This window comes from Streptomyces sp. NPDC086549 (assembly GCF_044746205.1).
Lineage (GTDB): Bacteria > Actinomycetota > Actinomycetes > Streptomycetales > Streptomycetaceae > Streptomyces.
Map to the genome: position 1 here is coordinate 170,890 of NZ_JBIVBS010000005.1, position 57,408 is coordinate 228,297.

Sequence of the window (57,408 nt, forward strand, 5' to 3'; positions counted from 1 at the left end):
ACGCGGCCCACCGGCACGGCGTCCCCGTCCTCGGCAACATCTTCCTGCCGCCCGTCGCCTACGGCGGACAGCTCCGGTGGACCCGCGACCTCGTCCAGAAGGACTCCGCCGGGCACTACCCGCTGGCCGCGCAGCTCGTCGCCGTGGCGGCGGCGTACGGCTTCGACGGGTGGTTCGTGAACGCCGAGACGAGCGGCGGGAACACCGCTCTGGGCACAGACATGCTCGGCTTCGTACGGGAGCTGAAGTCCCTCGCAGCGGCGAGGGGACAGCGGGTCACCTGGTACGACGCCATGACCGTGAACGGGACCGTGAGCTGGCAGGGGGCGCTCGACAGCCAGAACCAGGCGTTCTTCCAGGCCGCCGACGACATGTTCGTCGACTTCCGGTGGAGCACGGGCACGCTCGCCTCCTCGGGGCAGAAGGCCGTGCAACTGGGTCGCGACCGCTACGAGTTGTGGGCCGGCGTCGACGTCGAGTCGGGCGGCTCGAACACCTCGGTGAACTGGGACGCGATCGTGCCGGCCGGCAAGGCGCACGTCACCTCCATCGGCTTCTACCGGCCCGAGTGGACGCGCAACCATCTGCCGGCGGGGCGTACCCCGGGCGACTTCCACGCCGCCGACGACCGGTTCTGGACCGGGCGGTCGCTGGATCCGGCACGGCCGGACGGGACGGACGGCTGGCGGGCGCCCGCCGTGTCGGTCGCGGACCGGTCGACGGTGTCGGCGGTGCCGTTCGCGAGCGTCTTCAACACGGGGCACGGGCTGCGCTGGTACGAGGACGGGGCGGTCACCTCGGACGCGCCGTGGAACCATCTCGGTCTCCAGGACCGGCTGCCGTCCCGCCGGTGGGTGGTGCGGACGGCGGGGGAGCGGCCAACCGTCACCTTCGACTTCGCGGACGCGTGGCGCGGCGGCAGCAGTGTGCTGGTGGACGGTGAACTGGATCAACCAGCGGTGCTGGACCTGTACGCGACACGGCTGCCGATCACCGTCGACACGGTTGTCGAGCTGACGCATCGCACCGACGCCGGGGGTGTGAACGTCGAGCTCGCCATCGCCACCGCCGAGCCGGGCGGCGCCGGTGCGACACCCCCGTACACCTATCTGCCTGTGAACTCGGACAACGGCTGGCAGACCTCGACCGTACGGCTCACAGGGCTGTCCGGCACCGTCCACGCGATCGGCGTCCGGCTCACCGCGTCCGAGGGCCCCGTGCGCTGGCGGCTGGGCGGGCTCGCCGTCCGTGACACCGCCCCGGCCCCGGCCGCCCCCTCCGATCCGCGGATCACGGGTGCCTCCGGCGGTGACCTGCGCTTCGCCTGGAGCGCCGCCCCCGCTGACGTCAACGAAGCAATGGCGTCAGCCACACGCCATTACGAGCTGCACCGCCTCCTGCCCGACGGCACCCGGCGCTTCCTCGGCGGCACCTGCCAGCGGGCGTACTTCGTCCCCGGACTCCAGCCCGAGCAGGGCGAGCAGACGGCACGGTTCGAAGTAAGGGCCGTGGGGGAGCTCTACAGCGCGTCGGCCCCCGTGACCGTCACGCACACCTGGTGACCGCCCGCCACTGACCGCCCTCGACCCAGCAACGGAGCACCCCGCATGCATGACGACCGCAGCCTGGTCGAAGCCCGTCTCAGGCGCGTCCTGGACGAGCGCGTCCGCCCCGCCGTGTACCCCGAGTCCGTGCCCCTTCAGGTCGCGGTGTGGCACGCGCCCGGCGAGCCCGTGCCGGTCGACGAGGGGCTCGCGGCCGAGCCCGAGCCGATCGAGGTGGGCGCCCGGTGGGGTGCTCCCTGGGGCACGAGCTGGTTCCGGGTGACCGGGACCGTGCCCGAGGCCTGGGCCGGCAAGACCGTGGAGGCCCTCCTCGACCTCGGCTTCGACGAGAACATGCCCGGCTTCCAGTGCGAGGGCCTGGTCCACCGGCCCGACGGCACCCCGGTGAAGGGCCTCAACCCGCGCAACCAGTGGGTCCGCATCGGCGCGCCCGTCGAGGGAGGCGAGGAGGTACGGCTGCACATCGAGGCCGCCTCCAACCCCGTCATCCTCGACTACCACCCCTTCCGGCCCACGCGGCTGGGCGACAAGGACACCGCGGGCAGCGAACCGCAGTACACGCTCACCCGCATGGACCTCGCGGTCTTCGACGAGACCGTGTGGCAGCTGGTGACCGATCTGGAGGTGCTCGGCGAGCTGATGGCCGAGCTGCCGGTGGAGTCGGCGCGCCGCTGGGACATCCTGCGCGCGCTGGAGCGGGCGCTCGACGCCATCGACCTGCAGGACGTGAACGGCACGGCGGCCGGGGCCCGTGCGTGCCTGACCGAGGTCCTCGCGGCTCCCGCCGTCCCCTCCGCGCACCGCATCAGCGCCGTCGGCCACGCGCACATCGACTCGGCGTGGCTGTGGCCGCTGCGCGAGACGGTCCGCAAGGTGGCCCGTACGACCGCCAACATGACCGCTCTGCTGGAGGACGAGCCCGACTTCGTCTTCGCCATGTCGCAGGCCCAGCAGTGGGCGTGGGTGAAGGAGCACCGGCCCGAGGTGTGGGCGCGGGTGAAGAAGGCGGTGACGGATGGACGGTTCGTGCCGGCCGGCGGCATGTGGGTGGAGTCGGACACCAACATGCCGGGCTCGGAGGCGATGGCCCGTCAGTTCGTGCACGGCAAGCGGTTCTTCCTCGACGAGTTCGGCATCGAGAACGACGAGGCGTGGCTGCCGGACACCTTCGGCTTCGCCGCCGGTCTGCCGCAGATCATCAGGGCCGCGGGCTCCAAGTGGCTGCTCACCCAGAAGATCTCCTGGTCGCAGACGAACAGGTTCCCGCACCACACCTTCCTGTGGGAGGGCATCGACGGCACGCGGATCTTCACGCACTTCCCGCCCGTCGACACCTACAACTGCTCCATGCGGGGCGGCGAAATCGCCCACGCGGCGCGCAACTTCAAGGACAAGGGGTCCGCCCGCCACTCCCTCGCGCCCACCGGCTGGGGCGACGGGGGCGGCGGCACGACCCGTGAGATGGTCGCCAAGGCGGCCCGCCTGCGCGACCTGGAGGGCTCGGCCACCGTCGTCTGGGAGACGCCGGGGGAGTTCTTCCGGAAGGCGGAGGCCGACTACGCCCACCCGCCCGTCTGGGTCGGCGAGCTCTACCTCGAACTCCACCGCGCCACCCTGACCAGCCAGGCGAGGACCAAGCAGGGCAACCGCCGCAGCGAACACCTCCTGCGCGAGGCCGAACTGTGGGCCGCGACGGCCGCCGTACGCACCGGATTCCCCTACCCCTACGAGGAGTTGGACCGCATCTGGAAGACGGTCCTACTGCACCAGTTCCACGACATCCTGCCCGGCTCCTCCATCGCCTGGGTGCACCGCGAGGCCCGCGCCACGTACGACCGCCTCGCCGCCGAACTGGACGCGATCATCGGCGCGGCCCAGCGGGCCCTGGCCGGCGAGGGCCCGACCCCCCTCGCCTTCAACGCGGCCCCGCACACCCGCGCGTGCGTCCCGGCGGGCGGCGCGGGCACCCCGGTGACCGAGGGCGGGACGACCCTGTCGCACCGCCCCGACGGCGGACACGTCCTCGACAACGGCCTGCTGCGGATCGTGATCGACGCCCGCGGCCTGGTCGTGTCGGCGTACGACATCGAGGCCGGCCGCGAGACGATCGCCCCCGGCCGGGCGGCGAACCTGCTCCAACTCCACCCGGACTTCCCGAACATGTGGGACGCCTGGGACGTCGACGCCTTCTACCGCAACACCGTCACGGACCTCACGGACGCCGACGAGGTGATCCCGGGCGAGGACGGCCGGTCGGTGCGGACCGTACGGTCCTTCGGCGCCTCCCGGGTCACCCAGGTGCTGTCGCTGCCGCCGGGGGAGCGACGGCTGGTCCTGGACACGGAGGTCGACTGGCACGAGACGGAGAAGTTCCTCAAGCTGGCCTTCCCGCTCGACCTGCACGCCGAACGGTACGCGTCCGAGACCCAGTTCGGGCACTTCCACCGCCCCACCCACACCAACACCTCCTGGGAGGCGGCCAAGTTCGAGGCCTGCAACCACCGCTTCGTGCACCTGGAGGAACCTGGCTGGGGTGTCGCGATCGTCAACGACTCGACGTACGGCCACGACGTGACCCGCACCGTCCGCACCGACGGCGACCGCGGCACGACCACCACGGTGCGCGTGTCCCTCCTGCGCGCACCCCGCTTCCCGGACCCCGAGACCGACCAGGGCGTCCACCGCTTCCGCCACGCCCTCGTACCGGGCGCGGGCATCGGGGACGCGGTCCGCGAGGGCTGGCGGATCAACCTGCCGGAACGGAGGCTGACCGGGGCCCGCGAGGTCGCCCCGCTGGTGACGGTCGACGACGAAGCGGTCGTGATCACGGCGGTGAAGCTGGCCGACGACGGCAGCGGCGACGTGGTGGTGCGGTTCCACGAGGCCCACGGAGGACGGGCCAGGGCGACGCTCACCCTCGGCTTCGCCGTCGCGGACGTCACGGCGACGGATCTGCTGGAGCGCCCGTGGGGCGAGGGGGCGGAGCCGGTGCGGGACGGAGACCGTGTCACCGTACGGCTGCGGCCGTTCGAGCTGGTGACCCTGAGGCTGCGCAGGGCGTGAAACCACGGTACGCAGGGGCGCCCGACACGGCCGCCCCTGCGTACGGTCCGGGCTTTCCCCGGCGCGGGCACAGCCACGATGATGTGCCGATGAGACGAAGAAGGGCCCCCGACAGCTCCTGGGCCGCGGAGCCGGATCCCCTGCTCGCCCTCGCCCGACGGGAGTTGACGTTCTACGCGCGGACCAGCGACCGGGCCAGGAGGCTGCACCACGTCACCGAGCTCGGTGCTCTGCTCACCACGTCGGTGACGGTCGTGGCCGCCGGACTGCATGCTCCCGCCTGGCTGACCGCGCTGATCGCGGGCGGCGCCGTCTTCTTCACCGGCATGCGTCAGCTGTACGGCGCCGGCTCGCGCTGGGTGCTGGCCACGCAGGCCCGGGAGACGCTGCGCCGGGCGCTCGACCGGTACCTCCTGCTGCCCGAGTCCGAACGCGGCGCGGCGGCGCGGCAGGCGCTCCAGTCGGTGGTCGAGGAGGTCGGAGCCAACGAGCTGCGGGCATGGTCCGAGGCGCAGGGAGGGCGCCCCGAACCATCCGCGCCCGCGGTGGGAGGCTGACCGGAAAGGGGAAAGGCGAGGGTCAGGGCCCCAGTTGCGTCCTGAGCCACTCCTCCACCTCGCCCACGTGCGCGGCGGCCGCCGCCCGTCCGGCCTCCGGGTCGCGGGCGGCCAGGGCACGGTAGATCGCGGTGTGCTCGCGGCGGGTGCGGGCGAAGGCGCCCTCCTCCTGGTAGCCGCGCCAGACGCGGGCCCGGAAGGTGCGGGAGGACAGGCCGTCCAGGATCGCCGCCATGGTCTCGTTGCCCGCGGCGGCCGCGATCTCCCGGTGGAAGGCGAGGTCGTGGGCGAGGATCTCCTCCGGGTCGTCGGTGGCGTTCATCGCCGCCAGGTGCTTCTCCACCTCGGCGAGCTGGTCCGGGGTGATGCGCGCGGCGGCCAGCGCGGTCGCCGTGGACTCCAGGATCCGGCGCACCTCCAGCAACTCCACCAGACGAGGGCCCCGGGACAGGTCGGCGACCACCCCGAAGGTCTCCAGCAGGTCGCCGGCCTCCAGCGCCGTGACGTAGATGCCCGAGCCGTGCCGGGCCTCCAGGACGCCCAGGACCGTGAGCGCGCGGATCGCCTCGCGCATCGAGCTGCGGGAGATGCCCAGCTGGGCCGCGAGATCCCGCTCGGTGGGCAGGCGCTGGCCCGGCTCCAGGCGGCCCTCGGCGATCATCCCCTTGATCCGCTCGATGGCGCGCTGCGTCACCGTGCCCTTCTGTGGGGCTTCTTCCTCCACGCCACTCCTCCAGTCAGCGGGTGCGTCGCAGTCTAACCACCAAGGTGGTCCGACCAATACGCGCAAGAAGCGGGAAAATCCGATGTCGAAGGCTGTCGAAGTGAGGGAGTGGTCTGATAAGTATGCGGACATCTGCTCGAACACGCTCAACGAGGAGCTGCCAGATGCCCGGCAGAACACTGAGGAAGCGGAACAGGACCCGGATCACCGGCGCGGCGGCCCTCGCCGTCGGCGCCTCGCTCGCACTCGCCGCATGCGGCAGCACCAAGGACGACGGCGCCGCCGGCAGCGCGGGCGGCGGCACCGGCAAGGTCGGGGTGATCCTGCCCCTGCTGACCTCGCCGTTCTGGCAGTCGTACAACGACTACGTGCCGAAGATGGCGAAGTCCGAAGGCGTCGACGCGCTGAAGACCGTCAACTCCAACAGCGACCCCTCGCAGCAGATCACCGACATCAACAACGAGCTCAACCAGGGCGTCAAGGGCCTGGTCGTCGCCCCGCTGGACAGCGCCGCCATCCAGGCCGGGCTCGACCAGGCCGACCGCAAGGGCGTGCCGGTCGTCGCCGTCGACGTCGCACCGGACAAGGGCAAGGTCGCGATGGTCGTCCGCGCCGACAACGTCGCCTACGGCACCAAGGCCTGCGACTACCTCGGCAAGCACATCACCGCCGGCAAGGTCGTGCAGATCATGGGCGACCTGGCGTCCGTCAACGGCCGGGACCGGTCCGAGGCCTTCCGGTCCTGCGTGAAGAAGAACTACCCGAAGCTCAAGGTGCTGGAGATCCCCGCCAAGTGGGAGTCCGACACCGCCGCCTCCGAGCTCGACACCCTCCTCAACGCCAACCCCGACATCAAGGGCATCTACATGCAGGCCGGCGGTGTGTACCTCGCGCCGACGCTGCAGACCCTGAAGTCGAAGAACATGCTGAAGACGGCGGGCAGCAAGGGCCACATCGTCATCGTCTCCAACGACGGCATCCCGCAGGAGTACGACGCCATCCGCAAGGGCGAGATCGACGCCACCGTCTCCCAGCCGGCCGACGCGTACGCCAAGTACGGCATGTACTACATCAAGGCGGCCATGGAAGGAAAGACGTTCAAGCCCGGCCCCACCGACCACGACTCGACGATCGTCAAGCTGCCCAGCGGCATCCTGGAGGACCAGCTGCCCGCGCCCCTGGTCACCAAGGACAACGTCGACGACCCGAAGCTGTGGGGCAACACGGTCAAATGAGCGCACCCGAGAACGCGCCCCTGGTGGAGGCACGCGGCATCGTCAAACGCTACGGCCCCACGGTCGCCCTCGCCGACGGCCGGCTCACCGTGCTGCCCGGCGAGTCCCACGCCCTCGTCGGCCGCAACGGCGCGGGCAAATCCACCCTCGTCAGCGTCCTCACCGGTCTGCAGGCGCCGGACGACGGCGGGGTCCGCTTCGACGGCGAACCCGCGCCCCCGCTCGCGGACCGCGACGCCTGGCGCCGCAAGGTCGCCTGCGTCTACCAGAAGCCCACGGTCGTACCGGAGCTGACGGTCGCCGAGAACCTCTTCATCAACCGGCAGCCGGTCAACCGGGGCTTCATCAGCTGGCGCAGGCTCAGGACCGAGGCCGCCGCGCTCCTCGACACCTGGGACGTGCGCGTCGACCCCGAGGCCCGCACCGCCGACCTCAAGGTCGAGGACCGCCAGATGGTCGAGATCGCGCGCGCGTTGAGCTTCGGCGCCCGGTTCATCGTCCTCGACGAGCCGACCGCCCAGCTCGACAGCCGCGAGATCGAGCGGCTGTTCAGCCGCATGCGGGCGTTGCAGGACTCCGGCGTCACCTTCCTCTTCATCTCCCACCACCTCCAGGAGGTGTACGAGGTCTGCCAGACCGTGACCGTGCTGCGCGACGCCCGCTGGATCACCACGGCACCCGTCGCCGAACTGCCGAGGGCGGCGCTGGTCGAGGCGATGGCCGGGGAGGCGGTCGCGGACCACACGTACACGCGCGACACGGGGGCCGCCGATTCCCCCGTGCTGCTCGACGTGCGCGGTCTCACCTCCGCCGCGTACCGGGACGTCGACCTCACCGTGCGCGCCGGTGAGGTCGTCGGACTCGCCGGAACCAGCGGCAGCGGCAAGACCGAACTCGCCGAGTCCCTCGCCGGACTGCACACCCCGAGCGGCGGATCGGCCCGGCTCGACGGCAAGGAGCTCCCTCTCGGCGACGTACGGGCCGCGCTGACCGCGGGCGTCGGCTGTGTGCCCCGCGACCGGCACGAACAGGGCCTCGTCCCCGGCATGACCATCGGCGACAACACCACCATGAGCGTCCTGGACCGGCTCGGCCGTTTCGGCTTCGTCGGCACCGAACGCAGACGCGGCCTCGCCACCGAGCTGATCGAACGCCTCGACATCCACGCCGAGGGCCCCGAACAGCCCGTCTCCGACCTGTCCGGCGGCAACGCGCAGAAGGTCGTCATGGCCCGCGCCCTCGCCTCCGACCCCCGCCTCCTCGTCCTGATCAACCCCACCGCGGGCGTCGACGTGAAGTCCAAGGAGTCCCTGCTGGCCCGGGTGGACGGCGCCCGCGACGACGGGACCGCCGTGCTCGTCGTCTCCGACGAACTGGACGACCTGCGCCGCTGCGACCGCGTCCTCGTCCTCTTCCACGGCCGCGTCGTCGCCGAGCACCCGGCCGGCTGGCACGACCACGAGCTGATCGCCTCCATCGAAGGAGTGGACCATGGCTGACACCAAGGCCCCGCCGCTCACCCCGGTACGCTCCCCCGACCCGCGGGCGGCGCGGGCGGTGCTGCTCCGCCGGGCCCGGGAACTCGCCCTCGTACCAGCCCTGTTGGTGCTCATGGTGCTCGGCGCGGTGGTCAACGACTCGTTCCTCACCGAGCGCAACCTGATCTCCGTCCTGGGTGCCTCCGCCGCGCTCGCGATGGTCGTGCTCGCCGAGTCGCTCGTCCTCCTCACCGGCAAGTTCGACCTGTCCCTGGAGTCGGTCGTCGGCATCGCGCCCGCCGTGGGAGCCCTCCTCGTCCTGCCCTCCGCCCAGTCCGGCTGGGGGACCGAGTTGCCGGCGCCGCTCGCCCTGCTCGCGATCCTGCTCGTCGGCGCGGTCGTCGGCGCCTTCAACGGCATCCTGGTCGTGAAGTTCAAGCTCAACGCGTTCATCGTGACGCTGGCGATGCTGATCGTGCTGCGCGGTCTGCTGGTCGGTGCGACCAAGGGCAAGACGCTCTTCGGCATGCCGGACAGCTTCTACTCGCTGGCGACCACCACGTTTCTCACGGTCCCGATGTCGGTGTGGCTCGCCGCCGTCTGCTTCGCCGTCGCCGGGCTCGTGCTCAGGTACCACCGTGTGGGGCGCGCCCTGTACGCCATCGGCGGCAACCCGGACGCGGCGCGGGCTGCCGGCATCCGGGTCGAGCGCGTGATGCTCGGTGTGTTCGTCGTCGCGGGCGCCCTCGCCTCGGTCGGGGGGATCATGCAGACCGGATACGTCGGCGCGATCAGCGCCAACCAGGGCAACAACATGATCTTCACGGTGTTCGCGGCCGCGGTGATCGGAGGCATCAGCCTCGACGGCGGCAAGGGCACCATGTTCGGCGCCCTGACCGGCGTACTCCTTCTGGGTGTCGTACAGAACCTGCTCACCCTCGCGCAGGTGCCGTCGTTCTGGATCCAGGCCATCTACGGCGGGATCATCCTCGTCGCCCTCATGATCGCCCGCGTGACGACCGGCCGGGCGCAGGACTGATCCCGAGGCCCGAGGCCCGAGGCCCGAGGCCCAAGGCTCAGGTCCTGGCTCCCACCTCCTCACCGACCGAAAGGACTTCCGTGTCCCCGACCCCCGGCCCCTCTTGTCGCGTCACCGCGGTCGACACCCACGACATCCGCTTCCCCACCTCGCGCGAGCTGGACGGCTCCGACGCGATGAACCCGGACCCCGACTACTCGGCGGCCTACGTCGTGCTGCGCACCGACGCGGCCGACGGGCACGAGGGGCACGGGTTCACCTTCACCATCGGGCGGGGCAACGATGTGCAGGTCGCCGCGATCGACGCGCTGCGGGACCATGTGCTCGGACGTTCCGTCGAGGAGATGTGCGACGACCCGGGGACGCTGTTCCACGACCTGATCGGTGACAGCCAGCTGCGCTGGCTCGGCCCCGAGAAGGGCGTGATGCACATGGCGATCGGGGCCCTGGTGAACGCGGTCTGGGACCTCGCCGCCAAGCGTGCCGGCAAGCCGCTGTGGCAGCTGCTCGCCGACGCCGAACCGGAGTGGATCGTGCGGCAGATCGACTTCCGGTACATCACCGACGCGCTCACCCCCGAGGAGGCCCTGGACCTCCTGCGCCGCGGCCGGGAGGGCGCCGGGGAGCGCAGGGCCCGGCTGCTGGAGCGCGGCTTCCCCGCCTACACCACCTCCGCCGGATGGCTCGGCTACGACGACGACAAACTCACCCGGCTGGCCGCCCGGGCGGTCGCCGACGGCTTCCGGCAGATCAAGCTGAAGGTCGGCGCCGACCTCGACGACGACGTACGCCGCTGCCGTGTCGCCCGCTCCGTCGTCGGACCCGGCATCCGCATGGCGATCGACGCCAACCAGCGCTGGGACGTCGCCGAGGCGATCCGCTGGACCAAGGCCCTCGCCGAGTTCGACCCGTACTGGATCGAGGAGCCCACCAGCCCCGACGACGTCCTCGGACACGCGGCGATCCGCGCGGCCGTCGCCCCCGTCAGGGTCGCCACCGGCGAGCACGTCCAGAACCGGATCGTCTTCAAGCAGATGCTCCAGGCCGGCGCCCTGGACGTGGTCCAGATCGACGCGGCCCGGGTCGGCGGCGTCAACGAGAACCTCGCCATCCTCCTGCTCGCGGCCAAGTACGGCGTCCCGGTGTGCCCGCACGCGGGCGGCGTCGGACTGTGCGAACTCGTCCAGCACCTCTCGATGTTCGACTACCTGGCGGTCGCCGGCACCACGGACGAACGGGTCATCGAATACGTCGACCACCTGCACGAGCACTTCCTCGCCCCGGCGGTCGTCCGCGACGGCCACTACACGGCACCCGCCGCGCCGGGCTTCTCGGCGGCCATGCGGCCCGAGTCCATCGCGCGGTACACCTTCCCCGGCGGCACCTTCTGGTCCGCCGACCCCGACACGCAGAAGGGACACGCGGCGTGAGCGACTTCGAGGGACTGAGAGCCCTGGTGACGGGCGGCGCCTCCGGAATCGGCCGGGCCACCGCCGAACTCCTGGCCGAACGCGGCGCCCGGGTCGCCGTCCTCGACGTGGACCCGTCGACGGTCGACAAGCCCCTGCTCGCCGTCCGCGCCGACGTCACCGACGAAGCGTCGGTGCGCGCCGCCGTCGAGCACGCGGCCGAGGACCTCGACGGCCTCGACATCCTGGTCAACAACGCGGGCATCGGCGCCCGGGGCACCGTCGAGGACAACGACGACGACGAGTGGCGCAGGGTCTTCGACGTCAACGTCCTCGGCATGGTCCGTACCGCCCGCGCCGCCCTCCCGTACCTGCGCCGCTCCGGGCACGCGGCGATCGTCAACACGTGCTCGATCGCGGCCACCGCGGGACTTCCGGACCGCGCCCTGTACAGCGCCACCAAGGGTGCCGTGTACTCGCTGACCCTGGCCATGGCCGCCGACCACGTCCGCGAGGGCATCCGCGTCAACTGCGTCAACCCCGGTACGGCGGACACCCCGTGGATCGGCCGTCTGCTGGACGCGGCCCCCGACCCGGCCGCCGAACGCGCCGCCCTGGAGGCCCGCCAGCCCAGCGGGCGCCTCGTCTCCGCCGCCGAGGTCGCCGGCGCCATCGCCTATCTGGCGAGCCCGCTGTCCGGCGCCACCACCGGCACCGCCCTGGCCGTGGACGGCGGCATGCAGGGGCTGCGACTGAGGCCGGTGGGCCGGTGAGGACCCTGGGCGGAAGCGGCGTCGAGGTCAGCGAACTGGCCTTCGGCGCCGCCGGGATCGGCAACCTGTACACCGAGGTCGGTGACGAGCAGGCGTACGAGGCGGTGGCCGCCGCCTGGCAGCGGGGCATCCGCTACTTCGACACCGCCCCGCACTACGGGCTCGGCCTGTCCGAACGGCGGCTGGGCGCGGCCCTGCGGGACTTTCCCCGGGACCAGTACACCGTCTCCACGAAGGTGGGCCGTCGCCTGGAGCCCGCGGACACCGCCGGCAACGACCTGGCCAACGGGTTCGCCGTGCCCGCCACCCACCGCCGTGTGTGGGACTTCAGCGCCGACGGCATCCGCCGCACCCTGGAGGCCAGTCTGGAGCGGCTCGGCCTCGACCGGGTGGACGTCGTCTACCTCCACGACCCCGACGACCATCCCGAGCAGGCCTTCCGCGAGGCCTACCCGGCCCTGGCGAAACTCCGGGCCGAGGGCCTGGTCGGCGCGATCGGCGCGGGCATGAACCAGACCGCGATGCTCACCCGCTTCGTCCGCGAGACCGACGTCGACGTGGTGCTGTGCGCCGGCCGCTACACCCTCCTCGACCGGAGCGCCCTCACCGACCTGCTGCCGGCCGCCGCCGAACGGGGCACGTCGGTCGTCATCGGCGGCGCCTTCAACTCCGGCCTGCTGGCGGATCCGACGCCGGGTGCGACGTACAACTACGCCAGGGCCCCACGGGAGTTGCTGGACCGCGCCCTGCGCCTGAAGTCGGCCGCCGAGCGCCACGGCACCACGCTGCGCGCCGTCGCCCTGGCCTACTGCGCCGCCCACCCGGCGGTCGCGACCGTCCTGGTCGGCACCCGTTCGGCCGCCGAAGTCCACGACTGCGCGGACCAGTTCGCGGCGCCGGTATCCGCCGCCTTCTGGCAGGAGCTGCGGGAGACGGGCCTGCTGCCCCGCGAGGAGCCCTCCTGAGAATCGCCCTGCGCACCAGTTCGCGCGGACCGGATCGCCGAGCACGAGGCGGCCCACCGTGAGGTCCCGGCCGAGCCCACGGACACCATCGGTGCCGCCGGTGCCACGCCCTGGACGGTCCGGGACCCGCGCCGCCCTCTTCCGGTCCACGGCCACCCGCGTCTACGGCCTCTGGGCAACCGCGGCGAGCCGGGTCGGCGGCAGGTACTCCCGCACATATGTCCGCTCCCAGCAGGCGCCCGTCTCCCTCAGCTCCCGCCAGGTCGTGTAGCGGTAGCGGAAGAGGCGGGCGCGGACGAAGCGCGGGGGTTCGTCGGGCGGGAACGGGGAGCTGCGCAGCAGCCTCAGCGTGTCCCGGTCGTTGTCCAGCAGCCGTTCCACCAGGCCGCCGAACCAGGAGCCGGCGTACGCGGGTGAGAGCGCCGCGAACCACATCAGCCAGTCCAGCCGCAGGTGGTAGGGCGCGAACTGGCGCGGCCAGTGCCGTGGATCACCGGGCTTGCCCTTGAACTCGTACTCCCGCCACTCCGCGCCCTCGTACGGTGTGTCGTCGAGCGTGCCCTCGACCACCACCTCGTACCGGATCTGGCTGACGCTGCCGAACGCGCCGTAGGTGTTCACCAGGTGGAGCGGGTCGAAGGAGCGGTTCATGACCTGGCGGCGGGAGATCATGTTCGTCACCGGGTGGTAGCTCAGGTACAGGAGGAGCGCGCCGACCGCCAGGACGACGATCTCGTACCAGAGCGGGGCCGGGGCCGTGGCCGGCGCGGAGGCGGGGAGCCGCAGCGCCGACAGGGCCAGCACGATGGTGATCCAGTTCAGCCAGGAGAAGTTGCCGGACAGGACGAGCCACAGCTGGGTGGCGATCATCAGGGACGCGGCGGCCGTCGCGATCGGCTGCGGGGTGAACAGCAGGACCGGCACCACGAGTTGGGTGAAGTGGTTCGCCGCCACCTCCACGCGGTGCAGCGGCTTCGGCAGATGGTGGAAGAACCAGCTCAGCGGGCCCGGCATCGGCTGGGTCTCGTGGTGGTAGTACAGGCAGGTCAGCTTCCGCCAGCAGGTGTCGCCGCGCATCTTGATCAGCCCCGCGCCGAACTCGACCCGGAACAGGATCCAGCGCAGCAGGAAGAGGACCACGACGGGCGGCGCGACCTCGTCGTTGCCCAGGAAGACGGCGAGGAAACCGACCTCCAGGAGCAGCGACTCCCAGCCGAACGCGTACCAGGTCTGGCCGACGTTGACGACCGACAGGTACAGCGCCCAGGGGACCAGCCACAGCAGCATCCCGCCCCACAGGGGGAGCAGCGAGTCCAGGCCCGCGAGCAGCGCCGCCGACACGGCGCAGCCCGTCCAGGAGCAGGCGGCGAAGAAGCGGTCCGAGTAGTGCAGATGGAAGAGGCTGGGCGCGCTGCGGAACGGCACCCGGCGGACGTAGCGGGGGATCGGCAGCATGCCGCGCTCGCCGAGCAGGGCGCGGAACTGCACGGCCGCGGTCAGGAACGCGACGAGGTACAAGCCGGCCAGAGCCCGCTGGAAGACCAGCCGGCTCCACCAGTAGTCGGGTGCGGTGAACCAGTCCACGGCCGTGCGCTCCTCCCTCCATTGTGGCGCCGCGGACGTGCGGCGTCGGGGTGCCCGTCACTCTGTGTACCGCATCGCTCCGCTTGCGTAACCCACGCGAGTGAAGCAGACAATGAGGGGCGAATTGTTCAGTTCGTTCAAGACGATGTGCCCAAGACGATGTGGGAGAACGCAGTGCGGACACCCGCCGGAACCACTCTCGTCGCCTGCGTGCTGTCGGCGGCGCTCCTGGTCGCCGGATGCGCCCGCGGCGGCGCCGGGGACACCCGGCCGGGCGGCGAGGTCGTCCTGCAGCCGGTCGCGGCGCAGGGCCCCGACCCCTTCACCGGCTCCACGGCGACCGGTACGGCCGCCCCGGCCCCGGTCATCCGGACGCCGCAGCCCGCCGGCTCCGCGCAGAACGCCTCGGTGCCCCTCAGCGGGCTGCGGTCCATCTCCGGCGGCACGCCCGGCCTGTACGGCGGCACCGCGCGGGTCGGCAGCTGCGACGTCGAGCGGCAGATCGGCTATCTGGCGGCCGACCCGGCCAGGGGCCGTGCCTTCGCCCGGGCCGAGGGTGTCGCCCAGGCGGCGGTTCCCGGCTTTCTCCGCGGTCTGACGCCGGTCGTGCTGCGGGCCGACACCCGGGTCACCAATCACGGGTACCGCGACGGCCGGGCGGCCGGATTCCCGTCCGTGCTGCAGGCCGGCACCGCCGTGCTCGTCGACGACCGCGGCGTGCCCCGCGTCCGCTGCGCCTGCGGCAACCCGCTGAAGTCGCCCCAGGCGTCCCACGCCGCCTCGGGCACCGGCGGGCAGCCCTGGTCCGGCTACCGGCCCGGCGAGGCCATCGAGGTGACTCCGGCGCCCCAGGCCGTCACCAGCATCACGATCCTCGACATCGGAAACCACACCTGGATCGAACGCCCGATCGGTCACGATGTCCGGCACGACCACGTCGTACCCCCGCCCGCGAGCGCGGCACAGTCCCAGCACACCCAGCGGCCGAACCCGCACGAGACCCGCCCCGGCGCCACCCCGGGACAGACCGGCAGGGTGCCGGGCACCGCCCCGTCCGCCCTGCCGGCCGGCTGCGCCACCCCCACCCCCACCGTCCGCCCGGGCGTCGGTGGCCTGGGCGGCCTCGGCGGCGTCGCGGCCCCCGCCCGGCCGGAACGGCCGCCCGCGGACTGCGCCACGACGACGCCCGCCACGAGGGCCCCCGGCGACCCGCCGGCACCCGCCGGCCGAACCGCACCCGACACCGGCACGCCGGACCAGGGCGCCGCGATGACGATCCCTCAGGAGCCGTCGTTCCCCGACGACCCCTCGCTCACCGAGCCCGGCACCGCTCTGGACACCAGCTCCGCGGAGACCACCGGCGAGACCGGCCCCGAGACCGGCCCCGAGGCCGTCCCGGACGTCCCCGACCTGCCCGACGGCGGCGGCCCGATCCCCGACGACAGCACCTCCGTCACCGGCAGCATCTTCGACAGCCCCACCGGCGTCTTCGGAGGCTGAGTCCGAACGTGTCACCGAGACCGCTCGAAGAATCGGGCGAATCCTGGCAAGGTGGCTCCATGACTGAGCGGGGAGCGAGCGCCCTGTCAGTCCCGGACGACTGGCCCGCCCACCCGGATCCGATCCTGGCGCTCAATCGCATGGGGTCCTTCGACTGGGACCTGGACACCGGTCTGCTCCACATGGACGCCCAGGCCCACGAGGTGTTCGACATCCTTCCCGAGGAGTTCGACGGACACTCCGAGTCCCTCGCGGTCCGCGTGCCCCAGCCGGAGGGCAGCCGGCTGGACGCCGTGGTCTCCCGGGCCATCAAGGACGGCAGCGAGAACTACGGCGCGTACTTCCGCATCCGCTGCCGTGACGGTGCGCTGCGCTGGACGCACACCCAGGGCTACATCCGGCGCGACGGGACGGGCCGGCCCCGCCGGGTCATCGGCATCGTCCGGGACGCCACGCAGGAGCTGGCGGACCTGGAGGCGAACAGTGTGCGGGCAGCCCAGGACGAGGCGGTCCGCAGACAGACCAACGTCGTGCAGGTCATCACCGCGGCCCTCTCCCACGCCCGCAGCGTCCAGGACGTCATCGACGTCCTCAAGGACTCCCACGGCGTACGGCACCTCGGCGCGACGAGCCTGGTCATGGGCCTGGTGGAGGCGGGCCGGATCCGGCTGGTGGCCGAGGGGCCGGAGGGCAGCTTCGTGCCCGGCACCCGGGTCACGCGGATCGACGAGCCCTACCCGATGGGCGAGGTCGTACGGACCCTGAGCCCGCGGTTCATCGAGTCCCCGGAGGAGTTCTCCCAGGGGTACCCGATCCTCTGGCCGCGCATCACCGACCTGAACATCACCTCGGCCGCCTATCTGCCCCTGATCGCCCAGGCCCGCCCGATCGGTGCCATGGGCCTGCTCTACAACGACCGGCGCGGCTTCTCCGACGAGGAGCGCACCGTCCTGATCGCGCTCGGCAGCAGCATCGCGCAGAGCCTGCAGCGGGCCATGCTCTACGAGCAGGAGAAGGACCTCGCCCAGGGCCTGCAGCAGGCGATGCTGCCGCGCACCATCCCCAGCGTGCCCGGTGCCGACGTCGCCGTCCGCTACCGCTCCGCCTCCGCGGGGGGCACCCTCGGCCGGGACATCGGCGGCGACTGGTACGACCTCATCCCGCTGCCGGGCGGCCGGGTCGGCGCCGTCATCGGCGACGTCCAGGGGCACGACACGCACGCGGCGGCCGTCATGGGCCAGCTGCGCATCGTGCTGCGCGCCTACGCCGCCGAGGGCCACACCCCGGCCACGGTGATGGCCCGTGCCTCCGTCTTCCTGCACGAACTCGACACCGACCGCTTCGCCACCTGCCTGTACGCGGAGGCCGACCTGTCCACCGGAGTGGTGCAGGTGGTCCGGGCCGGTCACATAGACCCCCTGATCCGCCGGACGGACGGCAGCTGCCGCCGGGTGTCGGTCGAGGGCGGCCTGCCGCTCGGCCTGTCGGCGGAGTTCGGGCGGCTGGAGTACCCGGTCTCCACCCTCGAACTCGACCCCGGCCACACCCTCCTGCTGTGCACGGACGGGCTCGTCGAGCAGCCCGGCGCCGACCTCGACGACGGCATGCGGGCCCTCGTGGCACTCATCGCCGCCGGCCCGGACGACGTGCGCGGCCTCGCCAACCGGCTCATCACGGTGGCCGAGGCGCGCGGCGGGGACGACGACGTGGCCCTGCTCCTGCTGCGCCGCCGGGTCCTGGACACCGTGCGGACCGGCGGCCGGCTCCAGCAGCACGTGGCCCCCGGCGACCCCGAGGCCCTGACGCTGGCCCGGCACATGATCCGCGCCGCGGTCCGCGCCTGGGGCGCGGGCGATCGCGCCGACGAGGTCGAGCTGGTCGCCGACGAGCTGATCACCAACGCCCTGATGCACACCGAGGGCTCCGCGATCGTCACCCTCAGGGTCCTCAGCGGCAGTGACCGCCGGGTGCGCGTCGAGGTCGAGGACTCCTCCAGCGCCCTGCCACGCCGCCGTGAGGCGGGGGAGTCGGGGGTCTCGGGGCGCGGACTGCTGCTCGTCGACATGCTCACGGACGTGTGGGGCGTGGAGGCCCGGGGCGGGGGCAAGTGCGTCTGGTGCGAGTTCCTGGTGCCGGAACGCGCCTGACCCCACCAACCCCGGAGGCACTCTGGACGTATGCCGGAACTCCCCGAGGTGGAAGCGCTCAAGGACTTCCCGACCGAGCGGTTGGCCGGCCACGAGGTCGTGCGGGTACTGCCACTGGAAGGACCGGCTGCCCGACGGTGTGCCCCGCCCCGGCAAGGGCCCGCCGGCGCTGCGGGTCGCGCTGGAGACCGGCGCGGGCTTCGACCTGACCGAGGCCGGTACGCAGAAGCGCCTGGCGGTGTACGTCGTCCGCGATCCGCAGGAGGTGCCGGGCGCGGCCCGGCTCGGCCCGGACCCTCCCCCAGTGCCTCAAGGGCCTGGGGGCACCCCCAGCCGACGACCAACCGGTCTGCGGGTCCACGGCCGCACCGGCGAACCCTGTCCAGGCGGACGGCAGGATGTCCCGGCTGCTGAAGCAGGTCACCAGCAGGTCACTCGGGCGCTTCGAGGGTGATCAGCCGATCGCCCTCGGTCGTGCGCACCTCGTACTTGGCGATCTCCTCGGGGTGCATCGCGGCGCCCGCGCGCATGGTGTTCGTCATGCCGTCGTGGCCGGTCTCGTCCCAGCTGCCCGCGATCTGCTCCGAGCCGTCGCGGCCGATCACGACGAGCCGGCAGGAGTGGTGGCCCGAGGCGTCCTTCACCTTCAGCTCCACCTGGCTGCCCCAGTCCGCGTCCGCGGTCGTGACCTGCGCCCATACGCCCGACTTCGCGTCGGTCGCCGCCGTGACACGGACGGCCGAGTCCTCCTGGCCGGTGGTGTGCACCGCGATCCCGGCGCCGACCACCGCCAGCACCACGGAGGCGGCCAGGCCGTACAGGAAGCGCCGACGGCGCCCCCGGTGCCGTACGGCCACCTCGCCGAGCAGGCGGTCCAGCAGCCGCGGGCCGGGCTGGGTCATGGGGTGCACGAAGCGCGGCGTGGCCCGTCGGTACAGCATCAACTGCCGTGCAGTCGGCCCGAATTCGGTCACGTGTGCCGCGCAACGAGGGCACTCCATGAGGTGGTCCTCGAAGCGGAAGGCCTCCGCCTCGTCCAGCACGCCGAGCGCATACGCGCCGACGTCGCGATGCCTTTCCAGGGACCTCATGCCGAATCCTCGTGCCGAAGGGTGTGGGTGGGGTTACTCCTTGCTCCCACCCGTACGCACCCGACAGCCGAATCACTCAAGGCGCACACAGAATCGTAATCATGGGATTCGGAGCGGCCGGGCCCGCGGATTGGTCCTGATTCAAAAAAGATGGATGGCGAGATGTCCGAGGGGCAGTCCCAGCTGCCAGGCGGGTGTCCAGACCTTGGGTCCGTCCTCCTCGCCGACCAGCGCACCGCCGCCCGGCACCGCGTCCAGGTCAGGCGCGAGCAGCTCTGTCTCCCGCAGCCAGCGCCAGGCCTCCGCCGCCAGATCCAGGTCCGGCGCCGGGGCGCCCGACCCGGTCGCCTCGGCGGCGAGGTGGGCCATGCGCTCGCGCACCCAGTCCTGCCACGGCTGGTCGTACGCCGTCAGCGAAAGCCAGGTCTCCAGCTGGGTGACGACCCGGATGCCGGAGAGTTCGCCGTCGGTGTCGGACAGGAAGATGGTCAGCGCCAGCGCGTCCCGGCCGGCCCGGAACTCGAAGGACGTCGGCGGCATCAGATCACCGGTGCGCAGCAACTCGTCGGCGATGTACTCCGCGTACAGCCATGCCATGGGGACGGTCAGTTCACCGTCGTCGGTGCCGTCCGGGCTCTCTTGACCTCTGTGCAGCATCCCTTCCTGCCTTCCTCCGGTGCGTGCGCGTCGCCCGAACCCGGGCCTGGGGCAGGGCCCCATCCGGAACACGGATGAAGACAGCTGATTGCTCAAACGTGGTCCTCAGCAAGGCGCTTTGCGAAGGCTTTGCGTCGGCGTGCGTTTCACCGCAGGTCGGCCGCGTATCCCGGAAGCACCCGGCGCAGGGCGCGCAGCGCGTAGTACGCGCGAGACTTCACGGTACCGGGCGGAATTCCGAGGGTTTGCGCGGCCTCCGCAACACTCGCCCCTTGGAAATACACGAGTACCAGAACGTCACGGTGTTCCCGAGTGAGTGTCTTCACAGCCTCGCGGACGTCCAGCGTCGCGGCGGACCGCTCGGCGTGGTCGGCGATCACCCGCGCGTTCTCCAGGACCGCGTCGCCGACCTCCGGGGGCCGCGCCTGACGGGCGCGGCGCGCGTCGATGGCGAGCCGCCGCCCCACGGTCAGCAGCCACGGCCGTACGGAGTCGAAGTCGTCGGCGCGCAGTGCCTCGGGATGCTGCCAGGCGCGCACGAAGGTCTCCTGCACGAGGTCCTCGGCGCGCTGCCGGTCCCCGTCGCAGAGCCGCAGCAGCAGCGCGAAGAGCGGTCGGCCGTGCTCGCGCTGCAGCGCGGCGAGCTCGTGCTCGGCGGTCGTCGTCCCGTGCGGGAGGGTGGTTCCGGCCGTCATGGCCGTATGGCACCGCAGGGTGCGCCTTCGGGACAGGGGGTGCACAGGGATCTGCGACGGACGGTCGATCGCGTCGGCGAACGGTTCGACGAACGGTCCGTCAGGCCCCCGTCCCGGACACCGGACGGGTTAATGAGGGTGCCGGAGCCGTTTGGGGTGGCTTCCAGAATCGTACCCATTTGTCTGTAAATCTGGCTTTAGGTTCATATGTGCACACTGGGGTGAGCTGATGATCGCACGCAGACGACAGGTGGCCCTGGCCCTGACGGCCCTCCTCACCGCGGCCGCGGCCTGCCAGGCCCAGGAACGGCAGGGCTCCGCCCCGCCCGGCCGCCCGGCGCCGCCCGCCGCCCGGGGCTTCACCCTCGTCGCCTCCGGTGACGTGCTGCCGCACACGTCCGTCCTCGAACGGGCCCGCTTCGACGCCGGCGGCAACGGCTACGACTTCCGCCCGATGCTCTCCGGGGTCGGACCCGTCGTCTCCCGCGCCGATCTGGCCCTGTGTCACATGGACAGCGTCTACGGCCCGAGCGGCGACTACAGCGGTTCCCCCGCCTTCGCGGCGCCTCCGGAAGTCGCCCTCAGCCTCGCCGCGGCCGGCTACGACGACTGCTCGACCGCTTCCGAGCACGCGCTCGACGACGGCGCGGCCGGTATCCGGCGGACCCTGGACACCCTGGACATGGTGGGTCTGCGGCATGCCGGCACGGCCCGCACCGAGAACGAGGCACGCACCGTCACGCTCCTGCCCGCGGGCTCCGCGAAGGTCGCACACCTGTCGTACACGTTCGACACGAACGGCCTCGCGCTCCCGCCGGGCGAGCCCTGGGCCGTCAACCTGATCGACGAGCGCCGTATCGTCGCCGACGCCCGCACCGCCAGGAAGGCGGGCGCCGACGTGGTGGTCGTCTCCCTGCACTGGGGCACCGAATGGCAGGACGTCCCCGACGAGCAGCAGCTCGCCCTCGCCAAGCGGCTCACCGCCTCACGCACCCGCGGCCGCCCCGACGTCGACCTCATCCTCGGCGCCCACGCCCACGTCCCGCAGGCGTACGAGAAGGTCAACGGGACCTGGGTGGTCTACGGGATGGGCGATCAGATCACCGGCGAGATCCGCAACAGCCAGGGCGTCCAGGACCTGCGCGCCATCCAGTCCACCATGGGCCGCTTCACCTTCTCCCCGCCCGCCCGGCCCGGCGACCGCTGGGAGGTGACCAGGGCCGAGTACATCCCGCAGATGTACGACCTCGACGCCGGCCGCGTGGTCGACGTCAACGCGGCGATCACCAACGGCGCCGACCTGACCGGAGTGCGTGACCGCATCCGCGACGTCGTCCTCAGCCGGGGTGCGGCCAAGGACGGGCTGGTCATGGGTCAGTGACGCGGCCGGACCGCCTCCGCACCCGCCGGCGTGCCGGTCTAGCGACCGGCCAGCCGCGACCGCTTGTACGAGTAGCTGAAGTAGACCACGACCCCGATCACGAACCACACGGCGAACCGCACCCACGTCTGCCACTGCAGGAACGTGATCAGCCAGACCGAGAAGACGACACCCAGTCCCGGCACGAACGGCATCCACGGCGTACGGAAGGTACGCGGCAGCTCCGGCTGCCGGTAGCGCAGCACGATCACCGCCGTGCACACCACCACGAACGCCAGCAGGATCCCGATGTTGGTGAGCTCGGCCGCCTCGCCGATCGGCACGAACCCGGCGAGGACGGCCGACGCGGCCCCGACGATCCACGTGACGCGCGTCGGCACGTGCCGCGTCGGGTGCGTCTTCGCGAACCACGCGGGCAGCAGCCCGTCCCGGGACATCGCGAACCACACCCGGGTCACACCCAGCATGAAGGTGAACATCACGGTGAGGATGCCGATGATCGCGCCCACCGCGATCACGTCCGCGAGCGCGCTCAGCCCCACCGACTTGAACGCCGTGGAGAAGCCGCTCTCCGGATCGATCTCCGTGTACTTCTGCATGCCGGTCAGCACCAGGCAGGCCGCCACGTACAGCACCATCGAGATGGCGAGCGAGTAGATGATCGCCCTGGGCATGTGCCGCTGGGCGTCCTTGGACTCCTCGGCCGCCGTGGACATGGCGTCGTATCCGAAGACGGCGAAGAACACGGTCGCCGCACCGGTGAACGCCCCGCTGATCCCGAACGGGAAGAAGGGGTGGTAGTTCGCGCTGTCGATGTGGAACACACCGACACCGATCACCACCAGCACGACCAGCACCTTGAGCGTCACCACGACCGTCTCGAAGCGGGCCGCGCTGCGGATGCCGAGGTTCAGCAGCCAGGCGATGAGCAGGCACAGGAGCGCGGCGAACAGATCGACCCGGTGCCCGTGGCCGGTCCCCGGCGCGCCGAGCATCCAGGCCGGCAGGTTCGCACCCATCTCCTCGACCAGGAACCCGAAGTACCCGGAGATGCCGATCGCGACCACCGCCACGATCGCCGTGTACTCGAGGAGCAGGTCCCAGCCGATGAACCAGCCCGCGAACTCGCCGAGCACCGCGTACCCGTAGGTGTAGGCCGAGCCCGCCTTCGGGATGAGCCCCGCGAACTCGGCGTACGACAGCGCGGCCGCCGCGCTCGCGAGTCCGGCGATGAGGAAGGAGACGACCACCGCGGGTCCCGCCACGCCGTTGGCCACCGTGCCCGCGAGCGTGAAGATGCCCGCGCCGATGATGCCGCCGATGCCGATCGCGGTCAGCTGCCACAGGCCGAGCGCCCGGTCGAGCCGGGGGCCCTCGGTGACCTCCGTGTCCTCGATGTGCTCGATGGGTTTGCGACGGAGAATCCCCTCGCCCATGCGCAGCTTGGCCATGTGCCTCACCCCTTCGCCGACAGGAAACGGGTGACGCAAGTCTCATCATGGCTCGGCGGCGTCCGCCCACGGTAGACGCCCGTACGGGCTCGGCCCACGCGGGCGTCCAGGTTCTGACGCCGGTTACCCCGCCGCCGCTCCCGCGAGCGCCCCGGGGGCTACGGCACCACCGTCACCGGCCAGCGCCCCGCCTTGACCAGCCGGACGGCCACGGAGCCGATGATCCGGTGGCCCGCCTGCTCGGAGGCGCCGACGACCACCGCGTCCGCCTTGAGCTCGTCCGCCGCCTTGACCAGGCCGTTGTAGGGATCGCCGCGGAAGGTGTGGAACTCCCAGCGCACGTCGAACATCCCCTTGAGCCGCTCGGCCGCCTCCCGGATCTGCCCGATCAGGTCCTCGGCGATCTCCTCGGTCGTCTCCGCCACCGGTGCCCCGAGCGCCGCGCCGGCCGTGAGTACCGGCTGCACGTACACGACGGCGAGCAACGCATGCTGCCGCCGCGCCAGGCCACTGGCGTAGGCCGCGGCGCGCAGCGAGGAGTCGGAACCGTCCACACCGACCACGATGACCTTCGGCCCGTCCGTGCCCCGCTCGAACCGGTGCTCGTGCTGTTCGTGCTGTTCCCGGTCTTCCGTCACGGTTTCGAGGCTATCGGAACACCCGGCTCCGGCGTCCGCCCGGGACCGCCCGGGACCGCCCGGGACCGCTCGACGAGCGAGCTGCCCGGGGCCTTCCTACAGTCGGAACCATGAGTGCCACCGCGGAGGCCGCCACGGGGAGGGACGCCGCGGGCCCGATACGGCCGGCCGCGGGCGGCTTCCTCAGCCGGGTGCCCGAGAGCTTCGCGACCTTCTTCGGCGCCCTCGGCCTCCTGTGCGGCCTGCTCGCGTTCATCACCCCGCTGCGCGTCCTGCTCCGCCCGCTCGTCCACTTCCTCGACCTGCTCCTCGTGCCCGTCAGCGCCAATCTCGCGTACGCCGTCTTCCTCTTCCTGCTGGCAGCCGCGACCGGGGCGCGCAAGAAGGTCGCCTGGTGGCTGGTCGTCGTCTATCTCGGCCTGATCGTCCTCAGTGACATCCTCGGCGCCGCGCTCGGCCAGTACGCCCAGTCGCTGCCTTCCCTGGTGGTGTGCGGTCTCGCGCTGGTCCTGCTGGTCGTGGCCCGCAAGGAGTTCTACGCCGCGTCCCGGCGCGGCGCCGTGTGGCGGGCGCTCGCCGTCCTGCTCGTCGGCCTCGCCGTGGCGATCCTGGCGGGCTGGGGCCTGGTCTCGCTGATCCCCGGCACGCTGCCCGAGGGCCAGCACCTGGCCTGGGCGGCCGACCGGGTGCTGGGCGGTCTGGTCTCCGACCGGTCCTTCGACGGCCGTCCGCCCCGCGCCGTCACCTTCCTGCTCGGCCTGTTCGGCGCGCTCGCCCTGCTGAACGCCGCGGCCACCCTGTTCCGTTCGCAGCGGCTGGAGGCCGCCCTGCACGGTGACGAGGAGGCCCGCATCCGCGCCCTCCTCAAGACGTACGGCGAGGACGACTCCCTCGGCTACTTCGCCACCCGGCGCGACAAGGCCGTCGTCTTCTCGCCCAGCGGCAAGGCCGCCGTCACCTACCGCGTCGAGGCCGGTGTCTGCCTGGCCAGCGGCGACCCCGTCGGCGACCGCGAGGCCTGGCCGCACGCCATCGCCGTCTGGCTCGGCCTGGCCCGCCGCCATGCCTGGGCTCCCGCCGTCATGGGCGCCTCCGTGGACGGTGCCACCGCCTATGCCCGCGCCGGACTCGGCGCGCTCCAGCTCGGCGACGAGGCCATCGTGCACGTGCCCGGCTTCGACCTGGACGGTCGCGACATGCGCGTCACCCGTCAGGCCGTGCACCGGGTCCGGCGCACCGGCGCCACCTGCCGCGTCCGCCGCCACCGCGTCCTCACCGAGGCGGAGATGGAGGCGGTCGTCGACAAGGCCGACGCCTGGCGCGACACCGAGACCGAGCGCGGCTTCTCCATGGCCCTGGACCGGCTCGGCGACCCGGCCGACGGCGACTGCCTCCTCGTGGAGGCCCACAGCGGCGACGGCCGGCTCCTCGCGCTGCTCTCCTTCGTGCCCTGGGGCGCGGAGGGCGTCTCCCTCGACCTGATGCGTCGTGACCGCACCGCCCCCAACGGCGTCATGGAGTTCATGGTCGCCGAGCTGTGCGCCGCCGCCCCCAAACTCGGCGTGCACCGGATCTCCCTCAACTTCGCGGCGTTCCGCTCGGCGTTCGAGGAGGGCGCCCGCATCGGTGCCGGACCGGTCCTCAGGCTGTGGCGCCGCCTGCTGCTGTTCTTCTCCCGGTGGTGGCAACTGGAGGCCCTGTACCGCTCGAACGCGAAGTACCACCCCGAGTGGTACCCCCGCTTCATCTGCTACGGCGAGCCCGCCTCCCTCGCCCGCATCGGCCTCGCCTCCGGAATCGCCGAGGGCTTCGTCTCCGTACCGTCGCTGCGCAAACTCTGGGGAAAGGGGCACTCGCAGGCCGGGCAGCGGCCCACGAGCACCGAGGGTCTGCCGCCCCTGCCGGAGCTCGGCCTCGACGGAGGGGGCGAGGCCGGGCCCGCCGCACCGTACGCGGGCCTGCCCGAACAGGTCCGCGTACGGCACCGCAGGCTCGACCGGCTGCGTGCCGACGGCACCGACCCCTACCCCGTGGGGACTCCGCGGCCGACCCACACCCTCGCCGAGGTGCGAGAGGGCGAGGAGGTCACGGTCGCGGGCCGGATCATGCTGGTCCGCGACTTCGGCGGCATCGTCTTCGTCGTCCTGCGCGACTGGTCCGGCGACGGCCAACTGGCCCTCACCCGCACCGGCTCCGGCCCGGCCCTCGACCGCTTCACCGCCGACACCGACATCGGCGACCACATCGTCGCCACCGGCCGCGCAGGCCGCAGCGACAAGGGCGAGCCGACGGTGTTCGTCACCTCCTGGCAGCTGACCGGCAAGTGCCTGCGCCCCCTGCCCGACAAACGCCGAGGCCTGACCGATCCCGAGACCAAGGTGCGCATGCGCTACCTCGACCTGGTGACCAGCCCCGACGCCCGCGACGTGGTCCGCGCCCGCTCCACCGTCGTACAGGCCCTGCGCCAGGGCCTGCTCGACCGTGGCTTCCTGGAGGTCGAGACCCCGATGCTCCAGCAGATCCACGGCGGTGCCAACGCCCGCCCCTTCACCACCCACATCAACGCCTACGACCTCGACCTGTACCTGCGCATCGCCCCCGAGCTGTACCTGAAGCGGCTGTGCGTCGGCGGCCTGGAGAAGGTCTTCGAGCTGGGCCGCACCTTTCGCAACGAGGGCGTCTCCCACAAGCACAACCCCGAGTTCACGATGCTGGAGGCCTACCAGGCGCACGCCGACTACGACGACATGCTCGACCTCACCCGCGAGCTCGTCCAGGGCGCGGCCACCGCCGCCTTCGGCCGCCCGGTCGTCCGCAAGGACGGCAGGGAGTACGACATCTCCGGGCCCTGGCCGGTCAGGACGGTGTACGGGGCGATCTCGGAGGCGCTGGGCGAGGAGGCCGGCCCCGGCACGGACCTGGAGACCCTGCACCGGCTGTGCGACCGGGCCGGGGTGCCGTACACCGCGGACGACGGGCACGGCGACATCGTCCTGGAGATGTACGAGCGCCTCGTCGAGGAACGGACCCAGCTGCCCACCTTCTACAAGGACTTCCCGACCGACGTCTCCCCGCTCACCCGGCAGCACCGCACCGACCCGCGCCTCGCCGAGCGCTGGGACCTGGTCGCCTTCGGCACCGAACTCGGCACCGCCTACTCCGAACTGACCGACCCGGTCGAACAGCGCCGCCGCCTCACCGCCCAGTCCCTGCTCGCCGCCGGGGGAGACCCCGAGGCGATGGAGCTGGACGAGGACTTCCTCGACGCCCTGGAATACGCGATGCCGCCCACCGGCGGGCTCGGCATCGGCGTCGACCGACTGGTCATGTTCCTCACCGGCCTGACGATCCGCGAGACACTCCCGTTCCCCCTGGTGCGCCGCCGCTGACCCGGACTGATCCTGGTCCGACCGGGTGCTTTCCAGCCTCCGAACCGGTGTCGCTGTGGTGCGCCGGAGCATCGTCGGGCGACTGATGAGTCATGCAGAAGGATCAGTTGCTCACCCGGCGCCGGATGCTGCTCGCCGGCGCCGCCTTTCTGGGCGCCGCAGGGGCGGCCGGACTGCTCGCGTCGGGCACGGACGAGGAGTCGGTACCGACCGCGCCGCCCGTCGCGGGCCCGCAGGCGCGCGCCGCGCTCAAGTCCTCCGCCTACCGGCTCCAGCCCCTCACGGGGGACGGACCGCCGCGCGCCCGCCCCCGCGAGGTCGCCGTGCGGCGGGAACCCATCCTGGAGATGCCCGGACACGGCGGCCGCATCATGGTGCTGACCTTCGACGACGGCCCCGACCCCCGCTACACGCCCAGCATCCTGGACACCCTGGACGAGTACGGCGTCCGCGCGATGTTCTTCGTGTGCGGGGAGATGGCCGCGAACAACAGGGAACTGCTGGCCCGGATGGCCGACGTCGGGCATGTCGTCGGCAACCACACCTGGACCCATCCGCTGCTGACCCAGCTCCGCCGCAGCGAGATCCGCTCCGAGATGGTGCGCACCAGCGATGTCATCGAGGACGCCTACGGGGAGCGGCCCCTGTGGTTCCGGGCGCCCTACGGGGCCTGGAACCGCGCGGCGTTCCAGCTGGGTGCCGAGATGGGGATGGAGCCGCTGGCCTGGACGGTCGACAGCCTCGACTGGACCACTCCGGGCACCCGCACCATCGTCGACCGGATCGAGGGCGGCGCCGCCCCCGGTGTCGTCGTGCTCTCCCACGACGCCGGGGGAGACCGCTCCCAGAGCGTGCGGGCGCTGCGCCAGTACCTGCCGTATCTGCTCGACTCCGGCTATCACATCACCGTCCCGCGACGGCGCACCACCTGAACGGGCCGCCGCCCGCCCCGCCGGGGAACGCTCAGCGGACCCCGGCCAGGCGGGCGAAGACGACGACGTTGCCGTCGTAGCCGTGCTGCTTGGAGAAGCCTCCGCCGCAGGTGATGATCCGCAGTTCGGGCGTGCCCTTGGAGCCGTAGACACGGTCTCCCGGGAAATTGCTCTTCGCGAAGAGTTCGACGCCGTAGATCTCGAAGACGGCGGTCCTGCCGTCCTTGCGGCCGACCTCGATGCGGTTCCCCTTCGACAGGGACCCGAGTTCGTAGAACACGGCCGGGCCCTTCGTGTTGTCGACGTGCCCCACGATCACCGCGGTTCCCTTTTCGCCGGGCGAGACGGAACCGGTGAACCAGCCGGCCAGGTTCGGGTTCTCGGGCGGTGGCGCGGCGACCCAGCCGTCCGTGTCGAGGCCCACGGGCACGACCGGTGCGTCGATTCGGATCGCGGGGATCCTGACCCGGTCGACGGCGGAGAACGGCAGGGCCTGCGGGGCCTCGGCGACGTCGGTGCCGGGCACGCTGCTGTCCGCGGCCGCGGCCGCGGCCTTCTCGGGCTGCGGCGGTCCGACGTCGAACTCTCCCGAGCCGTTGCGGATGAGCGCGAGCCCGGTCAGCAGAACCAGCGCTATGACGCCCCACGGGGCGCGCTTCCTCCGTCGCTCCTCCTCTTCGGCAAGCTCGGCCAGCTGGGACCCGTACATTCGCCATCCCCTCTCGACAGGGCTGTCACCACGTCAATCGCGCATACGAGAACGCTAAGTCCCGCGGCCGCGACCAGCGACGAGACGGAGGGCGAACGGGTGGCCCGGACGCCTTTCGGTGCGCCATCCGAGTAGCCGGGGACAGGAAATTTTCTGACGGTCCGTGACCTGCGGCGTTGTCCTATTGTGTGGTTTTCCTCCGGCGTGTCCGCTCACCAGGACGGACCATTCTCGACATGCGGGCGTGTTCCGCGAGTCCGAGGGTCTGTCCTGGAGGTGCTTTCTCGCCGATCGACCGGGGACGGGTCCCGGGGTGCCTCCCGCGGAGGATCACATGAGAAACACACGCGCCCTGGCGGCCGCGGCCGCCACGGCCGCCGCCCTCGGGCTCGCCGCCCCCGCGGCCGTCGCGGACGGCATGGGCAACCCCGGCGGCCCGAGTGCCACGGAAACGAGCGGGGCGGTCATCGGAGGCACTGGCATCGGCGGCGTCGGCGGCATCGGCGGTGTCGGTGGTATCGGCGGCATCGGTGGTGTCGGTGGTGTCGGTATCGGCGTCGGCGGTGTCGGCGGCTTCAACAACGGGTTCCCGAACAACGGGTTCGGGAACAACAACGGGTTCCGCCCCAACAACGGGTTCGAGAACCATGGGCGCAACGAGGGCGGCAACAACGGCGGGTTCCCGAGGAACATCAACGCCAGCCCCAACGTGGTCCGCCCGGGCGAAGAAGGGATCACCATCACGGTGGACGGCTGCCGGAGCGGCGGCGTCGCGACCTCGCTAGCCTTCACCCACGACGTCTCGCTGACACCGTTCATCAACAGTGACACGGCCAAGGGCAAAGCGGCGGTCAGCCCCAACGCCCAGCCGGGCTCGTACGAGATCACGGTCAACTGCAACGGCCGCAGCCTGACCCGCCCGGACGCCTTGACCGTGATCCGGGACGAGCAGGGCGCCACGACACCGCGCGGCGGCAGCAAAGCCGGCCTCGGCGGCAGCATCTCGTCCGGGGCGACGACGACGGACATGGCCATCGGCGGCGGGCTCGTGGCCTCGGCGGTGATCGGCGGCGGGGTGTTCTGGGTCCGCCGCAGGCACGAGAAGCGGATCTGACCGGGCGGCCCCTCTCCCGAGCCGGTCCCTTCCGGAGAGCACATCGCACGGCGACAGGCCTTCGCCCCGGTCCCTCACGTCACGCGGCGCCCGCCCGCAGGTGAGGGCCTGTCAGCCGGACCCGCGGGCTGCCGCCGTCAACCCTTGACGTGCGGGAACAGGGCCAGGAACGGCTGGGCCGTCGCCGCGATGCCGCGGCTGTAGGGCGAGTCGAAGTCCCAGATCAGAAAGAGCATGAAGGCGATCGTCGCGGAGAACAGCCCGGCTAGGAGGAGCTCGCGTTTCGTGCGCCGGATCTGCAGGGCGAAGACCATGGCGACGGTGATCGCGCCCCCGGCGAGCAGCCCACCCCACACCACGCCCGGCATCGTCGCTCCCGTCGAGTCGGCCCGGGCGGTGCGCGCCTGGTCGGCCGCGGCCACCTGGTCGACGAGCGGCTGGTAGGCCTGCGCCTGGTAGTCCGTCTTCGGCTCGAAGTCGGTGACGTCCTGGCGGACGCGGCCGAGCAGCTCGGTTCCGCGCGAGGTGAGCCGGCCGTGGTCGGCCATCGCCCTCCACTCGGTGGTGACGACGTGTCCGACATAGACGTTGACATCGCCCCGAATCCGGTCGCGGACGTCGGGCGGATAGACGCGGACCCGCTCGGAGATCTCGTGCAGCGCCTGGGCCTCCGCCTGTACGTGGTCCTGGGCGGCGCTCCGCGCCTCCCACACCCCCGCGATGGCCAGGCCCAGCACGATGGCGTACACGACACCGATCCACATGGTCATGTACTCGATGACGTCCGGGGTCTCACTGGGGTCGTCGTCCTCGGTGGCCGTGCGGTGCCGTACGAGGGTGATGACGACCACGACGGCGCACGCGCCCAGCATGGCGAGGGCGAGAACAAGCCAATCCGACAACAGGTGCCTCCAGAGAACAGGGAATCGACGCATCGACGCATCGACGCGCCGAGGCGTCAGCGCGGGCGCAGCGCGGCGACCGCGACCACCGCGGGGACGGTGATGAGCAGGACGTAGGTGACCGGGGACGTGCGGCCGTGCGTGGTCCCGCCGGTCGGCCTGGGGTGGTACCGCGGAAAGCTCACCGGGGTCGGTGAGGGCCGCGGGGTGGGCTTGGGCGACGGGGACGGCGTCGGCGTCGGCGTCGGCGTCGGGGTGCGGACAGGGGCCGGCCGGGGCGCGGGTGGCTTGGGCGCGGGTGGTGGCGGCAGGGGTCTCGGCGTGGGCTTCGGCTTCGGCGGGGGCGCCGGTGGCGGCGTCGGACGCGGGGTCGGCGTCGGTTTCGGCGGGACCGGGGTGGGCGTGGGCGTGGGGCAGGGCAGGGGAGCGGGCGTCGGCCAGGCGGGAGGTGTGGGCCAGGAGCCGCCGCCGGCGACGGCCACCGCGACCGCGACCGTGCCGTCCTGGCCGGTCGAGGCGTAGGCGCAGGCGTCGGCGGCCGCCGGACCGGCCGGACAGCCCGCGAGGGTCCACGCCAGCGCCAGTGCGGCCAGCACCTTCGTGGCGAGCGCGAATCGGGTCCGTTCGGGTCGATGCACGACCGAGATCATGGGCAGCGGAACACCGTCCCACGCCGGAGCGCGAGGGGATTGCCCCGAAGGTGGGACGGGTGCCGTACGGCGGTTTGAACGACGGGAGCCGCGGCGGCGCGCCGATGGCACGCTCGTGCGAGGTGCGCCGGGGGTGTCGCAGGGCGCGGGCGCCGGTGGCGTCACAGGTCTCGGAAAGAAATTTGTGCGCCGGTTGAACACAACGACCGGTCCCGTCCGTACCCATGGTCGTGCGGCGACGCAGAGGCGCTGCAATATCCAGGTGATTATGGGGAGTTGACGATGAATACCTCCTGGCGGAGCGCCTCACTCGTGGCGACGGCCGCGTCGGTGCTGATGCTCACGACGGCGTGCGGTCAGGACAACGCCACCACTCCGTCGTCGGCGGCCCAGAACGTCGGTGCGACGGCGGCGGCGGGCGCCGGCAGCATCACTGCCGGCGCGGGAACCGGTACCGGGACCGGTGCCGGCAACGGCTACGGTGCCGACGGCACCCAGAGTTCGAGCTCCCCCGCCGCGGTGGCGCCCGCGGGCAAGCTGGCCGTGGCCGCCAACCCGGACCTGGGCAAGGTGCTGACGGACGGTGCCGGTCTCACCCTGTACCGCTTCGACGCGGACACCGCCAACCCGCCCAAGTCGAACTGCAACGGCGACTGCGCCACGACCTGGCCGCCGGTTCCCGCGGACGACGCCACGGCCGGCGAGGGCATCGACAAGGCGTTGCTCGGCGAGGTCACCCGCGCCGACGGCACCAAGCAGCTGACCATCGGCGGCTGGCCTGCGTACCGCTACGCCAAGGACGTCAACGCCGGTGACGTCAACGGCCAGGGCGTGGGCGGCAAGTGGTTCGCGCTCGCCCCCGACGGCAAGAAGGCCACGCTGGCCTCCCTGCCCGGTCTGTCCGTCCGCAAGGACGCCAAGCTCGGCGACATCATCGTCGACAAGAACGGCAGGACGGTCTACCGCTTCATCAAGGACAAGGCGTGGCCCAAGGTCGTCTCGAACTGCACCGGCGCCTGCCTGGAGAAGTGGCCGGCCGTCGCCGAGGTCGCCTCGAGCGACACCAAGGGCGTCGTGAAGAAGGGCCTGATGGGCTTCGCCCGGCCCGACAACGGCCAGAAGCAGCAGACGGTCAACTGCTGGCCGATCTACACCTTCTCCGGTGACTCGAAGGCCGGGGACACCAACGGTCAGGGCGTCGGCGGTACTTGGTACGCCGTCGCGCCCGATGGAAAGCTGGTCGGCGCGTCCAAGTAAGCACCGGCGCACGACAATTGGCGCGCGACCACAGCTCCGCCCCCTCCGCACCGCACGGAGGGGGCGGTTCGTCGTGTTCCGGGTCCGTCACCGAGCGGCGTCGATCCGGCACGTGCCGCAGGCAGTGACCGGGAACGGACGGTCAATTTCCGGTTCGGGTCGCTCCTTTGGCGGGCGATCAGTAGCCTCTGCTCGAACACCGGATCGCCTGACCTGTCGCCTACGCCTTGGAGAGATACATGGAGCGTCCCGCCTGGGCCCCACGAAGCATCGACATCTCGGTGCCGAGCGTTTCGCGTATCTACGACTACTACCTGGGCGGATCGCACAACTTCGAGGTCGACCGCGAGGCGGCCCGCAAGGCGATGGAGTTCATGCCGGGACTCCCGAAGATCATGCAGGCGAACCGGGCGTTCATGCGGCGCGCCGTGCGCTTCGCCGCCGACGAGGGCATCGACCAGTTCCTCGACATAGGCTCCGGCATCCCGACCTTCGGCAACGTGCACGAGGTGGCCCAGCAGGCCCGGCCCGGCGCCCGGGTCGTGTACGTCGACCACGACCCGGTGGCCGTGGCGCACAGCCAGGCGGTCCTGGCGGGCCACGAGGACACGGACGTCGTCGCCGCGGACCTCCGCAAGCCGCGGGAGATCCTGTCGAGCCCTCAGGTGGAACGTCTCGTCGACCTGAATCGACCAGTGGCGCTGCTTCTCGTTGCCATACTGCACTTCGTGGAAGACGCGGACGACCCGTACGGAGCGGTGGCCGAGCTGCGCGACGCGCTCGCGCCCGGCAGCCTGCTGATCCTCACGCATGCCTCGTACGAGGGAATCCCGCTGCCGGCCGAGCGGGCGGAGGGCGCGGTGGACGTGTACAAGGACATTCGCAACCCGCTGATCATGCGCTCGCGCGACGAGATCGCGCGGTTCTTCGAGGGGTACGACATGGTGGAACCCGGGCTGGTGCCGATGCCGCACTGGCGGCCTCAGACGGCACCGGAGGACGAGGATCCCTACGCCTTCTCCGGTTTCGCGGGCGTGGGGCGTACGGCGTGACCGCGGAGCCGGACGGGCCGGAGGACAGACTGCGCCGGTTCGCGACGATCTGGAGCCGGGCCGTGTTCCCGGTGACCTCCACGTCGCTGACCCGGCCGGAGTTCGAGGAGCAGCTCCTGCCGCTCGCGCGCAGGCTGAGCGGGGTGCTGCGGGCCCGCAGCTTCGACGCCGACGAGGCCAGGGCGGTCGGCGCGGCGCTGATCGGGGCGCACTGCACCGACCCCGACGCGCTCTCCCGGACCCTGGACTGTGTCGACGCCTACCTGGTGCTCTACTGCGGCGCGGACGGTCCCCAGGACGAGCTGCGGATGCGTTCCTCGCGGCTGCAGCACTCGATGGCCGCCGGTTACGCGCAGGCGCTGCGCGAGCGGACCCTGGCCGAGCAGGAGGCCATCGCCCAGGCCGCGCTCAGGGCCCAGGGTGTGGTGGCGCAGGCGCTGCACGCCAGCGAGGCCCGCTTCCGCGCGGTGTTCGAGGGCGCCGCCATAGGCATCGGCATCGCCGACCTCGACGGCAACGTCCTCCAGGTCAACGGGGCGCTGCTGCGCATGTTCGGCGGCTCCGAGCAGAACGTGCGCACCCGCAACGTCATGGAGTGGACCCACCCCGAGGACGCCCCCCAGACCTGGAAGCTCTACGAGGAGCTGGTGCGCGGCGAGCGCGAGCACTATCACGTCGAGAAGGCCTTCAACCGCCCCGACGGAACCGTCCTGTGGACCAATCTGACGGTCTCCCTGCTGCGTGACGCCGACGGGGACCCGCAGTACCAGCTCGCCCTCATGGAGGACACCACCGAGCGGCGGCTGCTCAACCTCCGGCTGCGCTACGAGGCCACGCACGACGCGCTCACCGGACTGCCCAACCGCACCCTGTTCTTCGAACGCCTGGAGAAGGCCCTGGGCGCGAGCGAGGGCCAGCGCTTCGGCCTGTGCTACCTCGACCTCGACGGCTTCAAGACCATCAACGACAGCCTCGGTCACGCGGCCGGCGACCGGCTGCTCGTCGAGGTCGCCGACCGGCTCCAGTCCTGCGCGACCGCGCCCGGCGAGATGGTGGCCCGGCTCGGCGGCGACGAGTTCGTGGCACTGACCACCGGACCCGGCACCGAGCGCGAGGTCGACGAGCTCGCCGAACGCATCATGCACGCGCTCGTCACCCCGATCCGCATCGACGGCCGTGAACTGCTCGTACGCGGCAGCATCGGCATCGTCGAGGGCCCGGCGGGCGAGCGCACGCCGGCCGAGGTGCTGCGCAGCGCCGACATCACCATGTACCGGGCCAAGTCGGCAGGCGGCAACCGCTCCGAGCTCGCCGACCCGGAGGCCGACGCCCGTGTCATCACCCGGCACGGGCTCACCACGGCCCTGCCGACCGCCCTGGAGCGCGGCGAGTTCTTCATCGAGTACCAGCCGCTGGTCCACCTCGGCGACGGCAGCGTCCGCGGCGCCGAGGCCCTGGTGCGCTGGCTGCATCCGCAGCACGGCGTTCTCGGGCCCGACCGGTTCATCCCGCTCGCCGAACACACCGGACTGATCGTGCCGTTGGGCCGCTGGGTCCTCCAGGAGTCCGTCCGCCAGGCCCGTGAGTGGCGAGAACGTGACGGCGATCAGGCGGCCGCCGGGCCGCTGCGCATCAACGTCAACCTCTCGCCGTGCCAGCTCACCCATCCCGGACTGGTCCAGGACACGGTGGAGATCCTCGAACACGCGGGTGTCCAGCCGGACTCGCTGTGTCTGGAGGTCACCGAGTCCGCCCTCATCGGGGCCGACGACGACCTGCTCAAACCGCTGCGCAGGCTGGCGGAGATGGGCGTCGACATCGCCCTCGACGACTTCGGCACCGGGTACTCCAACCTGGCCAACCTGCGCCGTCTTCCGGTGAGCATCCTGAAGCTGGACCGTTCGTTCACCCAGAGCATGCAGCGGTTCCCGGCGGACCCCGTCGACCTCAAGATCGTGGAGGGGATCGTTTCCCTCGCCCACAGCCTCGACCTCGCGGTCACGGTGGAGGGCGTGGAGACCGGCGCCCAGGCCGAGCAGCTGCGCATACTGGGCTGCGACACGGCCCAGGGCTGGTACTACGCCCGCCCGGGCCCACCGGAGCGGCTGCACGAACTGGCCCTGGTGGACGCGACGGGCTGACGGGTCCACCGGAGCGGCTGCATGAGCTGGCCCCGGTGGACGCGATGGGCTGACGTTCCGAAGTACGGGCGGCGCAGTTCCCCCAGGGGCGCGGGGCTGTATCGACATGCGGCTCCGCCGCGTGGGCGCGACAAGCCACAACGGGCCCGCACTCCTGGACGGCGCTTGCGCGGCAGGCGGGTCCGGGCGAAACCCGGCCTCACCGCTCCAGCAGCATCCGCTGCAGCTCCCGCGCGGCCCGAGGCGGAGCCACATCGCTCCGGTGGGCCAGCGCGATCGTCCGATGCAACCCCGGCCGGGCCAGCGGTGTCACCCTGAGCCCCCGCCCGGCCCGGGTGGCGACCATCCGCGGTACGACGGCCACGCCGAGCCCCGCCCGCACGAACCCCAGCACCGCGTCCATCTCACCGCCCTCCACCGCGAAGTCCGGCTCGAACCCCGCGGAGCGGCACGCGGCCACCGTGAGCTCGCGCAGGTCGTAGCCGTGCCGGAACATCACGAGGCGCTCACCCTCCAGGTCGGCGATGCGCACCGTCCGCCCGTCCCGGCCCGGGGCGGGCGCCTCCGGGGAGGACACCACCACCAGGTCCTCGCGGAGCAGCTCCACCGTGGTCAGGGCGGGTGAGGCGGGTGGCAGGGGGAGGACGATCAGGGCGAGGTCGAGGGCGCCGCGCGCGAGCTGCCGTACGAGGTCGTGGGAGCCGCCCTCCTCGACCAGCAGCCGGATGCCGGGATAGCGGTCGTGGAAGGCCCGCAGCACGTCCGGGAGCAGCCCGGTGCACAGGCTCGGGGTGGCGCCCAGGCGGACGCGGCCGCCGCGCAGCTGCACCAGCTCCTGCACCTCGTGCCGTGCGGTGTCGGCGTCGGCCAGGATCCGCCGGGCCAGCGGCAGCAGCGCCTCGCCCGCGTCGGTGAGCGTGATGTTGCCGCGTGCCCGCAGGAACAGATCCGCCCCCAACTCCCGCTCCAGCGCCTTGATCTGCTGGGACAAGGACGGCTGCGCGACATGGACCAGCTCGGCGGCCCGGGTGAAGTGCCGGGTCTCGGCTACCGCCACAAAGTACTGAAGCTGCTGGAACTGCACGGTTACATGATAGCTGCCGCCTATGGAATCCAGCTGGACCATGTCTTGGACCGATCAGGACCTTCGGCCCTAGCGTTCTGACTCATGGCTCTGGCAACGCGGACGGACCGACGGCCGTCCATGGCACACACCGTGTGGGACTCCACCGTCGGCAAGAAGACAGTAATGGCGGTCAGCGGCCTGATCATGCTGCTGTACCTGGTCGCGCACATGATCGGGAACCTGAAGATCTACTTCGGGGCGGGCGAGTTCAACCACTATGCCCACTGGCTGCGCACCGTCGGTGAACCGTTCATGCACTATGAGTGGACCCTGTGGCTCATCCGCGTCGTCCTGGTCGTCGCCGTGGTCGCCCATGCCACGTCCGCCTACCAGCTCAGCCGCCGTGACATCCGGGCACGTCCCAGCAAGTACGTGCACAGGAAGCCACGGGCGAGCTACGCCACGCGCACCATGCGCTGGGGCGGGATCATCCTGGGCCTGTTCGTCGTCTGGCACCTCCTGGACCTGACCACCGGCACCGTGCACTCCGGTGGCTTCCAGGAGGGCCACCCGTACCAGAACGTCGTGGACACCTTCTCCACCTGGTACGGCGACGTCATCTACATCGTCGCGATGCTCGCGCTCGGCCTGCACATCAGGCACGGGTTCTGGAGCGCCGCACAGACCCTCGGCGCCGGCAGCCGCAGCCGCGACCGCGCCCTGAAGACCGTCGCCAATGTACTGGCGCTACTGCTCACCGCCGGCTTCATCGCCGTACCCGTGGGCGTCATGACCGGAGTGGTGAGCTGACCATGACCTACACCGACTACACGACCGGTGAGCCGGTCACCGACGCCAAGGCACCCTCCGGCCCGGTCGACGAGCGCTGGGACAAGCGCCGTTTCGAGGCCAAGCTGGTGAACCCGGCCAACCGCCGCAAGCACACGGTGATCGTCGTCGGCACCGGCCTCGCGGGCGGCTCCGCGGGCGCCACCCTCGCCGAACAGGGCTACCACGTCGTCCAGTTCTGCTACCAGGACTCCCCGCGCCGTGCCCACTCCATCGCGGCGCAGGGCGGCATCAACGCGGCGAAGAACTACCGCAACGACGGCGACTCCGTGCACCGGCTGTTCTACGACACCGTCAAGGGCGGCGACTTCCGGGCGCGCGAGTCCAACGTCCACCGGCTGGCGCAGATCTCGGTCGAGATCATCGACCAGTGCGTGGCGCAGGGCGTGCCCTTCGCGCGCGAGTACGGCGGCCTGCTCGACACCCGTTCCTTCGGCGGCGTCCAGGTCTCGCGCACGTTCTACGCCCGCGGTCAGACGGGCCAGCAGCTGCTGCTCGGCGCCTACCAGGCGCTGTCCCGGCAGATCGCGGCCGGGAACGTGGAGCTGCACCCGCGCACCGAGATGCTCGACCTGATCGTCATCGACGGACGGGCGCGCGGGATCGTCGCGCGGGACCTGATCACGGGCAGGATCGACACGTACTTCGCGGACGCCGTCGTACTCGCCAGCGGCGGTTACGGCAATGTCTTCTACCTGTCGACGAACGCCATGAACTCCAACGCCACCGCGATCTGGCGGGCCCACCGGCGGGGCGCGTACTTCGCCAACCCCTGCTTCACGCAGATCCACCCCACCTGTATCCCGCGCACCGGCGACCACCAGTCCAAGCTCACCCTGATGAGCGAGTCGCTGCGCAACGACGGGCGGATCTGGGTGCCGAAGGCCAAGGGCGACACCCGGCCGCCGGACAGGATCCCCGAGGACGAGCGCGACTACTACCTGGAGCGCATCTACCCGTCCTTCGGCAACCTGGTCCCGCGCGACATCGCCTCCCGCGCCGCGAAGAACGTCTGCGACGAGGGCAGGGGAGTGGGCCCCGGCGGGCAGGGCGTCTACCTGGACTTCGCCGACGCGATCGAGCGGATGGGCCGGGGGGCCGTCGAGGCCAAGTACGGCAACCTCTTCGACATGTACCAGCGGATCACCGACGAGGATCCGTACGAGGTGCCGATGCGGATCTACCCCGCCGTGCACTACACGATGGGCGGCCTCTGGGTCGACTACGACCTGCAGACCACCGTGCCGGGCCTGTTCGCGATCGGCGAGGCCAACTTCTCCGACCACGGCGCCAACCGGCTCGGTGCCTCCGCGCTGATGCAGGGCCTGGCCGACGGCTACTTCGTCCTGCCGGCCACCATCAACGACTACCTGGCCCGCAACCCGCACCAGGAGGCGGTCACGGCCGAACACCCCGCCGTCCAGGAGGTGCTGGCTCAGACCGAGGACCGGATCGGCCTGCTCCTGGCCGTCGACGGCGACCGCACCCCCGACTCCTTCCACCGCGAACTCGGCGAGCTGATGTGGGAGTTCTGCGGCATGGCGCGGAGCGGCGCCGGACTGCGCAAGGCCCTTGAGCGCATCCCGCAGATCCGCGAGGAGTTCTGGCGGCGGATCAAGGTGCCGGGGACCGGCGAGGAGTTCAACCAGTCCCTGGAGAAGGCGAACCGCATCGTCGACTACCTGGAACTCGCCGAGCTGATGTGCCTCGACGCGCTGCACCGCGCCGAGTCCTGCGGCGGCCACTTCCGTGAGGAGTCCCAGACGCCGGACGGCGAGGCCGCCCGCAGGGACGACGAGTTCTCCTACGCGGCCGCCTGGGAGTTCACGGGTACGGGCGAGGCCCCGACCCTGCACAAGGAAGACCTGGTCTTCGAGTACGTCCACCCCACCCAGCGGAGCTACGCATGAAGCTCAACCTGCGCGTCTGGCGGCAGAAGAACGCCGACGCCGAAGGCGCCATGTCCACGTACGAGGTGGACGGCATCTCCTCCGACATGTCCTTCCTGGAGATGCTCGACACGCTCAACGAGGAACTCATCCTCAGGGGCGAGGACCCGGTCGCCTTCGACCACGACTGCCGCGAGGGCATCTGCGGCGCCTGTTCGCTCGTCATCAACGGCGACGCGCACGGCCCCGAGCGCACCACCACCTGCCAGTTGCACATGCGGTCCTTCAAGGACGGCGACACCATCGACGTCGAGCCGTGGCGGGCGGCCGCCTTCCCGGTGGTCAAGGACCTGGTCGTCGACCGGTCCGCGTTCGACCGGATCATCCAGGCCGGCGGCTACATCACCGCGCCCACCGGCTCCGCGCCGGAGGCGCATGCCACCCCGGTGCCGAAGCCGGACGCCGACTTCGCGTTCGAGCACGCGGAGTGCATCGGATGCGGGGCGTGTGTGGCCGCGTGCCCGAACGGCGCGGCGATGCTGTTCACTTCCGCCAAGGTCAACCACCTCAACGTCCTGCCGCAGGGGGCGCCCGAGCGGGAGACACGGGTGCTCGACATGGTGGCGCAGATGGACGCGGAGGGGTTCGGCGGCTGCACGCTCACGGGGGAGTGCGCCACCGCCTGCCCCAAGGGCATTCCGCTGGTGTCCATCACGAGCATGAACAAGGAGTGGCTGCGGGCCACCCGCAAGGCGGCCAAGCGGTAGGGCTGTTGATCGTTCGCCGGCAGGGTGCGGACGGGCGGGGCCGGGAGTGGTGCTCATCCCCGGTCCCGCCAGGCACCCCGGCCGTCGGTAGGCTGCGCGCATGATCTTCGAGAACAACGGGAGGGAGCGGTTCCTCGAAGCCGTCACGGACTTCGAGGCCGCTGTGCACGACCGGGACGTCGACCGTTCCGAGCGCGCGTTCGGGGAGCTGTACCGGTACTTCGGCCAGGCCGGGGAGCAGGAGGTCGGCCGGGCGGCGCCGCGGCTGGCGGCACTGCTGCCCGAGGTGCCCCCGGGCCCGCGCGGCACCGTGGCCGTGATCGTCGGCGCCTGTGTGGAGCGCGGCGCCGACGCGGTGCCCTGCGCGCCGCACGTGTTCGCCGAACTCGCCGAGACGCTCGCCGCCGCCGGGGAGTTCTGCGAACGCTGGGAGGAGACCGGCGGAGGGGAGTTCCCCGATCCGGACGGCGATGAGCCGGACCCGTCGCTCTTCGAGCGCGTCGGGCCGGAGGCGGCCCTGGCGTGGCTGACGCTGCCCCAGTGGGAGATGGCGTCCGTCGCCATGCTCAACCACGCCGCGGTGCGCACCGCCCTCGACGGCGCCCTGCGCGACCGGCTGCTGCGGGCCGCGCGGACCGTCGAGGAGGCGTCCGGTCACGACTTCAAGTGCCTGACCTACGCCCTGCTGGTCCTCGACGACGAACCGCTGATCGTGCTGCACCGCCCGACCGGCACCGGCTACGCGATGCGGATGGGCGGCATCGGCGACAACTTCCAGCTGCACACCCTGCTCGCCGACGTCCTCGCCGGCGGCGGCCGCATACCCGGCCGGGCCCCGTCCGCGCAGGAGGCGGCCGTGTGCCGGGACCAGCCCGGGCAGGTGCACACCACCGGGTCCTTCAACCTCGTGACCCCGGCCGGGGAATGGGTGTGGAACGAGGGGACGCCCAGCGACATCCCCGTCGTCGACGGAGTCCGGCTGCTCGTGCTCGACCCGCCGCCCTACGAGCGCAGCTGGCCCGCGGGCCGGTTCTTCCCGAACATGCGGGGCGACCTCGTCCTGGAGCGCGTACTGGACGCCGAGGAGGCCGGGCGCCTGCTCGCCGGGTGCGTCACGAAGGACGGCTGACCGGTCGGGGACCCCGGCGTTCAACATCCCCACATCCACTCTCCTGGCACAGGTCATGTGCAGGCCAACCGGCATCGGAAGAACAGGAGCGGCGGGCCGTACGCAACCGGCCCGCCCTCTTACCCCGCCGAACCGGCCGATGACCAGGAGAGAGCCATGACCGGCGTTTCCACCCTCGACCGTCCCCCGCAGCCCGCGGCACCCACCCGCTACACCGTCACCCTCGCCCGTGACGAGGCCGACGTGCGTGCCGCGCAGCGGCTGCGGCACGACGTGTTCGCCGGGGAGATGGGCGCCCTGCTGTCGAGCCCGCAGCCGGGGTACGACATCGACCCCTTCGACGCCTACTGCGACCACCTGCTCGTGCGCGACACCGTGACCGGGCAGGTCGTCGGCACCTACCGGCTGCTGCCGCCCGACCGGGCCGCGGTCGCCGGACGACTCTACTCGGAGGGCGAGTTCGACCTGGCCCCGCTCGAACCGATCCGCCCCGGCCTGGTCGAGGTCGGCCGCTCCTGCGTGCACCCCGACCACCGCGACGGCGCGGTCATCGGCCTGATCTGGGCCGGTATCGCCCGCTACATGGTGGACCGCGGCCACGAGTGGCTGGCGGGCTGCTGCTCCATCCCGCTCGCCGACGGCGGCGCCCTGGCCTCCGCCACCTGGGAGCGGGTGCGCGGCAAGCACCTGGCCCCGGAGGAGTTCCGGGTACGGCCGCTGCTGCCCTGGATCCCGGACCAGCAGGCCACACAGGCCACACCGCCGGCCCGGACCGAGCTGCCCGCCCTCCTGCGTGGCTACCTGCGCCTGGGCGCCTGGGTCTGTGCCGAGCCCGCGCACGACCCGGACTTCGGGGTCGCCGACCTGTACGTGCTGCTGTCGATGCGCCGGGTCAACCCGCGCTATCTGCGGCACTTCCTCTCGCTCGTCCCGGCCTGATGAGCGTGTGGCTGCCGAGCGCGCCCTGCACCCCGGGGGCGTGCGTGGAGCCGACGGGGTCCGTGACGGCCGCACCACGCGCCGTGCTGCGGCTGACGGGTGTCACGCTCCTGGTCCTGACCGGGATCGTGCTGATCCCGATCGGCGGGCGCATACCCGCCGGACTGGTCGGACGGTGGTGCCGGGCGATCGTGCGGGCCGCCGGGGTCCGGATCCGCCTGACCGGCGCCGCCGCACCCACGGGCGGACTGCTCCTGGTGGCCAACCACGTCTCCTGGCTGGACATCCCCCTGCTGGCCGCCGTGCGGCCGGCCCGGATGCTCGCCAAGACGGAGATCCGCCAGTGGCCCGTGGCCGGGGCACTGGCGGCACGGGCCGGGGTCCTGTTCATAGAGCGCGACCGGCTGCGCGCGCTCCCGGACACGGTCGCCCGCATCGCGCACACCCTGCGCCAGGGCGCCGCGGTCGTCGCCTTCCCCGAGGGCAGCACCTGGTGCGGCCGCGCCCAGGGCCATTTCCACCGGGCCGTCTTCCAGGCCGCGCTCGACGCCGGGGTCCCCGTCCAGCCGGTGCGCCTGCGCTACCGGCTGGCGGGGGGAGCGGCCAGTACCGCGCCCGCGTTCGTCGGCGAGGACACGTTGCTCGCCTCGCTGTGGCGGGTGGCGTCGGCGCGCGGACTGGTGGCCGAGGTGGAGGTACGGCCGGTGATCCCGCCGGGCACCCACCCCGACCGCCGCTCCCTCGCCCGCGCCGCCGAGCCGGCCGCGCACGGGCCCGCCCGGACGCACGCGGCCCTGGTGACGCCCGGGGCGGCACTCGGTGACCGTTCTCCGAGCGCAGCCTGAGCAGGGAGGTCCGCAAGATCACCCGGAGAGCGCCCGCCGCAGATACCGTGCCGTCGCGCTCCCCTCCGCCCGCGCCACCTCGCCCGGTGTCCCCTCCGCCACGATCCGTCCGCCCGCCTCGCCGCCGCCCGGCCCCAGGTCGATCACCCAGTCGGCGCCCGCCACCACCGCCATGTCGTGCTCGACGACCACCACCGTGTGCCCGGCGTCCACCAGCCCGTGCAGCTGGCGCATCAGCACCTCGACGTCGGCCGGGTGGAGGCCGGTCGTCGGCTCGTCGAGGAGATAGAGGGTGTGGCCGCGCCGGCCGCGCTGCAGCTCGCCGGCCAGCTTGATGCGCTGGGCCTCCCCGCCGGACAGCTCGGTCGCGGGCTGCCCGAGCCGCAGATAGCCGAGCCCCACGTCGAGCAGCGCGCCCAGGCTCCGGGCCACGGCCGGGGTGTCCGCGAAGAACTCCGCCGCGCCCTGCACCGTCAGGTCCAGCACCTGGGCGATGTTCCGTCCCCGGTACGTCACTTCGAGCGTCTCGGGGCGGTAGCGCGCCCCGCCGCAGTCCGGGCACGGCGCGTAGGTGCTCGGCAGGAAGAGCAGCTCGACACTGACGAACCCCTCGCCCTGGCAGGTCTCGCAGCGCCCGCCCGCGACATTGAAGGAGAACCGCCCCACGCCGTAACCCCGTTCGCGGGCCTCTTCGGTGGCCGCGAACACCTTGCGTACGACGTCGAACAGACCCGTGTAGGTGGCCAGGTTGGAGCGGGGGGTGCGTCCGATCGGCTTCTGGTCGACCGAGACCAGCCGGCCGACCCCGGCCGGCTCCTCCGTGATCTCGCCGATGAGCGTCGACTTCCCGGAGCCGGACACGCCGGTGACCGCGGTCAGCACGCCGAGCGGGAACTCGGCCGTCACCCCGCGCAGGTTGTGCCGGGTCACCGGGCCGACCCGCAACCGGCCGCGCGGCGCACGGACCTCACGGGCCGGCGCGGGGGAGCGGTCGAACAGGAAGCGGGCCGTCGCCGACCCGGCGACCGACGCCAGCTCCGGCACCGGTCCGCTGTGCAGTACCTGCCCGCCGTGCTCGCCCGCGCGCGGGCCCACGTCCACCAGCCAGTCGGCGCCGCGCACCACGTCCAGGTGGTGCTCCACCACGAACACCGAGTTGCCCGCCGCCTTCAGCCGCGCCAGCACCGTGAGCAGGGCCTCCGTGTCCGCCGGGTGCAGACCGGCCGACGGCTCGTCGAGGACGTACACCACACCGAACAGACCGGACCTCAACTGGGTGGCGAGCCGCAGCCGTTGCAGCTCGCCCGCGGACAGGGTGGGCGCCGCGCGGTCGAGGCCGAGGTAGCCGAGGCCGAGCTCGACGACCGGCGCGATCCGGGATCTGAGGTCCTCGGTGAGGACGCGGGCGGTCTCCGACGTGCCCCGCAGCAGGCCGGCCAGCTCGGCCAGCGGCAGCGCGGCCAGCTCCGCGATCGTACGGCCCGCGAAGGTCACCGCCAGTGCCTCGGGCCGCAGCCTGCTGCCGCCGCACGCCGGACAGGGCGCGCTGGTCAGGAAGCGCTCCGCCTTCGCCCGCAGGGTCGGGCTCCTGGAGTCCGAGAAGGTCTTCATCACATACCGGTGGGCGCTCATGTACGTGCCCTGGTACGGCCGTTGGATGCGGTCGGCGTCGCGCACCGGATGCACCGTGACGACCGGCTGCTCGTCCGTGAACAGGATCCACCGCCGCTGTTCGGCGGGGAGTTCGCGCCACGGCCGGTCCACGTCGTACCCGAGGGCGTCGAGGATGTCGCGCAGGTTCTTGCCCTGCCAGGCGCCCGGCCAGGCGGCGATCGCTCCCTCACGGACCGACAGCGACGGGTCGGGGACCAGCAGTTCCTCGGTCGTTCGGTGCACCTGCCCGAGACCGTGGCACTCGGGGCAGGCCCCTGCCGCCGTGTTGGGGGAGAAGGCGTCGGAGTCGAGCCGTTCGGCGCCCGGCGGATAGTCGCCGGCGCGCGAGAACAGCATGCGCAGGGAGTTGGACAGGTTGGTGACCGTGCCGACCGAGGAGCGCGAGGTCGGCGACGAGCGTCGCTGCTGGAGCGAGACCGCGGGCGGCAGCCCGGTGATCTCCCCGACCTTCGGAGCCCCGACCTGGTGGATCAGACGCCGGGCGTAGGGCGCCACCGACTCGAAGTAGCGCCGCTGCGCCTCCGCGTAGATCGTGCCGAACGCCAGCGACGACTTCCCGGAGCCGGACACCCCGCTGAACACGACCAGCACGTCCCGGGGGACGTCCACGTCCACGCCCTTGAGGTTGTGCTCGCGGGCGCCCCGGACACGGACGTACGGGTCGTGGGGACTGTGCATCGGGGAACTCCGTACGGGCCGGGCCTACCGGGCGGGGACAAACCCCGCGATTCTAGCCCGGTGTCCGTCGCACCCCGCCTGACCAGCGGTTACGGGTGCGGCGGGTAGTCCCGCTCCTGGCTTCCGAGCTCGTCCTTCAGCTTTTGCTGGGCGGTGTCGACCTGGGACCTGTACTTGCCCTGGGTCTTCTCGTCGACGTAGTCGCCGCCCTTGTCGACGGCCTTGCCCGCCTGCTCCTCGTGGCCCTTCAGCATGCCCTTGATCTTGTCCTTGAAGGACATGGCAGTCCTCCTCGCCGATAGAGGTTCCGTCTCCCAGCCTCCGTGGCCGGGGCGTGGTTCGCATCTCGGCACTGGTGTCCCTGTGCGAGCGTGCCCTGTTTGTGCCAGTTTGGAAGGCGCGGCACGCCCGACACCCCAGACGCGGCACGCCCGACGCTCCAGAAAGGCCCGTTTCATGACTACACCCGGTTTCGGTTTCGGACGCAGCCCCTTCGAAGAGTTCGACGACCTCATGAACCGCTTCTTCGGCGGGGCCGGTCCGGTCTCGCACGCCCGGCGGGTGCAGACCGTGGACATCGGCAGCCTGCTCTCCGAGCGGGCCCGTGAGCTGGTTGCCGACGCGAGGGACATTGCCGCCACGGAAGGCGGCGACGACGTCGACGCCCGGCATCTGCTGGCTGCCGCCACCCGGCACGATTCGACCCGGCGCCTGCTCATCGACGCGGGCGCGGACCCCGACCGGATCCGGGAGCGGCTCATTATCGGCGCGGAAGGCGCCCAGCGGAGCGAGCCCGCCACCCTCACCCCGGCCGCCAAGCGCGCCCTGCTGGACGCCTACCAGATCTCCCGCGCCGAGGACGCCTCCTACATCGGGCCCGAACATCTGCTGCGGGCGCTCGCCGCGAACCCGGAGTCGGCGGCCGGGCGGGAGCTCGCCGAGAGCGGCTGGGAGGCGACCCGGATGCCCACGGAGGCGGCGGGGGAGCACAAGAAGCCCAGCAGCACGCCGACCATCGACGAGTACGGCCGCGACCTCACCGAGGACGCCCGTGCCGGGCGCCTCGACCCCGTGATCGGCCGGGACGAGGAGGTCGAGCAGACCATCGAGGTCCTCTCCCGGCGCAGCAAGAACAACCCGGTTCTCATCGGCGACCCGGGCGTCGGCAAGACCGCCATCGTCGAGGGCATCGCCCAGCGCATCGCCGCGGGTGACGTGCCCAGGACCCTGGAGGGCAAGCGGCTGGTCGCCCTGGACCTGGCCGCGATGGTGGCCGGAACCAAGTACCGGGGCGAGTTCGAGGAGCGGCTGAAGAAACTGCTCGACGAGGTGGCCGAGCACGGCGACGAACTGGTGCTGTTCCTGGACGAGATGCACACCGTCGTCGGCGCCGGCGCGGGCGGCGAGGGCGCCATGGACGCGGGCAACATGCTCAAGCCCGCCCTGGCCCGCGGCCAGCTGCACCTCATCGGCGCGACGACCGTCGACGAGTACCGCAGGCACATCGAGAAGGACGCGGCGCTGGAGCGCCGCTTCGCCCCCATCCTGGTCGGCGAGCCGACCGTCGACGACACCATCGAGATCCTGCGCGGCCTGCGCGACCGCTACGAGGCCCACCACCAGGTCCGCATCACCGACGAGGCGGTCGTCGCCTCGGCCGAGCTGTCCGACCGCTACATCACCTCCCGCTTCCTGCCGGACAAGGCCATCGACCTGATGGACCAGGCCGCCGCCCGGGTCCGGCTGCGCGACAAGACCCCGGTGGCCGACATCCGGGAGATCGAGGACCGGATCGCCGCCCTGAACCGGGAGAAGGACCAGGCGGTGGCCGACGAGGAGTACGAGCGCGCCAGGGAACTGCGCGACCGGATCAAGGAGGCCGAGGGGCAGCGGGCCGACATGGGCAGGGCGGACAAGCACGCGCCCAGGGTCACCGCCGAGGACATCGCCGAGGTCGTCTCCCGCACCACCGGCATCCCCGTCGCCCAGCTCACCGAGGAGGAGCGCGAGCGGCTGATGAAGCTGGAGGAGCACCTCCACGAGCGGGTCGTCGGCCAGGACGAGGCGATCACCGCCGTCGCGCGGGCCGTCCGCCGTGCGCGCGCCGGCATGAGCGACCCCAACCGCCCGGTCGGCAGCTTCCTGTTCCTGGGGCCCACGGGCGTCGGCAAGACAGAACTCGCCCGCGCCCTCGCGGCCGCCCTGTTCGGCGACGAGACCCGCATGATCCGCCTGGACATGAGCGAGTTCCAGGAGCGGCACACCGTCTCCCGGCTGGTCGGGGCGCCTCCCGGATACGTCGGCCACGAGGAGGCCGGCCAGCTCACCGAGGCCGTGCGCAGGCAGCCGTACGCCGTGCTGCTGCTCGACGAGGTCGAGAAGGCGCACCCGGACGTCTTCAACACCCTGCTGCAACTGCTCGACGACGGCCGCCTCACCGACTCGCAGGGGCGCACGGTGGACTTCAAGAACACCGTCGTGATCATGACGTCGAACATCGGCGCCGACCGGATCCTGGCCGCCGGCACCGAGGACTACACCAAGGTCCGCGAAGCCGTCATGCCCGCACTCCAGCAGCACTTCCGGCCCGAGTTCCTCAACCGCATCGACGAGATCATCGTCTTCCGCGGCCTGGACCGCACCCAGTTGCGCCAGATCGTCGACCTGCTGCTGGAACACACCCGGCGCCGCCTGACCGCCCAGGACGTCACGATGGAGGTCACCGAAGCGGCCGCCGACCTGCTCGCGCACATCGGCCACCAGCCCGAGTTCGGCGCCCGCCCGCTGCGCCGCACCATCCAGCGCGAGGTCGACGACCGCCTCGCCGACCTGCTCCTGTCCGGTCAGCTGAACGCGGGCGACCGGGCCGTGGTGGACGCCGCGGACGGGGCGATCACGATCCGGACGGAACAGGCGGCCGCCGTCTGAGGACTGCGGGAGCGGTCAGGGGCCGAAGCGTCACGGTCACTCGGTGTTCCTCGCCCGGCCCACGATCGCGGCCAGCCGTCGGTAGGAGTCCAGCAGCGCCGATCGGTCGTATGTGCTGGTCGTGACGAGGATCTCCTGTGCGCCGGTGTCCTTCAGCACCATCTCCAGCTCGTCGGCCACCTGCTCCTCGGTGCCCGCGATGTGCCCGGTCAGGCCGGACTGGTAGAAGCCGCGCTCCTTCGCGGTCGACGTACGGGCCTCGGCCCGCTCGGCGGGCGGCAGGGGCGGGAAGGTGCCGTGGGTGCGCGCGTGGGCCATGGACCAGGCCTCCGGGACCAGCAGCCGCCGGGCCTCCTCGGGTGTGGCGGCCACCGCGACGGTGCCGGAGACGACGACGTACGGCTCCGACGCCCAGGGCGAGGGCCGGAAGCGGTCCCGGTAGTGGTCGATGCCGCGCAGCATCTTCTCCCGGTTGCGCAGGTCGCCGATGACCATGGGCAGCCCGGCGCGGGCCGCGATCCCCGCGCCCTCGCCCATGGCCAGCACGAACGGCGGCACGCGCAGCCCCTCGGCCGGACGCGCGTGCACCCCGGTCGGGGAGGTCCCCTCGAACCAGCCCAGCAACTCGTCGAGCTGGGCCGCGAAGTCCTCCGCGTCGTCCTTGCCGCGTCCCAGCGCCCTGCGCACCCCGTCGGTGAAGCCCACCGAGCGGCCCAGGCCCATGTCGATCCGCCCCGGGAACAGAGACTCCAGCACCCCGAACTGTTCGGCCACGACCAGTGGCCGGTGGTTGGGCAGCATCACGCCGCCGGTGCCGACCCGGATCGTGCGCGTGGCGCCCGCCACGGCGGCGGCCAGCACGGTCGGCGCGGACCCGGCGACACCGGGTACGCCGTGGTGTTCGGAGACCCAGAAGCGGTGATATCCGAGCGCCTCCAGCTGCCGCGCCAGCGCGACGGTGTCCCGCAGCGCCTCGGCGTGCGTGTGGCCCTCCCGGGTGCGGGAGCGGTCGAGGACGGAGAAGGGGGTCGTCGCGACGGCGGAGCTCATAGGGGGTACAACACCGCAGCGCCCGCGGGATTCCGCACGGCGCGATGCCGCGGCGATACGTCAAGGCGCCGAAGCCGTCGTCGCCCCGTTCATCGCCGCCGCCGTCCAGATCGATGTGTTGCGCATGCGCGTCCTCCCGCCTTCGCGTGCCCGCTCGGTCACAGGGCAGTCGCCGCCCGGGGCAGGGAGGTTGCCGGGTCCGTCGGGCTGACTATGGTGGCCGGGTGATGGACAGCAGCAGTCGCCCGCTCGCCGTGTTCGACCTCGACAACACGCTCGCCGACACCGCGCACCGGCAGCGGTTCCTGGCGGACCGTCCGCGGGACTGGGAGGGCTTCTTCGCCGCGGCGCCGCTGGATCCACCGCTCGCCGAGGGGGTGGCGCTGGTGCTGGAGAGGGCGCGGGAGTGCGAGATCGTGTATCTCACGGGGCGGCCCGAGCGGTGCCGGCGCGACACGTACGACTGGCTGGCCGCCCAGGGGCTCCCCGAGGGGCGTGTGTTCATGCGGCGCGACGGCGACCGCAGAGGCGCCCGGTACACCAAGCTGGAGATCCTGCGGCGCCTCGCCCGCGACCGCGAGATCCGCGTCCTGGTGGACGACGACAAGCTGGTGTGCGAGGACGCCGAACAGGCGGGTTTCACCGTCGTACGGGCCCGCTGGGCCGACCGGTCCGCCGCGCTGGAGGACGCTCAGGAGCGGGAGGGGCGGACCTGAACCGGCCGGTGCGCCGGGCCTCGCTCAGCCCTCGTCCTCGATCCGGAAGCCGACCTTCAGGCCGACCTGCCAGTGCCCGATCTGCCCGTCCTCGATCTGGCCCCTGACCTGCGTCACCTCGAACCAGTCCAGGTTGCGCAGGGTCTGGGAGGCGCGGGCGATGCCGTTGCGGATGGCCTTGTCGACGCCCTCGGGGGAGGTGCCGACGATCTCCGTGACCCGATAGGTGTGGTTGGTCATGCGGGTGCTCCTCTCTCAGCGTGACGGGATCGTCACGCGTCACTCCACCGTGCCGTATGCACGGTCGGAGCGCGAGGCGTCGCCGCCCGTACGACGCCGTGGCCGGGGAGGAGGGGGCGTCGGCCGAGGCGGCCGGTGCCGCGCACGGCCGAGCGCCCCCGGTGACTCACCGGACCGTGCTCATCGGACCGTGCTCAGCGACAGTGCGAAACGGCCCTGCGCGTCCGTCCACCAGTGGGTCAGCTCAAGACCGGCCGCCGCCAGTTCGGCGGTGATGCCCTCCTTGCGGAACTTCGCCGACACCTCGGTGCGCAGCTCCTCGCCCGCCGCGAAGTCCACGGCCAGGTCGACCGCGGGGATCTTCACGGTCTGCGCCGTACGGGAGCGCAGCCGCATCTCGATCCACTCGTTCGTCGCGTCCCACAGCGCCACATGGTCGAAGGCGTCCGCGTCGAAGTCGGCGCCCAGCTCGCGATTGACGACGGCGAGGACGTTCTTGTTGAACTCGGCCGTCACCCCGGCCGCGTCGTCGTACGCCCTGACCAGGACCGACTCGTCCTTGACCAGGTCAGTGCCGAGCAGCAGCGCGTCGCCCGGTGACAGCAGCCCGCGCACCGACGCCAGGAAGCCTGCGCGTTCGGCGGGCAGCAGGTTGCCGATGGTGCCGCCCAGGAAGGCGACGAGCCGCGGGCCGGGCGTGTCGGGGAGCTTCAGCCGGGCGGTGAAGTCGGCGATCAGCGCGTGCACGCAGAGCCCCGGCCGCGCCTCGACGAGGGCCTGCCCCGCCTGGGTGAGCGCGCTCTCGCTGACGTCGACGGGGACGTAGGTGGTCAGGTCGGTGAGCGCGTCGAGCAGGTAGCGGGTCTTCTCCGAGGAGCCGGAGCCCAGTTCCACCAGGGTGCGGGCGCCGGCCGCCGCCGCGATCTCGCCGGCCCGTGCGGCGAGGATCTCGCGCTCGGCGCGCGTTGGGTAGTACTCGGGCAGTGCGGTGATCTCCTCGAAGAGCTCGCTGCCCCGGGCGTCGTAGAACCACTTCGGCGGCAGCGTCTTGGGCACGGAGGTGAGGCCGTCGTGGACGTCGGCGCGCAGCGCGGCGTCCGTCGCGTCCTCGGGAAGGGTGCGGGTGACTTGCAGGGGGCTCACGTACAGGGCTCCTTCGGGGATGGGGGTCCTCCCGCTCGAACGGAGCTGAGAGTGGGGGAGGATGCCGGGTCCTCGACCGGGGTGAGCAGCACGCCGGCGCGGTTCGCCGTGAGCAGCGTGCGGTCGGGGACCTCCTGCCAGTGCGGGTCGTCGTCGTAGGGCTCGGAGGCCACGACGGTGCCTCGGCCGGGTTCCGCGAGGTACCAGAGGGTGTCGCCCCAGGCGGTGGCCGTGATGGTCTCGCCGTCGGTGAGCAGCAGGTTGAGGCGGGAGGCCGGGGCCGCTTCCGCGACCTGCTGAACCGTTTCGGCAAGCGCTTGTCCCGCATCGTCGCCGCCGCGCAGCCGGTGCAGGACCAGCGCCCAGACGAACGCCGAGTCGGTGCGCGCCTCAAGGGACAGCAGGTCGACGGGAGGCAGTGCGGGGGCGAGCGGCGCCGCCGACCGCGGCCAGCCGGCGATGGCGCCGTTGTGGCTGAACAGCCGGCGGCCCGCGGCGAACGGCGCCGCCGCGGCCTCCCCGTCCGCGCTCGCCAGGGTCGCGTCGCGCACCGCGGCGAGCAGCGCGCCGGTGCGTACGGCCCGGGCCAGATCGGCGAAAGAGAGGTCGGCCCAGATCGGCCCGGCCCGCCGGTAGCGGGCCGGCACCGGATCGCCCGGGGCGTACCAGCCCACCCCGAAGCCGTCGGCGTTGACCGTCCCGTACCGCTGCCGCCGAGGCGCCCACGACTGGCGGTACAGACCGTGCGGGGGCTCCACCAGGAGCCGGCCCAGCGGCTCCTCGGGTCCCAGGTACGCGAGATGACGACACATCAGACGGCCTCCGAGCGGGCGGTGCGGAACCCGGAGAAGATCTGCCGGCGGATCGGATAGTCCCAGTTGCGGAACGTGCCCCGGCAGGCCACCGGGTCCACGGCGAACGAACCGCCGCGCAGCACCTTGTACTCGGACCCGAAGAACACCTCCGAGTACTCCTTGTACGGGAACGCCCGGAACCCCGGATACGGCAGGAAGTCGCTGGCCGTCCACTCCCACACGTCCCCGATCAACTGCCGTACCCCGAGCGGTGATTCACCAGCGGGATAGCTGCCGGCCGGGGCCGGCCGCAGATGCCGCTGACCGAGGTTGGCGTGCTCCGGTGCCGGATCGGCGTCGCCCCACGGATAGCGCGTCGAGCGGTCCTGGGCGGGGTCGTACCGGGCCGCCTTCTCCCACTCCGTCTCGGTGGGCAGCCGGCGCCCGGCCCAGCGGGCGTAGGCGTCCGCCTCGTACCAGCACACGTGCAGCACCGGCTCGTCGGGCGGTACGACCTCGGTGACGCCGAAGTGGCGCCTGAGCCACTGCCCGCCGTCCCGGCGCCAGAACAGGGGCGCGGCGATGGAGTGCCGGCGTATGTGCGCCCAGCCCTCCGGCGCCCACCAGCGCTCCGTGTCGTAGCCGCCGTCCTCGATGAACGCCTGGTAGGCGGCGTTCGTCACGGGGGTGGTGTCGATGTGGAAGGGCGCCACCTCGCGCCGGTGCGCCGGGCGTTCGTTGTCCAGCGCCCACGGCTCGGTGGAGGTGCCCATGGTGAACGGGCCGCCGGGGACCAAGACTTCGGCGGGGCCGGTGAACAGGGGCGCCGGGTCCGGGTCGGGTGCGGTCAGGACCTGCGGGCCGGTGCGGAGCTGATGGGTGATCAGCATCGTCTCGTCGTGCTGCTGTTCGTGCTGCGCGATCATCCCGAAGGCGAAGCCCGCCTCGGTCAGCCGGGTGCCGTGGAACGCGGTGCTCTCCAGCAGGTCCAGGGCCCGGCCGCGCACCTCGGCCGCGTACCGGCGGGCCTCGGCGGGCGGCAGCAGCGGCAGCTTGGGGCGTTCGGCGCGCGGGTGCTCGAAGGCGTCGTACAGGCTGTCGATCTCGGGCCGCATGGCCTCCCGGCCGCCGACCGTCCGCAGCAGCCACAGCTCCTCCTGGTTGCCGATGTGGGCGAGGTCCCACACCAGCGGGGACATCAGCGGCGAGTGCTGGGCGGTGAGATCGGGCTCGTCGACGCAGGAGGTCAGCAGCGTGGTGCGGTCACGGGCCGTGGTGAGCGAGGCCAGCGCGCGCTTACGCAGGGCCTCGGCGTCGGTCTCGGGGGCGGTCATGTGCGGATGTCCTTCCCGTGAGTGGTGAGGGTGCCCCCGGTCGAGCGACGCCGGGACGGGGGGAGGTCCGTGCCGCGCAGGGGGTCCAGCAGGTCGTCGGCGGGGCAGCGGCCCCGGACGACATAGCGGTCGCGGTACGCCGCCACGGCCTCCGTGACCTCGGGGGTCGCGCCGAGGCGGGGCAGGGCCTCCAGGGCCGCCGCGAAACAGGCGACGGCGGCCTCGCGAAGCTCGGGGTCGGTGAGCCCGCTGCGAGCCGCGTCGAGCCACAGCGCGTTGTGCGGCGCGGGCCGGGGCTGGGCCCGCTCGGCCAGCGGCTTCACGGTCCGGTACGCGGTCTCGGCCGCCTCCGGGTCGTCGAAGAGCGCGGCCGTCACCGCGAGCGGCACGATCCACCCGTCGTCGCCGGGCTGCGCGTCGATCATGCGCAGTTCCAGGTGACCGCGCGGTCTGACCGGCGGGAACAGTGTCGTGAGGTGGTAGTCGAGGTCCTCCCGGGTCGGCGGCCGGGGCGCCCCCGACCGGGTCCAGTCCCGGAAGGCGAGTCCCTCGGGCACCTCCCACGGGACGCCGTCGCGCCGCACGCACATCACCGGGGCGTCGAGGACGTGGCGGGCCCACGCGGCCCGCGGCTCCCCGTCCAGCGGGGGAGCGCCCGCCCGGCCCGCGCCGATCTCCATCCACAGCAACTGCCGGGTGGAGAGCCAGCCCGTGGGCCGTCCTTCGACCAGCGGGGAGTTGGCGAACGCGGCCACCAGGACCGGGCCCAGCTGGTGGGCCAGCCACCAGCGGCGGCCGTGGCCCAGCGGGCCGGGTTCCTCGTATCCGGCGTCCACGCACACCTGGACGGAGGCCGAGGCGCACATCATGTGCCGGCCCGCCGTGCCGGTGCGGTCCAGGCAGGTCTCCATGGCGTCGTAGCGCGGCTGACGCAGGAACCTGCGGGGCTCGTGCCAGGGATCGTGTCCGACACCGACGAGGCCGAGGCCGTCCTCGGCCAGGATCGCGCGTACGGCGTCCAGGTCGGCGGAGACGGTACCGATGCACTCCATCAGCGAGGTGGCGGGCGGCGAGCTCAGTTCCAGCTGGCCGCCGGGCTCGACGGTGAGCGCCGACCTCAGGGGCACGGTACGCAGTGCGGCGTAGGCCGCTTCGAGTCGTTCGGGTGTCACGGGGAGCTGCGGCATCCGCAGCTCGTGGACCAGCCATTCCACTTCGACCCCGAGAGATCGGGGCGGTCCGGTCTTGAAGCAGATGCCCCGGACCAGGGCTTCCACCTCGGCTTCGGTGAGGGCGGTTCGGGGCTCAGTACGGTCGGTACAGTCGCCCGTCGCACCAGCCTCGGACGTATCGGACATATCGGGATCCTCCCAGAGATTCCGTGATGCCGCCGCTCCGGTGTTCGATGATCCGGCCCGGCGGCACTCGTCCCACCCAAGACCCTCGCGTCGATTCGCACAAGGGTGCACATTGGTGCGTTCGGGACTCGTAATCCCTGATCCCTCCGCGTTTCCGGGACCGGGAAACTCTGTTGCACCGCAGGACCGGCTTCGCTCACGATGCGTTCATGAGCACGACGGGGGAGGCTGCGCGGCGCGCGGTCATGGCGCACACGGGGGTGGCGCCATGAGCGCGCGCCTGCGCGGAATCGCACAGGAGACCGAGCGGATCGTGGCGGCCCGGGCGTACCGCGCGCCCGGCGGGCACGAGGTGCCGCTCGCGGCGGCGATCGAGGCCGCGCGGGCCGGCACGCGGATGTACGGCCCCGGCCCGGTGCCGGTGCCGGTCTCACCGGTACCCGCGGCAGACACGGTCTTCGAGGTCACCGGCGAGAGCAGCCTGGAGGCCGCCCGCCGCCTGGCGGGACCGGTCGCCGTCCTGAACTTCGCCTCGGCCCGCAACCCCGGCGGCGGCTATCTCAATGGCGCCCAGGCCCAGGAGGAGGCTCTGTGCCGGGCCTCCGCGCTGTACACCTGCCTGCTGGGGGCCCGGGAGTTCTACGACCACCACCGGGCCCACCGCGACCCGTTCTACACGGACCGGATCATCCACTCACCCGCCGTGCCCGTCTTCCGTGACGACCGCGGCCGGTTCCTCGACGAGCCGTACACGGCCGGATTCCTGACCGCCGCGGCCCCGAACGCCGGAGTCGTCCTGCGCACCGCGCCCGAGCGGGCACCCGAACTCCCGCACGCCCTGTCGGCACGCGCCGAGCGGGTGCTGGAGACCGCCGCGGCGCACGGCTACCGGCGGCTGGTGCTGGGCGCCTGGGGCTGCGGAGTCTTCCGGAACGACCCGGTGCAGGTCGCGGGCGCCTTCCGTGGACTGCTCGGCCCCGGCGGGCGGTTCGCGGGGACCTTCGAGCACATCGCGTTCGGGATCCTGGACCGCACACCGGGAGTCGCAGTGCGAGAGGCCTTCGTACGGGCCTTCCCGGAGCGTCAGCTCCAGCCGTAGCGCTCGTGCTGCCGGCGCCTGGCCTGGTTGAACCGGGCTCCGGGTGCATGCGCTGCTCCCACGGCCCGGTCGCCCCGGTCGCTGGTCCCGGGCGAGTTGCGGGGTTTGCGGTGGGGCGGCCGGGGCATTCCGGAGTGTCAGTTCCAGCCGTAGCGCTCGTGCAGCCGGTGCCTGACCAGGTTGAACCGGCCGCGGTCCAGCGCGCACGCCTCCCGGCGCATGCCGTCCTCGTGCAGCCTCAGCACCCGGTCCACGTCCACCCACGAGTCGCGACCCGACCGGTCCCAGGGCCCGCTGCCGATCGCCACCCACTCCCGGTCGTCGTCGTGCCGCTTGCTGGACAGCTGAACGGCGAGGAACGTGCCTGCCGCCTCCCGGGCCACGACCAGCACCGGCCGGTCCTTGCCCCGCCCGTCGTTCTCCTCGAAAGGCACCCAGGTCCACACGATCTCACCGGGGTCCGGGTCGCCGTCGTGCGCGGGCGAGTACTCGGTGCGCACCCGGCCGACCTCACGGGGGTCGGCCTCGGTGGTGGCGTGCGGGCCGGAGCGGCCGGGGACGTCTTCATCGGTGTACGTGCTCACGGGGGCACCCTAGTGGTCCCATATGCTCGCGCATCAAGGGGGCTTGAGAGCCGGGAAAATGAAATACGCGGGTAACGGGGGGTCAGGGGCATGCGCACGCCCGAACAGATGTGGGACGACGCCGACCTGCCCACCCGCCGGCTGGCCGGGCTGGCACTGAATCCCTCGGCGTCGGAGGAGGTTCTGCTGCGGCTGCTCGCCGACGCCGCCCCGGCCGTGCGGATGGTG

General features: G+C 72.0%; 48 protein-coding genes and 2 pseudogenes (2 of these 50 cut by a window edge). 30 read left to right on the forward strand and 20 right to left on the reverse strand.

The genetic code is table 11. From position 1 onward, the window contains the following. The 3 genes from ACIPSA_RS18675 to ACIPSA_RS18685 all read left to right on the forward strand — a co-directional run. Positions 1-1,562 carry the 3' portion of an endo-beta-N-acetylglucosaminidase gene (locus tag ACIPSA_RS18675; protein WP_402635817.1) on the forward strand. Its footprint begins 487 nt before the window's first position, so 1,562 of the gene's 2,049 nt are visible here — the last part of the coding sequence; the start codon falls outside the window, past its left edge; it ends in the stop codon at positions 1,560-1,562. Between the two features lie 45 nt (positions 1,563-1,607). Further along, a complete protein-coding gene (locus ACIPSA_RS18680; protein ID WP_402635820.1) occupies positions 1,608-4,628 on the forward strand; it encodes an alpha-mannosidase in 3,021 nt (1,006 codons plus the stop codon). Between the two features lie 89 nt (positions 4,629-4,717). Next, positions 4,718-5,185, forward strand: coding sequence for a DUF4231 domain-containing protein (locus ACIPSA_RS18685; protein ID WP_402635823.1), 468 nt, complete (start codon positions 4,718-4,720; stop codon positions 5,183-5,185). 22 nt (positions 5,186-5,207) lie between these two features. Here the strand turns inward: ACIPSA_RS18685 and ACIPSA_RS18690 are convergent, their stop codons facing one another. Further along, the gene (locus ACIPSA_RS18690; RefSeq protein WP_402635826.1) at positions 5,208-5,909 is read right to left on the reverse strand and encodes a FadR/GntR family transcriptional regulator; all 702 of its coding nucleotides are present in this window, start codon (positions 5,907-5,909) and stop codon (positions 5,208-5,210) included. Positions 5,910-6,073: 164 nt separating this feature from the next. Between ACIPSA_RS18690 and ACIPSA_RS18695 the strand changes: the two genes are divergently transcribed. The 7 genes and pseudogenes from ACIPSA_RS18695 to ACIPSA_RS18725 all read left to right on the forward strand — a co-directional run. Next, positions 6,074-7,144, forward strand: a complete 1,071-nt coding sequence (locus ACIPSA_RS18695; RefSeq protein WP_402635829.1) for a sugar ABC transporter substrate-binding protein — start codon at positions 6,074-6,076, stop codon at positions 7,142-7,144. Beyond that, on the forward strand, positions 7,141-8,643 hold the full coding sequence (locus ACIPSA_RS18700) for a sugar ABC transporter ATP-binding protein (protein WP_402635832.1): 1,503 nt from the start codon (positions 7,141-7,143) through the stop codon (positions 8,641-8,643). The genes ACIPSA_RS18695 and ACIPSA_RS18700 overlap by 4 nt, the downstream gene beginning before the upstream one ends. After that, a complete protein-coding gene (locus tag ACIPSA_RS18705; RefSeq protein ID WP_402635835.1) occupies positions 8,636-9,661 on the forward strand; it encodes an ABC transporter permease in 1,026 nt (341 codons plus the stop codon). Before ACIPSA_RS18700 ends, ACIPSA_RS18705 begins: the two co-directional genes overlap by 8 nt. A gap of 80 nt (positions 9,662-9,741) precedes the next feature. Further along, a complete protein-coding gene (locus tag ACIPSA_RS18710; RefSeq protein WP_402635838.1) occupies positions 9,742-11,091 on the forward strand; it encodes an L-fuconate dehydratase in 1,350 nt (449 codons plus the stop codon). Then, positions 11,088-11,843: an SDR family NAD(P)-dependent oxidoreductase gene (locus tag ACIPSA_RS18715; protein WP_402635841.1), complete on the forward strand. Its 756-nt coding sequence runs from the start codon at positions 11,088-11,090 to the stop codon at positions 11,841-11,843. The genes ACIPSA_RS18710 and ACIPSA_RS18715 overlap by 4 nt, the downstream gene beginning before the upstream one ends. Then, a complete protein-coding gene (locus tag ACIPSA_RS18720; protein WP_402635844.1) occupies positions 11,840-12,808 on the forward strand; it encodes an aldo/keto reductase in 969 nt (322 codons plus the stop codon). The genes ACIPSA_RS18715 and ACIPSA_RS18720 overlap by 4 nt, the downstream gene beginning before the upstream one ends. Continuing rightward, positions 12,805-12,928 (forward strand): annotated as a pseudogene (locus ACIPSA_RS18725) (L-rhamnose mutarotase); the annotation flags it as partial. The gene ACIPSA_RS18720 and the pseudogene ACIPSA_RS18725, both read left to right, overlap by 4 nt. Before the next feature lie 42 nt (positions 12,929-12,970). Here the strand turns inward: ACIPSA_RS18725 and ACIPSA_RS18730 are convergent. Then, positions 12,971-14,392: a lipase maturation factor family protein gene (locus tag ACIPSA_RS18730; protein ID WP_402635847.1), complete on the reverse strand. Its 1,422-nt coding sequence runs from the start codon at positions 14,390-14,392 to the stop codon at positions 12,971-12,973. Between the two features lie 159 nt (positions 14,393-14,551). Between ACIPSA_RS18730 and ACIPSA_RS18735 the strand changes: the two genes are divergently transcribed. From ACIPSA_RS18735 to ACIPSA_RS18745, 3 genes and pseudogenes are all read left to right on the forward strand, one after another. Next, positions 14,552-15,892: a DUF6777 domain-containing protein gene (locus tag ACIPSA_RS18735; protein WP_402635850.1), complete on the forward strand. Its 1,341-nt coding sequence runs from the start codon at positions 14,552-14,554 to the stop codon at positions 15,890-15,892. Between the two features lie 59 nt (positions 15,893-15,951). After that, positions 15,952-18,039 carry a SpoIIE family protein phosphatase gene (locus ACIPSA_RS18740; RefSeq protein WP_402635853.1) on the forward strand — a complete coding sequence of 696 codons (2,088 nt, stop codon included), beginning with the start codon at positions 15,952-15,954 and terminating at the stop codon, positions 18,037-18,039. 30 nt (positions 18,040-18,069) lie between these two features. Continuing rightward, a pseudogene (locus ACIPSA_RS18745) lies at positions 18,070-18,337 on the forward strand (Fpg/Nei family DNA glycosylase); the annotation flags it as partial. Between the two features lie 133 nt (positions 18,338-18,470). Here the strand turns inward: ACIPSA_RS18745 and ACIPSA_RS18750 are convergent. The 3 genes from ACIPSA_RS18750 to ACIPSA_RS18760 form a co-directional block, all read right to left on the reverse strand. Beyond that, on the reverse strand, positions 18,471-19,130 hold the full coding sequence (locus ACIPSA_RS18750) for a zf-HC2 domain-containing protein (protein ID WP_402635856.1): 660 nt from the start codon (positions 19,128-19,130) through the stop codon (positions 18,471-18,473). Positions 19,131-19,271: 141 nt separating this feature from the next. Then, complete coding sequence (locus tag ACIPSA_RS18755; protein ID WP_402635859.1) at positions 19,272-19,787, reverse strand: hypothetical protein; 516 nt, start codon at positions 19,785-19,787, stop codon at positions 19,272-19,274. A gap of 146 nt (positions 19,788-19,933) precedes the next feature. Further along, positions 19,934-20,482, reverse strand: a complete 549-nt coding sequence (locus ACIPSA_RS18760; protein ID WP_402635862.1) for a sigma-70 family RNA polymerase sigma factor — start codon at positions 20,480-20,482, stop codon at positions 19,934-19,936. 229 nt (positions 20,483-20,711) lie between these two features. Here ACIPSA_RS18760 and ACIPSA_RS18765 point away from each other — a divergent pair, with 229 nt between their 5' ends. Next, a complete protein-coding gene (locus tag ACIPSA_RS18765; protein WP_402635865.1) occupies positions 20,712-21,863 on the forward strand; it encodes a CapA family protein in 1,152 nt (383 codons plus the stop codon). A gap of 38 nt (positions 21,864-21,901) precedes the next feature. Here the strand turns inward: ACIPSA_RS18765 and ACIPSA_RS18770 are convergent, their stop codons facing one another. Together ACIPSA_RS18770 and ACIPSA_RS18775 are read right to left on the reverse strand one after the other, a co-directional pair. Beyond that, complete coding sequence (locus tag ACIPSA_RS18770; protein ID WP_402635868.1) at positions 21,902-23,314, reverse strand: amino acid permease; 1,413 nt, start codon at positions 23,312-23,314, stop codon at positions 21,902-21,904. A gap of 158 nt (positions 23,315-23,472) precedes the next feature. Continuing rightward, positions 23,473-23,952 carry a universal stress protein gene (locus ACIPSA_RS18775; RefSeq protein WP_402635871.1) on the reverse strand — a complete coding sequence of 160 codons (480 nt, stop codon included), beginning with the start codon at positions 23,950-23,952 and terminating at the stop codon, positions 23,473-23,475. Between the two features lie 110 nt (positions 23,953-24,062). Here ACIPSA_RS18775 and lysX point away from each other — a divergent pair, with 110 nt between their 5' ends. After that, entirely contained in the window at positions 24,063-27,341 is a 3,279-nt protein-coding gene (lysX, locus tag ACIPSA_RS18780) for a bifunctional lysylphosphatidylglycerol synthetase/lysine--tRNA ligase LysX (RefSeq protein ID WP_402635874.1), read from the forward strand. 92 nt (positions 27,342-27,433) lie between these two features. Next, the gene (locus ACIPSA_RS18785; protein WP_402635877.1) at positions 27,434-28,273 is read left to right on the forward strand and encodes a polysaccharide deacetylase family protein; all 840 of its coding nucleotides are present in this window, start codon (positions 27,434-27,436) and stop codon (positions 28,271-28,273) included. A gap of 31 nt (positions 28,274-28,304) precedes the next feature. Here ACIPSA_RS18785 and ACIPSA_RS18790 read toward each other — a convergent pair whose 3' ends face one another. Beyond that, positions 28,305-28,982 (reverse strand): class F sortase, encoded by a 678-nt coding sequence (locus ACIPSA_RS18790; protein WP_402635880.1) that lies wholly within the window; start codon positions 28,980-28,982, stop codon positions 28,305-28,307. A gap of 334 nt (positions 28,983-29,316) precedes the next feature. On the opposite strand from ACIPSA_RS18790, the gene ACIPSA_RS18795 reads away from it, so the two are divergent. After that, positions 29,317-30,096 carry a hypothetical protein gene (locus ACIPSA_RS18795; RefSeq protein WP_402635883.1) on the forward strand — a complete coding sequence of 260 codons (780 nt, stop codon included), beginning with the start codon at positions 29,317-29,319 and terminating at the stop codon, positions 30,094-30,096. Between the two features lie 137 nt (positions 30,097-30,233). On the opposite strand, the gene ACIPSA_RS18800 is transcribed toward ACIPSA_RS18795, so the two are convergent. Both ACIPSA_RS18800 and ACIPSA_RS18805 read right to left on the reverse strand, forming a co-directional pair. Further along, a complete protein-coding gene (locus ACIPSA_RS18800; protein ID WP_402635886.1) occupies positions 30,234-30,998 on the reverse strand; it encodes a hypothetical protein in 765 nt (254 codons plus the stop codon). Between the two features lie 56 nt (positions 30,999-31,054). After that, positions 31,055-31,636 carry a hypothetical protein gene (locus ACIPSA_RS18805; protein ID WP_402635889.1) on the reverse strand — a complete coding sequence of 194 codons (582 nt, stop codon included), beginning with the start codon at positions 31,634-31,636 and terminating at the stop codon, positions 31,055-31,057. A gap of 294 nt (positions 31,637-31,930) precedes the next feature. Between ACIPSA_RS18805 and ACIPSA_RS18810 the strand changes: the two genes are divergently transcribed. From ACIPSA_RS18810 to ACIPSA_RS18820, 3 genes are all read left to right on the forward strand, one after another. Next, entirely contained in the window at positions 31,931-32,905 is a 975-nt protein-coding gene (locus ACIPSA_RS18810) for an SCO0930 family lipoprotein (RefSeq protein WP_402635892.1), read from the forward strand. 239 nt (positions 32,906-33,144) lie between these two features. Further along, positions 33,145-33,957 carry an SAM-dependent methyltransferase gene (locus ACIPSA_RS18815; protein ID WP_402635895.1) on the forward strand — a complete coding sequence of 271 codons (813 nt, stop codon included), beginning with the start codon at positions 33,145-33,147 and terminating at the stop codon, positions 33,955-33,957. Beyond that, positions 33,954-36,098, forward strand: a complete 2,145-nt coding sequence (locus tag ACIPSA_RS18820; RefSeq protein WP_402635898.1) for a putative bifunctional diguanylate cyclase/phosphodiesterase — start codon at positions 33,954-33,956, stop codon at positions 36,096-36,098. Before ACIPSA_RS18815 ends, ACIPSA_RS18820 begins: the two co-directional genes overlap by 4 nt. Before the next feature lie 199 nt (positions 36,099-36,297). On the opposite strand, the gene ACIPSA_RS18825 is transcribed toward ACIPSA_RS18820, so the two are convergent. Beyond that, positions 36,298-37,182, reverse strand: a complete 885-nt coding sequence (locus tag ACIPSA_RS18825; protein ID WP_402635901.1) for a LysR family transcriptional regulator — start codon at positions 37,180-37,182, stop codon at positions 36,298-36,300. A 120-nt stretch (positions 37,183-37,302) separates the two neighbouring features. On the opposite strand from ACIPSA_RS18825, the gene ACIPSA_RS18830 reads away from it, so the two are divergent. The 6 genes from ACIPSA_RS18830 (at position 37,303) to ACIPSA_RS18855 (ending at position 43,582) form a co-directional block, all read left to right on the forward strand. Continuing rightward, positions 37,303-37,974 carry a succinate dehydrogenase gene (locus tag ACIPSA_RS18830; RefSeq protein ID WP_402636675.1) on the forward strand — a complete coding sequence of 224 codons (672 nt, stop codon included), beginning with the start codon at positions 37,303-37,305 and terminating at the stop codon, positions 37,972-37,974. A 2-nt stretch (positions 37,975-37,976) separates the two neighbouring features. Continuing rightward, the gene (locus ACIPSA_RS18835; RefSeq protein WP_402635904.1) at positions 37,977-39,923 is read left to right on the forward strand and encodes a fumarate reductase/succinate dehydrogenase flavoprotein subunit; all 1,947 of its coding nucleotides are present in this window, start codon (positions 37,977-37,979) and stop codon (positions 39,921-39,923) included. Further along, positions 39,920-40,669: a succinate dehydrogenase/fumarate reductase iron-sulfur subunit gene (locus ACIPSA_RS18840; protein WP_402635907.1), complete on the forward strand. Its 750-nt coding sequence runs from the start codon at positions 39,920-39,922 to the stop codon at positions 40,667-40,669. The genes ACIPSA_RS18835 and ACIPSA_RS18840 overlap by 4 nt, the downstream gene beginning before the upstream one ends. Before the next feature lie 100 nt (positions 40,670-40,769). Then, positions 40,770-41,798, forward strand: a complete 1,029-nt coding sequence (locus ACIPSA_RS18845; RefSeq protein ID WP_402635910.1) for a hypothetical protein — start codon at positions 40,770-40,772, stop codon at positions 41,796-41,798. Between the two features lie 156 nt (positions 41,799-41,954). Then, complete coding sequence (locus ACIPSA_RS18850) at positions 41,955-42,737, forward strand: GNAT family N-acetyltransferase (protein WP_402635913.1); 783 nt, start codon at positions 41,955-41,957, stop codon at positions 42,735-42,737. After that, entirely contained in the window at positions 42,737-43,582 is an 846-nt protein-coding gene (locus ACIPSA_RS18855; RefSeq protein ID WP_402635916.1) for a lysophospholipid acyltransferase family protein, read from the forward strand. Before ACIPSA_RS18850 ends, ACIPSA_RS18855 begins: the two co-directional genes overlap by 1 nt. 18 nt (positions 43,583-43,600) lie before the next feature. Here the strand turns inward: ACIPSA_RS18855 and ACIPSA_RS18860 are convergent, their stop codons facing one another. Together ACIPSA_RS18860 and ACIPSA_RS18865 are read right to left on the reverse strand one after the other, a co-directional pair. Continuing rightward, positions 43,601-45,934 carry an ATP-binding cassette domain-containing protein gene (locus ACIPSA_RS18860; protein WP_402635919.1) on the reverse strand — a complete coding sequence of 778 codons (2,334 nt, stop codon included), beginning with the start codon at positions 45,932-45,934 and terminating at the stop codon, positions 43,601-43,603. An 89-nt stretch (positions 45,935-46,023) separates the two neighbouring features. Further along, positions 46,024-46,215 (reverse strand): antitoxin, encoded by a 192-nt coding sequence (locus ACIPSA_RS18865; protein ID WP_402635922.1) that lies wholly within the window; start codon positions 46,213-46,215, stop codon positions 46,024-46,026. Between the two features lie 175 nt (positions 46,216-46,390). Here ACIPSA_RS18865 and ACIPSA_RS18870 point away from each other — a divergent pair, with 175 nt between their 5' ends. Further along, a complete protein-coding gene (locus ACIPSA_RS18870) occupies positions 46,391-48,862 on the forward strand; it encodes an ATP-dependent Clp protease ATP-binding subunit (RefSeq protein WP_402635925.1) in 2,472 nt (823 codons plus the stop codon). A 36-nt stretch (positions 48,863-48,898) separates the two neighbouring features. Here the strand turns inward: ACIPSA_RS18870 and ACIPSA_RS18875 are convergent, their stop codons facing one another. Next, the gene (locus tag ACIPSA_RS18875) at positions 48,899-49,912 is read right to left on the reverse strand and encodes an LLM class flavin-dependent oxidoreductase (protein ID WP_402635928.1); all 1,014 of its coding nucleotides are present in this window, start codon (positions 49,910-49,912) and stop codon (positions 48,899-48,901) included. A gap of 224 nt (positions 49,913-50,136) precedes the next feature. Between ACIPSA_RS18875 and ACIPSA_RS18880 the strand changes: the two genes are divergently transcribed. Then, positions 50,137-50,628 (forward strand): hypothetical protein, encoded by a 492-nt coding sequence (locus ACIPSA_RS18880; RefSeq protein ID WP_402635931.1) that lies wholly within the window; start codon positions 50,137-50,139, stop codon positions 50,626-50,628. Positions 50,629-50,652: 24 nt separating this feature from the next. On the opposite strand, the gene ACIPSA_RS18885 is transcribed toward ACIPSA_RS18880, so the two are convergent. The 5 genes from ACIPSA_RS18885 to egtA form a co-directional block, all read right to left on the reverse strand. After that, positions 50,653-50,868, reverse strand: coding sequence for a dodecin (locus tag ACIPSA_RS18885; RefSeq protein WP_402635934.1), 216 nt, complete (start codon positions 50,866-50,868; stop codon positions 50,653-50,655). 180 nt (positions 50,869-51,048) lie between these two features. Beyond that, positions 51,049-52,011 (reverse strand): L-histidine N(alpha)-methyltransferase, encoded by a 963-nt coding sequence (egtD, locus tag ACIPSA_RS18890; RefSeq protein ID WP_402635937.1) that lies wholly within the window; start codon positions 52,009-52,011, stop codon positions 51,049-51,051. Beyond that, a complete protein-coding gene (gene egtC, locus ACIPSA_RS18895) occupies positions 52,008-52,823 on the reverse strand; it encodes an ergothioneine biosynthesis protein EgtC (RefSeq protein ID WP_402635940.1) in 816 nt (271 codons plus the stop codon). The genes egtD and egtC overlap by 4 nt, the downstream gene beginning before the upstream one ends. Next, the gene (egtB, locus tag ACIPSA_RS18900; protein ID WP_402635943.1) at positions 52,823-54,139 is read right to left on the reverse strand and encodes an ergothioneine biosynthesis protein EgtB; all 1,317 of its coding nucleotides are present in this window, start codon (positions 54,137-54,139) and stop codon (positions 52,823-52,825) included. The genes egtC and egtB overlap by 1 nt, the downstream gene beginning before the upstream one ends. Beyond that, positions 54,136-55,497 (reverse strand): ergothioneine biosynthesis glutamate--cysteine ligase EgtA, encoded by a 1,362-nt coding sequence (egtA, locus tag ACIPSA_RS18905; RefSeq protein WP_402635946.1) that lies wholly within the window; start codon positions 55,495-55,497, stop codon positions 54,136-54,138. The genes egtB and egtA overlap by 4 nt, the downstream gene beginning before the upstream one ends. A gap of 268 nt (positions 55,498-55,765) precedes the next feature. Here egtA and ACIPSA_RS18910 point away from each other — a divergent pair, with 268 nt between their 5' ends. Then, on the forward strand, positions 55,766-56,596 hold the full coding sequence (locus ACIPSA_RS18910) for a TIGR02452 family protein (RefSeq protein WP_402635949.1): 831 nt from the start codon (positions 55,766-55,768) through the stop codon (positions 56,594-56,596). 137 nt (positions 56,597-56,733) lie between these two features. Here the strand turns inward: ACIPSA_RS18910 and ACIPSA_RS18915 are convergent, their stop codons facing one another. Continuing rightward, a complete protein-coding gene (locus ACIPSA_RS18915) occupies positions 56,734-57,180 on the reverse strand; it encodes a type II toxin-antitoxin system PemK/MazF family toxin (RefSeq protein WP_402635952.1) in 447 nt (148 codons plus the stop codon). Between the two features lie 90 nt (positions 57,181-57,270). On the opposite strand from ACIPSA_RS18915, the gene ACIPSA_RS18920 reads away from it, so the two are divergent. After that, on the forward strand, positions 57,271-57,408 hold the 5' end (the start) of the coding sequence (locus tag ACIPSA_RS18920) for a hypothetical protein (protein ID WP_402635955.1). Its footprint extends 1,449 nt past the window's final position; only the first 138 of its 1,587 coding nucleotides appear in the window; it begins with the start codon at positions 57,271-57,273; the stop codon falls past the right edge of the window.

Coding starts and splice junctions, on each gene's coding strand:
- ACIPSA_RS18680 (WP_402635820.1), top strand. CDS start 1,608: ATGCATGACGACCGCAGCCTGGTCGAAGCCCGTCTCAGGCGCGTCCTG.
- ACIPSA_RS18685 (WP_402635823.1), top strand. CDS start 4,718: ATGAGACGAAGAAGGGCCCCCGACAGCTCCTGGGCCGCGGAGCCGGAT.
- ACIPSA_RS18695 (WP_402635829.1), top strand. CDS start 6,074: ATGCCCGGCAGAACACTGAGGAAGCGGAACAGGACCCGGATCACCGGC.
- ACIPSA_RS18700 (WP_402635832.1), top strand. CDS start 7,141: ATGAGCGCACCCGAGAACGCGCCCCTGGTGGAGGCACGCGGCATCGTC.
- ACIPSA_RS18705 (WP_402635835.1), top strand. CDS start 8,636: ATGGCTGACACCAAGGCCCCGCCGCTCACCCCGGTACGCTCCCCCGAC.
- ACIPSA_RS18735 (WP_402635850.1), top strand. CDS start 14,552: ATGTGGGAGAACGCAGTGCGGACACCCGCCGGAACCACTCTCGTCGCC.
- ACIPSA_RS18740 (WP_402635853.1), top strand. CDS start 15,952: ATGACTGAGCGGGGAGCGAGCGCCCTGTCAGTCCCGGACGACTGGCCC.
- ACIPSA_RS18750 (WP_402635856.1), bottom strand. CDS start 19,130: ATGAGGTCCCTGGAAAGGCATCGCGACGTCGGCGCGTATGCGCTCGGC.
- ACIPSA_RS18755 (WP_402635859.1), bottom strand. CDS start 19,787: ATGCTGCACAGAGGTCAAGAGAGCCCGGACGGCACCGACGACGGTGAA.
- ACIPSA_RS18760 (WP_402635862.1), bottom strand. CDS start 20,482: ATGACGGCCGGAACCACCCTCCCGCACGGGACGACGACCGCCGAGCAC.
- ACIPSA_RS18765 (WP_402635865.1), top strand. CDS start 20,712: ATGATCGCACGCAGACGACAGGTGGCCCTGGCCCTGACGGCCCTCCTC.
- ACIPSA_RS18770 (WP_402635868.1), bottom strand. CDS start 23,314: ATGGCCAAGCTGCGCATGGGCGAGGGGATTCTCCGTCGCAAACCCATC.
- lysX (WP_402635874.1), top strand. CDS start 24,063: ATGAGTGCCACCGCGGAGGCCGCCACGGGGAGGGACGCCGCGGGCCCG.
- ACIPSA_RS18785 (WP_402635877.1), top strand. CDS start 27,434: ATGCAGAAGGATCAGTTGCTCACCCGGCGCCGGATGCTGCTCGCCGGC.
- ACIPSA_RS18790 (WP_402635880.1), bottom strand. CDS start 28,982: ATGTACGGGTCCCAGCTGGCCGAGCTTGCCGAAGAGGAGGAGCGACGG.
- ACIPSA_RS18795 (WP_402635883.1), top strand. CDS start 29,317: ATGAGAAACACACGCGCCCTGGCGGCCGCGGCCGCCACGGCCGCCGCC.
- ACIPSA_RS18810 (WP_402635892.1), top strand. CDS start 31,931: ATGAATACCTCCTGGCGGAGCGCCTCACTCGTGGCGACGGCCGCGTCG.
- ACIPSA_RS18815 (WP_402635895.1), top strand. CDS start 33,145: ATGGAGCGTCCCGCCTGGGCCCCACGAAGCATCGACATCTCGGTGCCG.
- ACIPSA_RS18830 (WP_402636675.1), top strand. CDS start 37,303: ATGGCACACACCGTGTGGGACTCCACCGTCGGCAAGAAGACAGTAATG.
- ACIPSA_RS18835 (WP_402635904.1), top strand. CDS start 37,977: ATGACCTACACCGACTACACGACCGGTGAGCCGGTCACCGACGCCAAG.
- ACIPSA_RS18840 (WP_402635907.1), top strand. CDS start 39,920: ATGAAGCTCAACCTGCGCGTCTGGCGGCAGAAGAACGCCGACGCCGAA.
- ACIPSA_RS18845 (WP_402635910.1), top strand. CDS start 40,770: ATGATCTTCGAGAACAACGGGAGGGAGCGGTTCCTCGAAGCCGTCACG.
- ACIPSA_RS18850 (WP_402635913.1), top strand. CDS start 41,955: ATGACCGGCGTTTCCACCCTCGACCGTCCCCCGCAGCCCGCGGCACCC.
- ACIPSA_RS18855 (WP_402635916.1), top strand. CDS start 42,737: ATGAGCGTGTGGCTGCCGAGCGCGCCCTGCACCCCGGGGGCGTGCGTG.
- ACIPSA_RS18860 (WP_402635919.1), bottom strand. CDS start 45,934: ATGCACAGTCCCCACGACCCGTACGTCCGTGTCCGGGGCGCCCGCGAG.
- ACIPSA_RS18865 (WP_402635922.1), bottom strand. CDS start 46,215: ATGTCCTTCAAGGACAAGATCAAGGGCATGCTGAAGGGCCACGAGGAG.
- ACIPSA_RS18870 (WP_402635925.1), top strand. CDS start 46,391: ATGACTACACCCGGTTTCGGTTTCGGACGCAGCCCCTTCGAAGAGTTC.
- ACIPSA_RS18875 (WP_402635928.1), bottom strand. CDS start 49,912: ATGAGCTCCGCCGTCGCGACGACCCCCTTCTCCGTCCTCGACCGCTCC.
- ACIPSA_RS18885 (WP_402635934.1), bottom strand. CDS start 50,868: ATGACCAACCACACCTATCGGGTCACGGAGATCGTCGGCACCTCCCCC.
- egtC (WP_402635940.1), bottom strand. CDS start 52,823: ATGTGTCGTCATCTCGCGTACCTGGGACCCGAGGAGCCGCTGGGCCGG.
- egtB (WP_402635943.1), bottom strand. CDS start 54,139: ATGACCGCCCCCGAGACCGACGCCGAGGCCCTGCGTAAGCGCGCGCTG.
- egtA (WP_402635946.1), bottom strand. CDS start 55,497: ATGTCCGATACGTCCGAGGCTGGTGCGACGGGCGACTGTACCGACCGT.
- ACIPSA_RS18910 (WP_402635949.1), top strand. CDS start 55,766: ATGAGCGCGCGCCTGCGCGGAATCGCACAGGAGACCGAGCGGATCGTG.